General features: G+C 71.4%; 48 protein-coding genes, 5 tRNA genes, 1 other RNA gene and 5 pseudogenes. 28 read left to right on the plus strand and 31 right to left on the minus strand.

All coding sequences use genetic code 11. The features are described 5' to 3' along the window. Positions 1–270: 270 nt before the first annotated feature. Both ACE4Q9_RS17350 and ACE4Q9_RS17355 read right to left on the minus strand, forming a co-directional pair. Positions 271–480, minus strand: a complete 210-nt coding sequence (locus ACE4Q9_RS17350) for a KTSC domain-containing protein (protein ID WP_397987246.1) — start codon at positions 478–480, stop codon at positions 271–273. Beyond that, on the minus strand, positions 480–2,381 hold the full coding sequence (locus tag ACE4Q9_RS17355) for an ATP-dependent nuclease (protein WP_397985142.1): 1,902 nt from the start codon (positions 2,379–2,381) through the stop codon (positions 480–482). Before ACE4Q9_RS17355 ends, ACE4Q9_RS17350 begins: the two co-directional genes overlap by 1 nt. Before the next feature lie 527 nt (positions 2,382–2,908). On the opposite strand from ACE4Q9_RS17355, the pseudogene ACE4Q9_RS17360 reads away from it, so the two are divergent. After that, positions 2,909–3,301, plus strand: a pseudogene (locus tag ACE4Q9_RS17360) (DUF6234 family protein); the annotation flags it as partial. Between the two features lie 425 nt (positions 3,302–3,726). Here ACE4Q9_RS17360 and ACE4Q9_RS17365 read toward each other — a convergent pair. Next, a complete protein-coding gene (locus ACE4Q9_RS17365; protein ID WP_397987247.1) occupies positions 3,727–6,315 on the minus strand; it encodes an ATP-binding protein in 2,589 nt (862 codons plus the stop codon). 464 nt (positions 6,316–6,779) lie between these two features. Here ACE4Q9_RS17365 and ACE4Q9_RS17370 point away from each other — a divergent pair, with 464 nt between their 5' ends. Continuing rightward, entirely contained in the window at positions 6,780–7,202 is a 423-nt protein-coding gene (locus ACE4Q9_RS17370; RefSeq protein WP_397985143.1) for a hypothetical protein, read from the plus strand. Positions 7,203–7,304: 102 nt separating this feature from the next. Here ACE4Q9_RS17370 and ACE4Q9_RS17375 read toward each other — a convergent pair whose 3' ends face one another. Then, positions 7,305–7,736 (minus strand): hypothetical protein, encoded by a 432-nt coding sequence (locus ACE4Q9_RS17375; RefSeq protein ID WP_397985144.1) that lies wholly within the window; start codon positions 7,734–7,736, stop codon positions 7,305–7,307. 153 nt (positions 7,737–7,889) lie between these two features. Between ACE4Q9_RS17375 and ACE4Q9_RS17380 the strand changes: the two genes are divergently transcribed. The 5 genes from ACE4Q9_RS17380 (at position 7,890) to ACE4Q9_RS17400 (ending at position 14,764) form a co-directional block, all read left to right on the plus strand. Continuing rightward, complete coding sequence (locus tag ACE4Q9_RS17380) at positions 7,890–8,762, plus strand: DUF2797 domain-containing protein (protein ID WP_397985145.1); 873 nt, start codon at positions 7,890–7,892, stop codon at positions 8,760–8,762. A 101-nt stretch (positions 8,763–8,863) separates the two neighbouring features. Continuing rightward, on the plus strand, positions 8,864–9,601 hold the full coding sequence (locus tag ACE4Q9_RS17385; protein WP_397985146.1) for a response regulator transcription factor: 738 nt from the start codon (positions 8,864–8,866) through the stop codon (positions 9,599–9,601). 56 nt (positions 9,602–9,657) lie between these two features. Further along, on the plus strand, positions 9,658–11,274 hold the full coding sequence (locus ACE4Q9_RS17390) for an ATP-binding protein (RefSeq protein ID WP_397985147.1): 1,617 nt from the start codon (positions 9,658–9,660) through the stop codon (positions 11,272–11,274). A 14-nt stretch (positions 11,275–11,288) separates the two neighbouring features. Further along, positions 11,289–12,578: a glycosyltransferase gene (locus tag ACE4Q9_RS17395; protein WP_397985148.1), complete on the plus strand. Its 1,290-nt coding sequence runs from the start codon at positions 11,289–11,291 to the stop codon at positions 12,576–12,578. After that, entirely contained in the window at positions 12,575–14,764 is a 2,190-nt protein-coding gene (locus tag ACE4Q9_RS17400) for an ArnT family glycosyltransferase (protein ID WP_397985149.1), read from the plus strand. The genes ACE4Q9_RS17395 and ACE4Q9_RS17400 overlap by 4 nt, the downstream gene beginning before the upstream one ends. A gap of 129 nt (positions 14,765–14,893) precedes the next feature. On the opposite strand, the gene ACE4Q9_RS17405 is transcribed toward ACE4Q9_RS17400, so the two are convergent. Next, on the minus strand, positions 14,894–15,364 hold the full coding sequence (locus ACE4Q9_RS17405; RefSeq protein WP_397985150.1) for a PPOX class F420-dependent oxidoreductase: 471 nt from the start codon (positions 15,362–15,364) through the stop codon (positions 14,894–14,896). A 194-nt stretch (positions 15,365–15,558) separates the two neighbouring features. Here ACE4Q9_RS17405 and ACE4Q9_RS17410 point away from each other — a divergent pair, with 194 nt between their 5' ends. Beyond that, positions 15,559–16,296 carry a GAF and ANTAR domain-containing protein gene (locus ACE4Q9_RS17410; RefSeq protein WP_397985151.1) on the plus strand — a complete coding sequence of 246 codons (738 nt, stop codon included), beginning with the start codon at positions 15,559–15,561 and terminating at the stop codon, positions 16,294–16,296. A gap of 53 nt (positions 16,297–16,349) precedes the next feature. Here ACE4Q9_RS17410 and ACE4Q9_RS17415 read toward each other — a convergent pair whose 3' ends face one another. The 3 genes from ACE4Q9_RS17415 to ACE4Q9_RS17425 all read right to left on the minus strand — a co-directional run bounded on the left by ACE4Q9_RS17415 (position 16,350) and on the right by ACE4Q9_RS17425 (position 20,347). Continuing rightward, on the minus strand, positions 16,350–17,171 hold the full coding sequence (locus tag ACE4Q9_RS17415) for a YceI family protein (protein ID WP_397985152.1): 822 nt from the start codon (positions 17,169–17,171) through the stop codon (positions 16,350–16,352). Between the two features lie 103 nt (positions 17,172–17,274). Beyond that, positions 17,275–19,839 (minus strand): MFS transporter, encoded by a 2,565-nt coding sequence (locus ACE4Q9_RS17420; protein ID WP_397985153.1) that lies wholly within the window; start codon positions 19,837–19,839, stop codon positions 17,275–17,277. Between the two features lie 13 nt (positions 19,840–19,852). Further along, the gene (locus tag ACE4Q9_RS17425; protein WP_397985154.1) at positions 19,853–20,347 is read right to left on the minus strand and encodes a MarR family winged helix-turn-helix transcriptional regulator; all 495 of its coding nucleotides are present in this window, start codon (positions 20,345–20,347) and stop codon (positions 19,853–19,855) included. A gap of 207 nt (positions 20,348–20,554) precedes the next feature. Between ACE4Q9_RS17425 and ACE4Q9_RS17430 the strand changes: the two genes are divergently transcribed. Next, positions 20,555–20,755: a hypothetical protein gene (locus tag ACE4Q9_RS17430; protein WP_397985155.1), complete on the plus strand. Its 201-nt coding sequence runs from the start codon at positions 20,555–20,557 to the stop codon at positions 20,753–20,755. 334 nt (positions 20,756–21,089) lie between these two features. On the opposite strand, the gene ACE4Q9_RS17435 is transcribed toward ACE4Q9_RS17430, so the two are convergent. From ACE4Q9_RS17435 to ACE4Q9_RS17470, 8 genes are all read right to left on the minus strand, one after another. Further along, on the minus strand, positions 21,090–22,004 hold the full coding sequence (locus ACE4Q9_RS17435) for an RNA polymerase sigma factor SigF (protein ID WP_397985156.1): 915 nt from the start codon (positions 22,002–22,004) through the stop codon (positions 21,090–21,092). 385 nt (positions 22,005–22,389) lie between these two features. Further along, complete coding sequence (locus tag ACE4Q9_RS17440; RefSeq protein ID WP_397985157.1) at positions 22,390–23,244, minus strand: RNA polymerase sigma factor SigF; 855 nt, start codon at positions 23,242–23,244, stop codon at positions 22,390–22,392. A gap of 164 nt (positions 23,245–23,408) precedes the next feature. Further along, complete coding sequence (locus tag ACE4Q9_RS17445; protein ID WP_397985158.1) at positions 23,409–23,702, minus strand: Dabb family protein; 294 nt, start codon at positions 23,700–23,702, stop codon at positions 23,409–23,411. 10 nt (positions 23,703–23,712) lie between these two features. Continuing rightward, positions 23,713–23,892: a hypothetical protein gene (locus ACE4Q9_RS17450; RefSeq protein WP_397985159.1), complete on the minus strand. Its 180-nt coding sequence runs from the start codon at positions 23,890–23,892 to the stop codon at positions 23,713–23,715. Positions 23,893–24,047: 155 nt separating this feature from the next. Then, positions 24,048–24,132, minus strand: a tRNA-Ser gene (locus ACE4Q9_RS17455). A gap of 45 nt (positions 24,133–24,177) precedes the next feature. Then, positions 24,178–24,609, minus strand: coding sequence for a tRNA adenosine(34) deaminase TadA (gene tadA, locus ACE4Q9_RS17460; protein WP_397987248.1), 432 nt, complete (start codon positions 24,607–24,609; stop codon positions 24,178–24,180). 68 nt (positions 24,610–24,677) lie between these two features. Continuing rightward, positions 24,678–25,220 (minus strand): hypothetical protein, encoded by a 543-nt coding sequence (locus tag ACE4Q9_RS17465; RefSeq protein WP_397987249.1) that lies wholly within the window; start codon positions 25,218–25,220, stop codon positions 24,678–24,680. A 321-nt stretch (positions 25,221–25,541) separates the two neighbouring features. Then, entirely contained in the window at positions 25,542–25,736 is a 195-nt protein-coding gene (locus ACE4Q9_RS17470; protein ID WP_397987250.1) for a hypothetical protein, read from the minus strand. 104 nt (positions 25,737–25,840) lie between these two features. On the opposite strand from ACE4Q9_RS17470, the gene upp reads away from it, so the two are divergent. Further along, the gene (gene upp / locus ACE4Q9_RS17475; RefSeq protein WP_397985160.1) at positions 25,841–26,476 is read left to right on the plus strand and encodes a uracil phosphoribosyltransferase; all 636 of its coding nucleotides are present in this window, start codon (positions 25,841–25,843) and stop codon (positions 26,474–26,476) included. A gap of 95 nt (positions 26,477–26,571) precedes the next feature. On the opposite strand, the gene ACE4Q9_RS17480 is transcribed toward upp, so the two are convergent. Together ACE4Q9_RS17480 and ACE4Q9_RS17485 are read right to left on the minus strand one after the other, a co-directional pair. Then, entirely contained in the window at positions 26,572–27,219 is a 648-nt protein-coding gene (locus ACE4Q9_RS17480) for a LytR C-terminal domain-containing protein (protein ID WP_397985161.1), read from the minus strand. Between the two features lie 158 nt (positions 27,220–27,377). Next, positions 27,378–27,674 carry a type II toxin-antitoxin system VapB family antitoxin gene (locus ACE4Q9_RS17485; protein ID WP_003986294.1) on the minus strand — a complete coding sequence of 99 codons (297 nt, stop codon included), beginning with the start codon at positions 27,672–27,674 and terminating at the stop codon, positions 27,378–27,380. 133 nt (positions 27,675–27,807) lie between these two features. Here ACE4Q9_RS17485 and ACE4Q9_RS17490 point away from each other — a divergent pair. Together ACE4Q9_RS17490 and ACE4Q9_RS17495 are read left to right on the plus strand one after the other, a co-directional pair. Then, positions 27,808–28,554 (plus strand): annotated as a pseudogene (locus tag ACE4Q9_RS17490) (helicase HerA-like domain-containing protein); the annotation flags it as partial. 24 nt (positions 28,555–28,578) lie between these two features. Then, positions 28,579–28,998 (plus strand): annotated as a pseudogene (locus ACE4Q9_RS17495) (helicase HerA-like domain-containing protein); the annotation flags it as partial. Between the two features lie 110 nt (positions 28,999–29,108). Here the strand turns inward: ACE4Q9_RS17495 and ACE4Q9_RS17500 are convergent. Together ACE4Q9_RS17500 and ACE4Q9_RS17505 are read right to left on the minus strand one after the other, a co-directional pair. Further along, positions 29,109–29,804, minus strand: a complete 696-nt coding sequence (locus tag ACE4Q9_RS17500; protein ID WP_397985162.1) for an HdeD family acid-resistance protein — start codon at positions 29,802–29,804, stop codon at positions 29,109–29,111. A gap of 90 nt (positions 29,805–29,894) precedes the next feature. Beyond that, positions 29,895–30,488, minus strand: coding sequence for an HhH-GPD-type base excision DNA repair protein (locus ACE4Q9_RS17505; RefSeq protein WP_397985163.1), 594 nt, complete (start codon positions 30,486–30,488; stop codon positions 29,895–29,897). Positions 30,489–30,583: 95 nt separating this feature from the next. Between ACE4Q9_RS17505 and ACE4Q9_RS17510 the strand changes: the two genes are divergently transcribed. The 5 genes from ACE4Q9_RS17510 (at position 30,584) to ACE4Q9_RS17530 (ending at position 35,136) form a co-directional block, all read left to right on the plus strand. Further along, positions 30,584–32,746 (plus strand): penicillin acylase family protein, encoded by a 2,163-nt coding sequence (locus ACE4Q9_RS17510; protein ID WP_397985164.1) that lies wholly within the window; start codon positions 30,584–30,586, stop codon positions 32,744–32,746. After that, entirely contained in the window at positions 32,736–33,332 is a 597-nt protein-coding gene (locus ACE4Q9_RS17515) for a GNAT family N-acetyltransferase (RefSeq protein ID WP_397985165.1), read from the plus strand. Before ACE4Q9_RS17510 ends, ACE4Q9_RS17515 begins: the two co-directional genes overlap by 11 nt. 21 nt (positions 33,333–33,353) lie before the next feature. Continuing rightward, positions 33,354–33,830: a cupin domain-containing protein gene (locus ACE4Q9_RS17520; RefSeq protein WP_397985166.1), complete on the plus strand. Its 477-nt coding sequence runs from the start codon at positions 33,354–33,356 to the stop codon at positions 33,828–33,830. After that, entirely contained in the window at positions 33,827–34,588 is a 762-nt protein-coding gene (locus ACE4Q9_RS17525) for an SDR family NAD(P)-dependent oxidoreductase (protein ID WP_397985167.1), read from the plus strand. The genes ACE4Q9_RS17520 and ACE4Q9_RS17525 overlap by 4 nt, the downstream gene beginning before the upstream one ends. Before the next feature lie 86 nt (positions 34,589–34,674). Continuing rightward, positions 34,675–35,136, plus strand: a complete 462-nt coding sequence (locus ACE4Q9_RS17530) for a GNAT family N-acetyltransferase (protein ID WP_397985168.1) — start codon at positions 34,675–34,677, stop codon at positions 35,134–35,136. A 20-nt stretch (positions 35,137–35,156) separates the two neighbouring features. Here the strand turns inward: ACE4Q9_RS17530 and ACE4Q9_RS17535 are convergent, their stop codons facing one another. Beyond that, positions 35,157–36,845: a DUF4041 domain-containing protein gene (locus tag ACE4Q9_RS17535; protein WP_397985169.1), complete on the minus strand. Its 1,689-nt coding sequence runs from the start codon at positions 36,843–36,845 to the stop codon at positions 35,157–35,159. A gap of 172 nt (positions 36,846–37,017) precedes the next feature. After that, positions 37,018–37,105, minus strand: a tRNA-Ser gene (locus ACE4Q9_RS17540). A 72-nt stretch (positions 37,106–37,177) separates the two neighbouring features. Here ACE4Q9_RS17540 and ffs point away from each other — a divergent pair. The 6 genes from ffs to ACE4Q9_RS17570 all read left to right on the plus strand — a co-directional run bounded on the left by ffs (position 37,178) and on the right by ACE4Q9_RS17570 (position 46,273). Continuing rightward, positions 37,178–37,274, plus strand: an RNA gene (gene ffs, locus ACE4Q9_RS17545) — signal recognition particle sRNA small type. Between the two features lie 54 nt (positions 37,275–37,328). Beyond that, a complete protein-coding gene (locus ACE4Q9_RS17550; RefSeq protein ID WP_397985170.1) occupies positions 37,329–39,725 on the plus strand; it encodes a DNA polymerase III subunit gamma and tau in 2,397 nt (798 codons plus the stop codon). Positions 39,726–40,014: 289 nt separating this feature from the next. Beyond that, entirely contained in the window at positions 40,015–41,271 is a 1,257-nt protein-coding gene (gene purD / locus ACE4Q9_RS17555; protein ID WP_397985171.1) for a phosphoribosylamine--glycine ligase, read from the plus strand. Between the two features lie 330 nt (positions 41,272–41,601). Further along, a complete protein-coding gene (locus ACE4Q9_RS17560) occupies positions 41,602–43,569 on the plus strand; it encodes a hypothetical protein (protein WP_397985172.1) in 1,968 nt (655 codons plus the stop codon). Positions 43,570–43,770: 201 nt separating this feature from the next. After that, positions 43,771–45,267, plus strand: a complete 1,497-nt coding sequence (locus ACE4Q9_RS17565; RefSeq protein ID WP_397985173.1) for a N,N-dimethylformamidase beta subunit family domain-containing protein — start codon at positions 43,771–43,773, stop codon at positions 45,265–45,267. A 106-nt stretch (positions 45,268–45,373) separates the two neighbouring features. Next, positions 45,374–46,273, plus strand: coding sequence for a phosphoribosylaminoimidazolesuccinocarboxamide synthase (locus ACE4Q9_RS17570; RefSeq protein ID WP_397985174.1), 900 nt, complete (start codon positions 45,374–45,376; stop codon positions 46,271–46,273). Between the two features lie 47 nt (positions 46,274–46,320). Here the strand turns inward: ACE4Q9_RS17570 and ACE4Q9_RS17575 are convergent. The 8 genes and pseudogenes from ACE4Q9_RS17575 to ACE4Q9_RS17610 all read right to left on the minus strand — a co-directional run bounded on the left by ACE4Q9_RS17575 (position 46,321) and on the right by ACE4Q9_RS17610 (position 50,994). After that, positions 46,321–46,393: transfer RNA gene (locus ACE4Q9_RS17575), tRNA-Gly, on the minus strand. Positions 46,394–46,416: 23 nt separating this feature from the next. Further along, positions 46,417–47,032, minus strand: a pseudogene (locus ACE4Q9_RS17580) (response regulator). Further along, the gene (locus ACE4Q9_RS17585) at positions 47,029–48,360 is read right to left on the minus strand and encodes a sensor histidine kinase (RefSeq protein ID WP_397985175.1); all 1,332 of its coding nucleotides are present in this window, start codon (positions 48,358–48,360) and stop codon (positions 47,029–47,031) included. The pseudogene ACE4Q9_RS17580 and the gene ACE4Q9_RS17585 overlap by 4 nt, the downstream one beginning before the upstream one ends. Beyond that, the gene (locus tag ACE4Q9_RS17590) at positions 48,333–49,133 is read right to left on the minus strand and encodes an ABC transporter permease (RefSeq protein WP_397987251.1); all 801 of its coding nucleotides are present in this window, start codon (positions 49,131–49,133) and stop codon (positions 48,333–48,335) included. The genes ACE4Q9_RS17585 and ACE4Q9_RS17590 overlap by 28 nt, the downstream gene beginning before the upstream one ends. 11 nt (positions 49,134–49,144) lie before the next feature. Continuing rightward, a pseudogene (locus tag ACE4Q9_RS17595) lies at positions 49,145–50,097 on the minus strand (ABC transporter ATP-binding protein). Positions 50,098–50,233: 136 nt separating this feature from the next. Further along, positions 50,234–50,309: transfer RNA gene (locus ACE4Q9_RS17600), tRNA-Gly, on the minus strand. An 82-nt stretch (positions 50,310–50,391) separates the two neighbouring features. Continuing rightward, positions 50,392–50,463: transfer RNA gene (locus ACE4Q9_RS17605), tRNA-Gly, on the minus strand. A 213-nt stretch (positions 50,464–50,676) separates the two neighbouring features. After that, entirely contained in the window at positions 50,677–50,994 is a 318-nt protein-coding gene (locus ACE4Q9_RS17610; protein ID WP_145488531.1) for an Lsr2 family protein, read from the minus strand. Between the two features lie 310 nt (positions 50,995–51,304). Between ACE4Q9_RS17610 and purS the strand changes: the two genes are divergently transcribed. From purS to purL, 3 genes are read left to right on the plus strand one after another with little or no spacing between them, the layout of a single operon-like run. Beyond that, positions 51,305–51,577: a phosphoribosylformylglycinamidine synthase subunit PurS gene (gene purS / locus ACE4Q9_RS17615; protein ID WP_037650676.1), complete on the plus strand. Its 273-nt coding sequence runs from the start codon at positions 51,305–51,307 to the stop codon at positions 51,575–51,577. Beyond that, a complete protein-coding gene (gene purQ / locus ACE4Q9_RS17620; protein ID WP_397985176.1) occupies positions 51,574–52,254 on the plus strand; it encodes a phosphoribosylformylglycinamidine synthase subunit PurQ in 681 nt (226 codons plus the stop codon). Before purS ends, purQ begins: the two co-directional genes overlap by 4 nt. Then, positions 52,251–54,509, plus strand: coding sequence for a phosphoribosylformylglycinamidine synthase subunit PurL (gene purL / locus ACE4Q9_RS17625; RefSeq protein ID WP_397985177.1), 2,259 nt, complete (start codon positions 52,251–52,253; stop codon positions 54,507–54,509). The genes purQ and purL overlap by 4 nt, the downstream gene beginning before the upstream one ends. Positions 54,510–54,560: 51 nt before the next feature. Here the strand turns inward: purL and ACE4Q9_RS17630 are convergent, their stop codons facing one another. Then, the gene (locus ACE4Q9_RS17630; RefSeq protein ID WP_397987252.1) at positions 54,561–55,022 is read right to left on the minus strand and encodes a Uma2 family endonuclease; all 462 of its coding nucleotides are present in this window, start codon (positions 55,020–55,022) and stop codon (positions 54,561–54,563) included. A 77-nt stretch (positions 55,023–55,099) separates the two neighbouring features. Here ACE4Q9_RS17630 and ACE4Q9_RS17635 point away from each other — a divergent pair, with 77 nt between their 5' ends. Both ACE4Q9_RS17635 and ACE4Q9_RS17640 read left to right on the plus strand, forming a co-directional pair. Next, the gene (locus tag ACE4Q9_RS17635) at positions 55,100–55,897 is read left to right on the plus strand and encodes a sterol carrier family protein (RefSeq protein ID WP_397985178.1); all 798 of its coding nucleotides are present in this window, start codon (positions 55,100–55,102) and stop codon (positions 55,895–55,897) included. A 140-nt stretch (positions 55,898–56,037) separates the two neighbouring features. Continuing rightward, positions 56,038–56,397 (plus strand): META domain-containing protein, encoded by a 360-nt coding sequence (locus tag ACE4Q9_RS17640; RefSeq protein ID WP_397985179.1) that lies wholly within the window; start codon positions 56,038–56,040, stop codon positions 56,395–56,397. Positions 56,398–56,455: the final 58 nt, after the last annotated feature.

The following is a 56,455-nucleotide window of genomic DNA, read 5'->3' on the forward strand; positions in this document are numbered from 1 at the left end:
CTGATCTTGGTGCTCGTTTTGGTCGCAGTTGGTCTGAATTACGGAATCCAGTTCCTGAAGAGAAACAAGCCGGAGTCCGATAGTCCATCTTCGAACGAAAGGAGTGCATCATGACACAAATCAGGATGACATTGATCGCGGGCATGCAAGTGGCCGAAGCGATCGCCACGAACGGCGTTGCCGGCGCACTCCTTACCTGAGCTGACGAACAAGAGCCCCGCATGCGCAAGCTGCGGGGCTCTTGCTGTTTTTGTTTCGCTAATCGCCAGATTAGGCAACCTTCGAGAATGAGTACCGGTCCTTGATTGTGTGAGCGAAGTAGCGGCCGTGACTAGAAGCCGACATCAGGCCACTATGGACACTTTCTGGGACGGAAAAATACCTGTAGATCCCAGAGTGAAATTCGATCTCTAGCACCATCTCTGCCGGTTCGTAGCCGACCGATATGATGTTGGAAGAGGTAACTGGAAGTCTCTCCATCACTGCCCCTGTCTCGCCATGGCTTTTGCATTCTGGATGATCTGCTTAATGACGAACGGCGGCTCTCCACCTGCCTCGAATGCTGCTCGTGCGTAGGTGTAGGTGTTCTTCTCGCTGTACCCGATGTCGGACTGAATCAGTTCCTCGACCTTCTCTCCCCACTCGGGCCAATCGGATTTAAGCGTTTCCTCCAGGCAGTCTGCGAATACTGCGTAGCCAATATCTGCGTGAGTGGGGGGCAGATCTGGTATGCTCGATTGTCCGAGATACATGAGAAGGCGGTGATTCTCCGCACGCTCATTCAGTTCTGCGTTGCGGATATCTCGCGGTTTCCTTCCATTCCTTTCCATTCTGACGCCAACCCCGGCATCGGCATCAAATACTGCGAAACATGGAATTCCGAGCAGCGTAAGGATGGCATGGCTTAGGTAGATAGCTGTCTTGTGGCCGGCCTCGGCAACATGAACGCCTTCCACCGCCAACGGGGCTCCATCGCGTGTAGCGGCTCCTTCCAGGACCGCCTTGTCGGTTTCCCCCTCTACTAGTACAACGGCAGAGGCGAAGAGGGCCTCAGGTAGCCTGTTTAGAATTGCCGCCCCAATTTGCTTGCGAACTCGCTCCTCAGGCACGAAACCTGACAACTTCTCGATCACGTCATCAACTCGCACATGGGCAATGGAAATGGCCCTATGGCTGGAACTGTTCCGCACACGGCTGATTCTGCGGATTTCGTGAAAGTGATGTGGGTCAACGAAGATCGGATTATGGGTGGCGTATGCCACTTGGGCCATTTGGTTCGGATCTTCAGCGATCTTACGTAGCACCTGGGAGAAGGCTCGGGCCTGTACGGGATGCTGGTATAGCTCTGGTTCCTCGATGGCCAAGCACACAGCCTTGGATCGCGATCCCTCGCCACCACGATCCGAAAGAAGTTTTAGTGCGGCAATAATCATGGCACGCTGGAATCCGTGCCCTTGACGCTCGACGGTTGTTTCGACAGGACCATCAATAATACTAACCTTGAAGGATGCCCGGACGGGCTTGTAAGGGTTGTCGACTGGCGAGACCGTCACGTTTCTACCTGCCGAGAAAACCTCGACTGCCTTGGTTAGTTCTTTGGAGATTAGATCCAACTGTGGGGCAAAGTTTTTGGTTGAAATGCGCGCCCGTTCCAGATTCAATCGTGCATCGAGATCCGCCAATTCGGCATCAGCGATCTTTCTGTCCACGGCGCGTTCGATGATTCGCCCAAAAATCGCAGATCGGGTGTCAGTCGACTCCTCAAGCGCTCGCAGGTCTGCGCTCACGAGGATGAATTCGAATAGGCTTGCGAGCTTCCCCTTTCCGGCAAAGCCGAAGAAGTTATTTGCCTGGATGTCGGACTCTACGAGCCTATCGGGGTGATTTCTTTCCCAAACGATCATCGCCTCTTCCACCAGTGCTTCACTGCCAGCTGATGGAAGTTCAAGATCGGGCCGTTCCTCGCGTAGCGAATTGTAAGCTTTCCGCTTGGCGGTAGCGTTTGGCTGACTGCGGACCGCTTCGAATGGCGGGAAGGTCATCCCTTTTCCGGTGATCTTGTCTTCGCCGTTATCCCATGTGCGCCAAATTACGAGACTGTCCACCCCGTCGGGGGCGTAGTGGCCTAGCTCTTCCCGATCTTGCGTGGTGAGTGAGTCAAACTCAACTTCTACAAGGATGCGACTGCTACCTGCCTCAACGCACAGATCGTCGAGATCTAGGGACGTTCCCTTTTCTCCGTTGAAGAACCAATCGAGCGCGCGCAAGATAGTTGATTTGCCAACTCCGTTGGGGCCGATGATGGAAGTGACACCATCAAACCGTACTTCGGCCAACTGAAGGCAGCGGAAATTCTCAATCCGCGCTCGGATCATCCTCATGCCAACTAATCATGGAGCCGGTCTCTGGCCACAGACAACCCGTTTCTCTATATCAGTAACTTTGACCGCTTTAGCCTGACTAGTCACAAGAGTCTGTGTTCTAATGTGCTGCCAGCCTGGGGGTGCGGAGGGGGCAGGCGGGTTGGCCCGATGCGGTGGAAGTCCGCATCTGGCTCGTCCTGGTCGCTGCGAGTCCGCCCCTGATGCGCGAGGCCAGGTCGAACCGCCGTTACACCATCGCTCGGAGGTGACGGCAGCATTGACGGCAACGACGGCACACGGGCGCACATGATCGCCAATCTGTGCAAACGGAGCGAGGGGCCGCAGGCAGTCTTCACAGTGCGGTGCCCGATCCTACGGATCAGAAGGTTGCAGGTTCGAATCCTGCCGAGTGCACATCGGACCAGAGGCCCTGTGGAGTGATCCACAGGGCCTCTGGCTTCTGTCTTGACCATGGGAATCGACCGGGCGGAGCTGAGTACTCCTACTCATGCGTCCGCCTCGCCCGCGCGAGCAAGGTGGCGGGTATGGACTTACCCATCGCTCCTCCGGCCTTCGACGCGACCACCGGCCCGCGAGGGCGTGGCCGTGCCGACCGGGGCGCCGACATCGGGGCCGGGTGCGGGCTGGTGTTCCTGGAGCTGATCGCCTTGGCGGTGATCTTCGGTCTCTGGTTCCTGTCCGGGTTCAACCTCGATCCGGGCAAGACCGTCACGACCGACCCGTTGTGGAACTACCTGGCCGCCGCCGGAGGTGTCGGAGTCCTCGCCGTCGTGGCGGCCGCGATCGCCGCGCGGGCCGGAGCCGCCGTGACGGTCGTTACCCAGGCCGTCATGGCCGCTCTGATCTGCGTCATCGTCGTCGGTGGGGCCGCGGCGCAGTCCCACCAGGATCGGTTATGTCATGACACGCCGTCAGTGGCGGGCTGCAAGGGCAACAACCAGACGGCCGCAAGAGCACCGGTCGAGCCCCTGAAGCAGAGGCACCGGAGAGATTCGGCGGGGCGGGACGGCCCGGTGTCAGGGTCCGGAGGGGTGGACGTCGTCCAGGCTGTCGACGAGCGTCACCGGGGGTGGATGCGGGGGCACGGGTACCTGGATGAGGATGGGCACGTAGACCATGTCGCCGTGCCGGTACTCGGCCTTCCACGAACTCCGGTAACAGGTGGTGGCGTTCGGGCTGCGGTGTGTCGCGTAGCACCGAAGGGCCGTCCCGGTGGATTCGGCCTGCGAACCCCGTGCCGGGGAGAACGCCGTACAACAGGAGGCGGCGACCAGGAGACTGATGCCCAGCGAGGTTGCTTTCCGCATCGTCATCAACCCCTTCCGGGTCGCGGAGACACTCGTCAGCGTTTCGGGTCGTGGAGTTTGCGCGCGGCCTCCTGCCGGGAATGGACGCCGAGCTTGGCCAGCACCGCGCCCACGTGGTGCCCGGCGGTCTTGGGCGTGATGTAGAGGCGGGCGGCGATCTCGGCGTCCGTGAGACTCTCGTCCAGCAGCTTGAGCACGTCCATCTCGCGGGTGGTCAGCCCGTACGGATTGGCCAGGGTGGCCCTCCGGGGGCCGCGCCTGACAGGGCGGACACCCCGGTCACGCATCACGGCGCGGGTGCGCGCCACGGCCGGCCGGGCGCCGAGCGCCTCGAAGGCGGCCAGTGCCTGGTGCAGCGCCGGCGCGTCGCCGGACAGACGGACCAGCGCGGCCTCGTACGGGCAGCCGAGGCTGTCCCACTGAGCGGCCGCGCCGTCCCAGTCACCGGCCAGTTCCATTGCGTAGGGCCCTGCCGCGGGCACCCGCGGGGGTGTTCCTCCGGCGCGGCGGATCCAGCAGGCCAGCGGCCCGGACAGCCAGGGATGGCTTCGATCCGCCGAGGCGTCCAGCCCGCGCCGGGCCTCCGCCCGTACCCGTTCGGGATCGCCGCCGAGCCAGGCCGCCTCGACTCGGGCCTCCCACCCGAGGCCCGTGTCCAGCAGGCAGCCCGAGTCGACCAGTCCCGCCGCCTGCTCCAGCAGTGGCCATGCGGGGCCGCTGTCCTGGCGGGCCCGCACCAGGCCCAGCACGGTCAAGGCCATCGCCCGGACGGCGGGTGGTGAACCGGTGTGGGAGAGGACCCCCTGCGCGGCGTCGGCGGCCTGGGCCCACAAGCCCCGGTTCAGCAGCCCCCAGCTGCCCCAGGCCCTCGTGCACAGCAGCTGGGGCAGCAGATCGTGATCGAGGCAGTGGGCCTCCGCCCGGTCCACGGCCGCGGTCGTCCGGCTGGTGTCGCGCCGGAGTGCGGTGAACCAGCACATGACGGACGCCAGGAAGCCGGCGTCCTCCGGAGGAACCTGCGCCATCGCGCTGGACACCGCCTGTTCGCAATCCTCCCAGCCGGACTCTCCGCCCAGCATGTCCGCGGCCGCCGCGTGGAAGCGGGCCTGGACGACGACCCCCGCGTCGCCGAAGCGCTCGCCCAGAGCGATCGCCTTCTCCGCACGGGCGGCGGTCACCCCGGGTCCTTCATGCCTGTGGCAGGACAGCTGACAGAGGTTCAGGTACGCCCAGGCCAGTTCCCGGCTCGGCCCCAGCCCTTCGAGGACCCGTACCGCCTCCAGGCCGGTCCGCCCGGCCTCGACGGTCCGCCCGAACGGCCACAGCCAGTACGACAGCCGGCGCAGGTCGTCGCCCTCGCGCAGCCGGTCGCCCAGAGCGCGGCGCAGCTCCACCGCCGTACGGCGGGAGGCGATCCCTTCGTCCAGCCGACTGGACGCGAGACATGCCAGCGAATGGCCTTCCAGCAGGGCGGCCCTTCGACCGATCGGCAGAAGGCCGGCGTACCGCAGGGCGCGGGCGTACTGAACGGCTGCCTCCCGGTGCGCGCCCGACGCGAGCGCGTGGTCGGCCGCGGCGGGTGCGTACTCCAGTACGGCGGCCGCGTCGCCGGCGCCGTCGGCGTGCTCGGCCAGCAGCGTCAGATCGTCCGCGGTGAGCGGGCGCGACCGCCCCGCCGTCAGCGCTTGCCGGTGTATCCGCAGACGGTGGGCGGCGGGGACGCAATCCAGCACCGCCAGCCGGGTCAACTCATGGCGGAACTCGGCCAGCTGTCCGTCGGTCCGCACGATTCCGCTGGCCACGGCCTCGTCGAGGGCCTCCTCCGAGGCGGGCAGCAGATCGGCCAGGAGGGGCAGCGGGACGCGGCGTCCCAGGACGGCCAGTGTGTCGACGACCCTTCGTGCGGTGGTCGACAGGCCGGCGAGGCGGCCGGCGACCGCCTCGCGCACGGTGGCGGGGACGGACTCCGTGGGGGCGGCCAGGACCTCGGTGACGATGAACGGATTGCCTGCGGAGACCTGGTACAGCTCGTCGGCGTCGACGGTGTGTCCACGGGCCAGCCGGGCCACGGCCCGGCGGCTCAGCGGGGTCAGGTCATGGCGGTACACCCACGGGTAGCCGGCCAGGGTCCCCAGGAGAGAGGTCACCTTGTGGGTGCGGCCGACCTCGTCGTCGCGGTAGGTGGTCACCACCAGCGTCGGAAGGCCCGGCAGCCGCCTGGCCAGGTATCGCAGCAGGTCCATCGTGGCCTCGTCGGCCCAGTGGACGTCCTCCACGACCAGCAGACTGGGGTAGCAGCTCAGTTCGGCGAGCAAGCAGTCGAACAGCTCGTCGGGACGGCAGGTACCGGCCAGCACGCCGGTCAGGGCCGCGCGCACCGCATGTCCCAGCCGCGGGGCGAGATCCAGCAGAGGACCCAGAGATCGGGGCGCGGCCAATGGATCACAGGCTCCGGCCAGTATCCGGATTCCGGGTTCGGCGAGTTGGGCGAGGCGGTTGACGACACTGGTCTTGCCGATTCCCGCCTCGCCGCGCACCAGGGCCAGTCGGCCAGGACCGACCACAGTCTCCCGCAGGTGACCGGTGAGGTCCTGGATCACGGCCTCTCGCTCCAGCAGGTCCATCACCAGCCAGTTTCCCTCTGCCGTCGGAGCCGTGCAAAAGATCCAGACCGATCAAGGCCAGCGCGGAAGGTGGGCAGGCGCGGGGAGTGAGGACTGGGACATGGGGTGCGCCGAGGTGGAACTTGGGGTGCCCACCCGATGTGCGTCCGACCGCGGCGGAGTCATGCTGGCGAGAGCGCTGCGCGCCTGGGTTCCCGGTTTCCCGGTCTGTGCCGCTCACCGGATAGCGGAGCCGGCCCAGGGCGAATCGCCGCGACGCGATCGATTCGCCGAAGTCGAACGGACCGTCCCCTCGGATCGAATCGGGCTTCGACCCGCCTGATCCGTCTCAACGAAAAGGGATCACCATGCTCAAGAAGATCGCAAAGCGTACGGCAGTGCTGACCGCTTCGGCGGCCCTGGCCGCAGGGGGTGCTCTGGTCCCCTCCTCTGCCTTCGCGGCTCCGACGCCGACAGTCGCTCACGTGACGACGCCGAACGACAACGGAGGCGGGAACAACAACAACAATAACAACAACAACGGACGAGGCGGGCGTCACAACAACAACAATAACAACAACAACGGCCGAGGTGGGCGTCACAACAACAACAACAATAACAACAACAACGGCAGGGGCGCGAACAACAACAACAATAACAACAACAACGGCAGGGGCGCGAACAACAACAACAATAACAACAACAACGGCGGGGGCGCGAACAACAACAACAATAACAACAACAACGGCGGGGGTGCGAACAACAACAACAATAACAACAACAACGGCGGGGGTGCGAACAACAACAACAATAACAACAACAACGGCGGGGGTGCGAACAACAACAACAACAATAACAACAACAACGGCGGGGGCGCGAACAACAACAATAACAACAACAACGGCTGAACTTCACAGCCCGGCGACCGGTGAAGTCTCACCCGGTCGCCGGGTTGTTCTGTGCCGCCCTCGACGGCGAGGGCTCTCTCGTTTTCTGCTGGAGGCGCTGCCTCAGTTCTGGTGGCAGTTGATGTTCTGGTTCCCGGTGAACGTGTTGCCCGATCCTTCCTGCCCCTTCGGGTAACACACCTGGAAGTTGATGAGTGACTTGCCCAGCAGTGAGAGGATTCCCGTGTCGCTGGCCTGAGCCTGGCTGTCGCCGTTGTTGTTATTGTTGTTGTTATTCGTGCCGCCTCCGTTGTTATTGTTGTTGTTGTTCGGGCCACCCGTGTTGTTATTGTTGTTGTTATTGGTGGTCTGCGTCCCGGTGGTGCTGCCACCCAGTCCCGCGGTCCCCATAGAGAAGGGCATCCGCAGCAGCGGAATGTCGCCCAGAAGGGACAGCAGGCCCCCGCCGCTCTGAGCCTGGGCGCCACCGGCGCTGAAGATAATTGCCGCCGTGGCGGCGACGCTGACCGCGGCAAATCGCTTGGCGAGCTTCAATCGACCGACCTTCCGTCGTCTCTGGAGCCGAATCCCGTGCTTTGCCGGCAAGGATGGCCAACGGAAGGCGCCGAACGATTACTAGGCGCGCTGCGGGGCCCTTCTTTTCCCCCGTACAGCCCCTGTCACACCCACCCCCTACCCTCACGAGTGATGGCACAGATGTGGAGATGCTCCGGGCTTCGCTGGACCGGCGACGGGCTCGTGCTCGCCTGGGAGGGCGGCCGGGACAGCGCGCTGGGGTGGGGGAAGCGAATCGAGTTCGCCGTGCCGGACGGGAGCGGGCGCGTCTGCGTGGGGGCGCGGGGGCACGCGTGCCCGGTGCGGGCGGCCGTGCCGGGACGCGGCACCGGCGCCCGGTGCGAGCAGTGCGCGCGGCTCGACCGGGCGCACTCCGTGGCCGCCGACGCGATCGCCGACGACCCCCGGCCGTACCGGGTGTATCTCGCCTGGTTCGGCCCCGGCCTGCTCAAGGTCGGTATCACGGCCGTCGAGCGGGGGCCGGCGCGGCTGCTGGAGCAGGGCGCGGTCTGTTTCAGCTGGCTCGGAACCGGGCCCCTGATGGCCGCCCGGCGTACCGAGGAGATGCTGCGCGCCGCGCTGGGCGTGCCGGACCGGATCGCGTACGCCGAGAAGCGGGCGGTGCGGGCGCGGCTGCCGGGGACGGCGCCGGAGCGGGCGGCCGAGGTGCGCGCGCTGCACCGGCGGGCCGTCGCGCTCGCCCAGTGGCCGGAGTCCCTGCGGGCCGAGCCCTGCGAAGTGGTCGACCAGGTGCGGGCCTTCGGGATCGACGGTGTACCCGCCGCCTTCGGCGAGGTCACCGAGCTGGTCCCCGGTGGCGCCATCGGCGGGGAACTGGTCGCCGCCGCCGGGCCCGATCTTCATCTGGCGGTGCACGGCCGGGGGGTCGTCGTGCTCGACACCCGGCTGATGCGGGGCTGGGGGCTCGTGCCCTCACCGCGGGTCGGCGATGAACTCACCCTGCCCGTACGCGAGTTCCCGCGCCCGCAGGACGGGCTGTTCTGAGGGACCACCCAGGCGTTGCCTGAGTGGTGGCTGTGTGTTTCTCAGGAAAAACCAAGACTGGTGCAACACTCCTCTCAGAGGGCCTCGACAGTGTGGCCGCCATGACCACGACCTCGCCCCAGGGGCGCACCGAACTGCTGAGGCCGGACGGGAGCCCCGTCCGCGTGCTGGTGGTCGACGACGAGACGTCGATCACCGAACTGCTGAGCATGGCCCTTCGCTACGAGGGCTGGCAGATCAGAAGCGCGACGGACGGTCAGGGAGCCCTTCAGACGGCCCGCGAGTTCCGGCCCGACGCCGTCGTCCTCGACATGATGCTGCCGGACATGGACGGGCTGGCCGTCCTCGGCCGGCTGCGCCGTGAACTGCCGGACGTGCCCGTGCTGTTCCTGACCGCCAAGGACGCGGTGGAGGACCGGATCGCGGGGCTCACCGCCGGCGGCGACGACTATGTGACCAAGCCGTTCAGCCTGGAGGAGGTCGTCGCCCGGCTGCGCGGGCTGATCCGCAGGTCCGGCGCGGCCGACCGGCGCTCCGAGTCCGTGCTCGTGGTCGGCGACCTCACCCTGGACGAGGACAGCCACGAGGTGACGCGGGGCGGTGACAACATCCACCTCACCGCCACCGAGTTCGAGCTGCTGCGCTTCCTGATGCGCAACCCGCGGCGCGTGCTCAGCAAGGCGCAGATCCTGGACCGCGTCTGGTCGTACGACTTCGGCGGCCAGGCCAATGTGGTCGAGCTGTACATCTCGTACCTGCGCCGGAAGATCGACGCCGGCCGCGAGCCCATGATCCACACCCGGCGTGGCGCCGGTTACCTGATCAAGCCCGCCGTGTGATGAGCGGACCTGGCCGGCCCCGGCCCGCCCCCCGGCCGAGTCCGGTACGACGGTCCATGGGGCGGCCGTCCCGCACCCCCCGCACCCTCTGCTCCCCCCGGTCCCCCCGCACCCTGCGCACCCGCCTCGTCGTCGCCTCCGTCGTCCTGATCGCCGTCGTCTGCGCGGTGATCGGCACCGTGACCACGCTGGCCCTGCGCTCCCATCTGTACACCCAGCTGGACGGCCGGCTGGACGAGGTCGGCAAGCGGGCCTCCGGTGCCTTCGCCCCGCCGGGGCAGGGCAAGGGGCCCGGCGGACCCGGCGGCGGACGGGCGCCCACCGGCATCAAGCTGGACCAGTTCGTCGCCCTGGGCCCGCAGCCGCCGTACACGGTCGTCGCCGTGGCGGCAGGCGGCACCGCTACCGAGGGCAAGGTGGGCCGCAAGTCGACGTCGGCGCCGTACACCAGCGCCCACGATCTCGACGCCGCCCAGCTCGCGACCCTCGGCACCGTGCCCCGGGACCGCCACGCGCACACCCTCGACCTGCCCGGCCTCGGCAGCTACCGCGCCGAGTACGCCACCGGGCCCAACGGCTCCTTCTACGTGGCCATTCCGACCGACGACACCGACGGCATCATCAACACCCTGATCCTGGTGGAGGTCTGTGTCACCGCCGCCGGGCTGCTCGCCGCCTGCCTCGCCGGGACCGTCATCGTGGGTGTGGCCACCCGCCCGCTGCGCAGGGTCGCCGCCACCGCCACCCGCGTCTCCGAACTGCCGCTGCACAGCGGCGAGGTGAACCTCAGCGAGCGCGTCCCGGACGCCGAGTGCGATCCGCACACCGAGGTCGGACAGGTCGGCGCCGCGCTGAACCGGATGCTCGACCATGTGCACGGCGCGCTTCAGGCCCGGCAGCAGAGCGAGACGCGGGTACGGCAGTTCGTCGCCGACGCCAGCCATGAACTGCGCACCCCCCTCTCCTCCATCCGCGGCTACGCCGAACTGACCCGGCGCGGTCACGAGCAGGTCGGCCCCGACACCCGGCACGCCCTCGGCCGGATCGAGTCCGAGGCCGGGCGGATGACCCTGCTGGTGGAGGACCTGCTGCTGCTCGCCCGCCTGGACACGGGCCGACCGCTGGAGTTCGGGCGGACCGATCTGGTCCCGCTCGTCGTGGACACCGTCAGCGACGCCCGGGCGGCCGGCCGGGACCACACCTGGCGGCTCGCGCTGCCCGACGAGCCCGCGCCGGTCCGCGCGGACTCCGCCCGGCTCCAGCAGGTCCTGATCAACCTGCTGGCCAACGCCCAGCGCCACACCCCGCCCGGTACGACCGTCACCGCGCGGGTGCGTCGGCAGGGTCCGTGGGTGTGCGTGGACGTCGAGGACGACGGGCCGGGAATTCCGGCCGCTCTGCTGCCGCACGTCTTCGAGCGGTTCGCCCGCGGGGACTCGGCCCGGTCGCGGGCCACCGGCTCCACCGGGCTCGGGCTGGCCATCGTGCAGGCCGTGGCGGCGGCGCACGACGGCGCGGTGAGCGTGGAGAGCGCGCCCGGCCGGACCGTGTTCACCCTGCGCCTGCCCGCGCTCGGCACCCGGACCGCCGACTCCAACCCCCTTGCACACGAGGAAGGTTCGCACTCACAGCCGTACCACAGCGCCACCACACCGGTGCGACAGGACGTCTGACGAGAGTCGGTTCCATGCGAACCGACTCTTCTCCCGACTCGCCCCCCGGCGCCCTGCCGGCCCGGGAGCACCTGCCGGCCTCGGCCGCCGGTACGGCCGTCCTGGACGTGGTGATCCCCGTCTACAACGAGGAGCAGGACCTCCAGCCCTGCGTCCGCCGGCTGCACGAGCATCTGACGCGCACCTTCCCCTACGCCTTCCGCATCACGATCGCGGACAACGCCTCCACCGACACCACCCCGCTGGTCGCGGCGCGGCTGGCGGCCGAGCTGTCCGGCGTGGGCGTCGTACGCCTGGAGCGGAAGGGCCGGGGGCGCGCGCTGCGCACCGTGTGGTCCGCGTCCCGCGCGCCGGTCCTCGCCTATATGGACGTCGATCTGTCCACCGACCTCAACGCCCTGCTGCCGCTGGTCGCGCCCCTGATCTCCGGCCACTCGGACCTCGCGATCGGCTCCCGGCTCGCCCGCTCCTCCCGCGTGGTGCGCGGGCCCAAGCGCGAGCTGATCAGCCGGGCGTACAACCTGATCCTGCGCGGCTCGCTCAAGGCCCGCTTCTCGGACGCGCAGTGCGGCTTCAAGGCCATCAGGGGCGATGTGGCGCGGGTGCTGCTGCCGCTGGTGGAGGACACCGGATGGTTCTTCGACACCGAGATGCTGGTGCTCGCCGAGCGGGCCGGGCTGCGGATCCACGAGGTGCCGGTCGACTGGGTGGACGACCCTGACTCCACCGTGCACATCGTGCGCACCGCGACCGAGGACCTCAAGGGCGTGTGGCGGATCGGCCGGGCGCTCGCCACCGGTTCGCTGCCGCTGGACCTGCTCGCCCGGCCCTTCGGCGACGACCCGCGCGACCGCGAGCTGACCGGCGTGCCGAAGGGGCTGGTCCGCCAGCTGGCCGGATTCTGCCTGGTCGGCGTCCTGTCGACCCTCTTCTACCTGCTGCTCTACAGCGGCTTCCGGCAGCTGTGCGGGCCGCAGCCCGCCAACGGTCTCGCGCTGCTGGTCTCGGCCGTCGCCAACACGGCCGCCAACCGCAGGCTCACCTTCGGGGTGCGCGGCCGGGGCGGCGCGGTCCGCCATCAGGCGCAGGGCCTGCTGGTCTTCGCCATCGGACTCGCCCTGACCAGCGGTTCCCTGGCCGCCCTCGACGCGGCCGGCGGCCACCCCGCGCACTCCACCGAACTGGCGGTCCTCGTCACCGCCAACCTCGCCGCGACCGTACTGCGGTTCCTGCTGTTCCGCGCCTGGGTCTTCCCGGACCAGCGGCAGCCGCTCGCCACCCACACCCCCGAGGGGTCCCGATGAGCACCTCCTGCGACCGCCCGCTCGACGCGTCCGAGGGGCGGGGCGGCACGGCCGCGGCGGCTCCGCCCCCGGCCGCCGCAGACGGGGACGCGCCCCGGCGCTCCCTCCCGCACCGCCTCTGGCGCGGCCGCCCCGAGGACCCCGGCTGGGCGCGCCCCGCCCTCCTCGGATTGCTCGCCGCCACCCTGCTGCTCTACCTGTACGACCTGAGCGCCTCCGGCTACGCCAACTCCTTCTACGCGGCTGCCGTCCAGGCGGGCAGTACGTCCTGGAAGGCGCTGTTCTTCGGGTCGCTGGACGCGGGCAACGCCATCACCGTCGACAAGCCCCCGGCCTCGCTGTGGCCGATGGAGCTGTCGGTGCGGATCTTCGGCCTGAACTCCTGGGCGATCCTCGTGCCCGAGGTGCTGATGGGCGTGGCGACGGTGGCCGTCGTGTACGCCGCGGTGCGCCGCCGGAGCGGTCCGGCGGCCGGGCTGATCGCGGGCGCGGTGCTCGCGCTCACCCCGGTCGCGGCGCTGATGTTCCGGTTCGACAACCCGGACGCCATGCTGGCCCTGCTGATGTCGGCGGCCTGCTACTTCCTCGTCCGCGCGCTGGAGGACGGCCGGACCAGGTGGCTGGTGTGGGCCGGGGTCGCGATCGGTCTCGCGTTCCTCGCCAAGACCCTCCAGGCGTTCCTGATCCTGCCGCCGCTCGCCGTGGTGTACGCGGTCTGCGCGCCGGTGCCGCTGAGGAAGCGCCTCGGCCAGCTGGCCGCCGCCACCCTCGCGCTGGTGGTGTCCGGGGGCTGGTGGGTCGCGATCGTCGAGCTGTGGCCGGCCTCGTCCCGCCCGTACATCGGCGGCTCGCAGCACAACAGCTTCCTGGAACTGACCTTCGGCTACAACGGGTTCGGGCGGCTGAACGGCGAGGAGACCGGCAGCGTCGGCGGGGGCTCCGGCCCCGGTGGCGGTACCGGCGGCGGGATGTGGGGAGCGACCGGCTGGGACCGGATGTTCGGCTCCGAGGTGGGCGGCCAGATCTCCTGGCTGCTGCCCGCCGCGCTGATCCTGCTGGTCGCGTCCCTGGTGGCGACCCGGCGGTACCGGCGTACATCGGTCACCCGCGGCGCGCTCCTGGTCTGGGGCGGCTCCCTGCTGACCACCACGGCGGTGTTCAGCTACATGGCGGGCATCTTCCACCAGTACTACACCGTGGCCCTCGCCCCCTGTCTGGCCGCCGTCGTCGGCATGGGCGCCGGGCTGCTGTGGGAGCGGCGCCGCGCGGTGTGGGCGGCGCTCGCGCTCGCCGCGTCCGTGGTGGCGGCCGGTGCCTGGGGCTATGTGCTGCTCGACCGCACCCCGGCCTATCTGCCCTGGCTGAAATGGCTGGTTCTGATCGGTGGTCTGGTGGCGGCCCTCGGCCTGATCTTCGCCGGGCGCCTCACCCGGCCCCTCGCCCTGGGCACGGCGGCCCTGGCGCTCATCGCCGCGCTGGCCGGCCCGACCGCCTACACCCTGAGCACGGTGGACTCCGGGCACGAGGGCTCCATCCCGACGGCGGGCCCGGCGGGCGCGAGCATGATGGGGTTCGGCGGCGGGCGGGGTCCCGGCGCCCGGCCCGGCGGCGCTCCGGGCGGCTTCGGCGGCGGACACATGCCGGGACAGCAGGGGCAGCAGGGGATGCCGGGCGGCGGCCAGGGCATGCCGGGCGGCCGGACCGGCAACGGATTCCCCGGCGTCGGCGGCGGTACGCGGGGTGGTGCCCCGAACGGCGAACGCGGTGCCGGCGCCGGCGGCTTCGGCGGTCTGCTGAACGGCGCGGACGTCGGCTCGGCCGCCAAGGCGCTGCTGGAGAAGGACGCCTCCCGGTACACCTGGGTCGCCGCGTCCATCGGCTCGCAGAACGCGGCCAGCTACCAACTCGCCACCGGCGACCCGGTCATGGCGATCGGTGGCTTCAACGGCACCGACCCGTCACCGACACTCGCGCAGTTCGAGAAGTACGTGGCCGAGGGCAAGATCCACTACTTCATCGCCGGCGGCGGCATGGGCGGCGGCACCGGCCCGGGTGGAGAGGACACCGGGCGCGGCGGCACCAGCGGCACCGGCTCGCAGATCAGCTCCTGGGTCCAGAGCACCTACACGAAGGTGACCGTGGGCTCGGCCACCTTCTACGACCTCACCCGGCGCACGGGGAACTGAGCGGGGACGGCGAAGCGGAACGACGTCCCTGTACCGGTACGGCGGCACCAGGGACGACCTGCTCGAACCCGCTCCGGACGGGGCCTGCGGCGAACCGCGCCCGCCCGGAGGGGAGGACGCGGCCGGCGCTCACTCCCCGCCGACCAGCCGTGCCGGGAAGCCTCCCGTCGCCACCGGGCCCCACCGCTCGGGCGTCACCCGGATGATCGATTTGCCCTGCTTGCGCATGGCCGCCCGGTACTCGTCCCAGTCCGGGTGCTCACCGGCGATGTTGCGGTAGTACTCGACCAGCGGCTCCACCGAGTCGGGGCTGTCGACGACCTCGGCGGTGCCGTCGACCTGTACCCAGGGGCCGTTCCAGTCGTCGCTGAGCACGAGCAGGCCCACCCGCGGATCCCGCCTGGCGTTGCGCGTCTTGGCCCGCTCCGGGTACGTCGAGACCACGATGCGGCCCGAGTCGTCCACCCCGCAGGTCAGCGGCGAGGCCTGCGGGGAGCCGTCGGCGCGGCGGGTGATCAGCAGCGCGCGGTGGCGGGGTCGTACGAAGTCCAGCAGCTCGTCCAGGCTGACGCGGGTGTTCGTCGCGATGTTCGGTGCCATACCGGCAGCCTAGGGCGCGGCACCCCGCCCCTGCCTGACCCTGCTGGGGACAGGCACCGCGCGTCGGGGGCCGGGGCTTCGTCCAGACGCCGGTCCAAGGTCACTTCACCGCAATGGAGCAGCTAGAGTTCTTCTGTCCTGTGCTCGCAGTCGGGAATGTGCTGCGGAGCTCTCCTGCGCATGGCCGCACGGTCATGTCATCCGAGAGGTTCGTGGTGGCCGCATCCGACTTTCCTGTGCCCGACTCTTCCGCGTACGACTTCTCCTCGTACGACGTTTTTGGGTCGATCCATGCTCCGGGCGGTCTCGACCTGGCCGAGGCCCTGACCGCGGCGGCCCGTGAGCTGCACGAGAGCGCCTCTCCCGGTGCCACGCTCGAAACCGCGGTCCGGCTCGCAGTGCATCTGCTGCCTGGCGCCGAGCACGCCGGGGTCTGCGAGATCGAGCGCGGGGAGAGCCTGCGCACGGTCGCCTGGAGCGACGACATCGTGCGCGCCGCCGGCACCTCCGACCTGCCGCACTGGGAGCGGCTGTGGGAGGCACCGGTGGTGCGGGCGGACAGCGGCGGCGCGGACGGCGAACCGCAGGAGCTGCGCTCGGTGCTGTCCATGCGGCTGCGCGCCGACCGGCGTCGGCTGACCGTGCTGACGGCCTACTCGCGCGAGCCCGGCGCCTTCGACGAGACGGCGGCCCGGCTCGGCCGGCTGTTCACGGCACACGTGAGCCTCGCCCTGAACTCCGTGACCGTGCGCGAGCAGTTGACCGCGGCCATGCACACCCGCGACCTGATCGGACAGGCCACCGGCATCCTGATGGAACGCCTGGACATCGACGCCCAGGCCGCCTTCGAGAGCCTGGTGCGCGCCTCCCAGCGGGAGAACGTCAAGCTGCGCGACCTGGCCCGCCGCATCGTGGGCGCGACGGACAACTGAACCGCGAAGGGCCCGCCGACCGGATGCCGGTCGGCGGGCCCTTCGCGTGCGGATCAGGCGGACGGCAGGCTCTCGCCCTGCACCGCCTGGATGTCCAGCTGGACCCGCAGCGTGGTGCCGATGGCCGCGATGCCGGCCTGGAGGACCTGGTTGTAGTTCATCGCGAAGTCCTCCCGGTGCAGTTCCGCCGTGGCCCGGAAGGCGGCGCGGGTGCCGCCCCACGGGTCGGCGCCGGTGCCGAGGTAGGCGAGGTCCAGGTCGACCGGGCGGACCACGCCGTGCAGGGCCAGTTCGCCGTGCACGGTCCAGCGGTCGGAGCCCGCCTGGGTCAGCCCGGTGGAGCGGTAGGTGATCTCCGGGTGGTTCTCGATGTCGAGGAAGTCACCCGAGCGCAGGTGCGTGTCGCGCATGCCGTTGCCGGTGTCGATGGACCCGGCCTTGATCACCGCCTCCACCCGCGACTTGGCGACGTCGTCCGGGGCGATCTCGATGGTGCCGCCGAACTCCGTGAACCGGCCGTGCACGCTGGAGATCCCCAGGTGCTGGGCGACCGCGGCGACGGAGGAGTGCGCCGGGTCGATGGTCCAGGGGCCGGGCGGCGGCAGCTCGGTGCCGCCCTGCCGGGCCAGGGTCACCGTGCCGATCTCGGCCCGGCCGCTCGCGGTGACGATCGCGCTGGACGCGGCCGGGGCGTACCCGACGGCGGTCACGATCACCGTGTACGCGCCCGGTGCCAGCTCGGTGGCATCCCGTACGGCCCCCTCGGCGTCCGCCTCGGCCCGCAGCACCTGCGTACCGGTCATGTCGGTCACCGTGACGACCGCGTGCGACACGGCCCACCCGTCCCGCGTACGGATCTTCGCGGTCAGTCCCATCCCGTTTTCTCCCTGCAAGGACTTGCAAATCGGTCGTAAGAGAACCGGCCCGTGGCGCCGGGCACCTCCGCTCGGAGCGTGCCCTGCCACGGGCCGGGCCGAACTACTCGCCGGGGTGGGCGAGTTGGATGTCGTGACCGTCGGCACCGGTGCCGGTGACGGTCAGCGCGGTCGCCACCGGCGGGTAGCCGGTCGCGATGACGGTGTACTCGCCGCTGTCCAGGTCGGTGAAGGCGTACGCGCCGTCCGCACCGGTGGTGGCGCTGCCGACCACGTTGCCGGCCTGGTCGACCAGGGTCACCCGCGCGTCGGCCAGCGGGCCGTGCGGGGCCCTGACGACGCCCTGGAGGCGGGCGCCGGCGTCCAGGTCGACGTCGATCCGGGTGATACCGGTGACGGCCACCTCGACGGGCAGGGCGCGAGGCCGGAAACCGCCCGCGTTGACGGCGACGGTCACCGGCCCGGGCACCAGGTCGGTGAAGGCGAACTCGCCCTGCTCCCCGGTGGTGGCGGTGGCCAGCAGGTCACCGCGCACATCGGTGACGATCACCATGGCGTCCTTGACCGGCAGCGCGCTCCCGCTCGCCCGCACCACACCGGTCAGCCCGCTGGTGCCGCTGAGCAGGATGTCGTACGACAGGGGCTCCTCGCCCACCACGATGGTGGAGGCCTGCGGCTGGTAGCCGTCGGAGGAGGCGATCAGGACGTAGCTGCCGGTGCCGGGGGCGGTCAGCGCGTAGGAGCCGTCGGTCCGGGCGACGGAGCGGCCGAGCTGGCGGCCGGCCAGCGAGATCAGGGTGACCGCGGCCCCCGGCACCGGGGCGCTCTCGGCGCCGCGGACGAAGCCGTGCACCGGGGTGCCGTCGCCGCCCGAGCCGGGCTCGGCGATGGTCGCCACGGCCGTCATCGGCGCGGCGGAGGCGGTCGCGGTGGCCAGCGCCTCGGAGGCGCCCACCACCGGGGCGGGCGCGGTCAGGCTGGGCACCTTCTCCTGGACGGGCTCACCCGGCACGTTCCGCATGGTGTTCTCCACAGTGCTCTCCAGCGTGTTCTCGACGGTCCCCGCCTTCTCCTGCGCGGCCTGGGTCAGCGCGCCGGTCGTCCGCAGCGGGACCTCCTTGATGAACATCACCACGACGAAGGCGACCAGGGCGCAGGGCGCCGCGTAGAGGAAGACGTCGGCGATGCCGTGCCCGTAGGCGCTTTCCAGCCAATGACGGATCGGCAGCGGCAGGCTGTTCATGTCGGGCAGGTCGCCGCCGCCCACGGCCTTGGCCGCGGCCATCCGCTCCTTGAGGCCCAGCTCGCCGATGCTGTTCTTGGCGTAGTGGCTGATCCGGTCCGACATGACCGAGCCGAGCACGCCGACGCCGACCGCACCGCCGAGGGAGCGGAAGAAGCTCACCGTGGAGGAGGCGGCGCCCAGGTCCTTCGGGGCGACCTGGTTCTGCGTGGAGAGCACCAGGTTCTGCATCATCATGCCGACGCCGATACCCAGCAGCGCCATGTAGATGGAGAGCTGCCAGTAGGGGGTGTCGTAGCGCATCAGGCTCAGCAGGGACAGGCCCGCCGTGAGGAACAGACCACCGGCGACCAGCCAGTTCTTCCAGCGTCCGGTGCTGGAGATGATCCGCCCGGAGACCATGGAGGCGACGAACAGACCACCGATCATCGGGATGGTCATCACACCGGACATGGTCGGGGACTTGTCCCGCGCCAGCTGGAAGTACTGCGAGAAGAAGACGGTGCCCGAGTACATGCCGACACCGACGAACAGCGAGGCCACCGAGGCCAGCGAGATCGTGCGGTTGCGGAACAGGCGCAGCGGGATGATCGGCTCGGACGCCTTGGTCTCGGTGAAGACGAAGGCCAGCGCGAGCAGGATCGTGCCGCCCACCATCACGTACGTCTGCCAGGACAACCAGTCGTACTTGTCGTTGGCGAAGGTCACCCAGATCAGCAGCAGCGAGGCGGCCGCGGTGATGAAGAAGGCGCCGAGCCAGTCGACCTTCACCTGGCGCTTGGTGACCGGCAGGTGCAGGGTCTTCTGGAGCACGAACAGCGCGATCACCGCGAAGGGGATGCCGACGAACAGGCAGTAGCGCCAGCCGAGCCAGCTGGTGTCGGTGATGACACCGCCGAGCAGCGGGCCGCCGACGGTGGCCACGGCGAAGGTGGCGCCGGTGTAGCCGGAGTACCGGCCGCGCTCGCGCGGGGCGATCATCGCGGCCAGGATGACCTGCACCAGGGCGGACAGACCGCCGGCGCCGAGGCCCTGGATCGCACGGGCGGTGATCAGCATCGCCGGGTTCGGCGCCAGACCGGCGATGACCGAGCCGGCCACGTAGATGACCAGGGATATCTGGACGAGCGCCTTCTTGCTCATCAGGTCGGACAGCTTGCCCCACAGGGGCACGGAGGCGGTCATCGCCAGCAGGGCCGCGGTGACGACCCAGGTGTACGCGGACTGGCCGCCGCCGAGGTCCTTGATGATCGTCGGCAGTGCGTTGGTGACGATCGTGGACGACAGGATGGCGGCGAACAGGCCGAGCAGCAGACCGGAGAGCGCCTCCATGATCTGCCGGTGGGTCATCGGGGCGTCGCCCGCCGAGGAGCCTCCCCCGTGCTTGGCGTGAGCCCGCACACCGGCTGGTGTGGTCGTTGCCATGGGCTTCCTTTTCTTACGTGCTTGCGGGTGTACGGGTGGTCTCTTCGACTACGGGAGCGGACGGCCGGGCCGAGGGGGGCCGGCAGTCGCCGAACGACGAGCGCAGGCGGGTCATCAGCCGGGTGAGCTGGGCGACCTCGTCGTCGGTCCAGTCACCGAGCCGCTCCGCGAGCAGCCGCGAGGTCCGCCGGGACAGCTCGTCCAGCTGCTCCTGGCCCGCGGCGGTCAGGTGCAGGATGCGCGAGCGCTTGTCCGCCGGGTCCGGGAGCCGCTCGATCCAGCCCCGTGCGGCGACGTGCGCGACATGCCGGCTGGTCACCGACAGATCGACGGCCAGCAGCTCCGCGAGCTTGCTCATGCGCATGCCGCCGTGCCGGCCGAGCAGCGTCAGCACGGCGGCCGAGCCTCCGGGGCACTCGGGGGGCAGTACCCGTACGAGATCCCGTTTAACGGCGCCGACGGCGCTGAGCTGACGCGCAAGCTCGTCAAACTGCGCATGCTCGGCCATCACACCTCCCGTATTCGTTGCTTGGGGCAACCATAAGGTCCATTGGTTGCTACAGGCAAATAAGCGGCCCGGAACCTGTGTAAAACCTTGGCAAAGGCATAGCGTTGCGGATGTGAATATGCAGGTGGGTCCGCGAAGGGTGTCCCCGTCTGTCCCGGTGGCCCCCCACTTGGGCGCCCCGGCCCGTCTTCGCTAAGGTCTCGGGCCATGGCTAACACCCAGGGCCCCCAGGGCAATTACGACCCTGCCGGCAGCACTCAGATGTTCCGCGCGTTCGTCGACGAGGCTCCGCAGGGGCGTCAGCAGCAGGCGGCCGCCGCCTCCTCCGGTCCGCGCGTCGGCGTGATCATCGGCGTCATCGTGGCCCTCGTGGTCGTGGCCGGCGTCGCCTGGCTCGCACTGAAGTAACCCGCGCGCCCGGAGGGGAACCGCCTTCTCCGGGGTGGGACAGGCGGGGCGGGGGTCGTACGACCGTCACCCGCCCCCTTGTGCACACCCGCGCCGCCCGTCCCCGCCGGGGAGGGCGGATGGGGTGTGCTTTGTACGGGGGCTGACCTCGGTGTGCGCGGAAGCGGTGCCCTGGAGCCGGCGTACGCCCCCGTGACCGGGCCAGGACACACGACGGCCGCCGAGGCTCCCGTGCGGGCGCGTCGGCGGCCGGGTGGCCATGGCGTCGTACGAAGCGTCCCGTGACGGTGTTGTCGTCCGGCCGTGTTGGCCGACGCTCCGTCAGCGGGGGCCCTCAGTCCGAGATCAGTCCCTCGCGCAGCTGGGACAGGGTCCGGGTGAGCAGCCGGGAGACGTGCATCTGGGAGATGCCGACCTCCTCGCCGATCTGCGACTGGGTCATGTTGGCGAAGAAGCGCAGCATGATGATCCGCCGCTCCCGCGGCGGGAGTTTGGCCAGCAGCGGCTTGAGGGACTCGCGGTACTCCACGCCCTCCAGGGCCGTGTCCTCGTAGCCCAGCCGGTCGGCCAGGGAGCCCTCGCCGCCGTCGTCCTCCGGTGCCGGGGAGTCCAGCGAGGAGGCGGTGTACGCGTTGCCCACCGCGAGGCCGTCGACCACGTCCTCCTCGGAGACGCCGAGGACGGCGGCCAGTTCGGTGACGGTCGGGGAGCGGTCCAGCTTCTGCGACAGCTCGTCGCTGGCCTTGGTGAGGGCCAGGCGCAGCTCCTGGAGGCGGCGCGGGACGCGCACCGACCAGGAGGTGTCGCGGAAGAAGCGCTTGATCTCGCCGACCACCGTCGGCATCGCGAACGTCGGGAACTCCACGCCCCGTTCGCAGTCGAAGCGGTCGATCGCCTTGATCAGGCCGATGGTGCCGACCTGGACGATGTCCTCCATCGGCTCGTTGCGCGAGCGGAAGCGCGCCGCCGCGTAGCGGACCAGCGGCAGGTTCAGCTCGATCAGGGTGTCCCGGACGTAGGCGCGCTCCGGGCTGTTCTCGTCCAGCGCGGCCAGGCGCAGGAACAGGGAGCGGGACAGGGTGCGGGTGTCGATGGCCTCGCCCATGGCGGGGATGGCCGGGGCAGGCACGGCGTCGAGGGACGTGACGCTCTCGATGCCGTCGATGCCGTCGAGTGCGTCGAGCTCCTTGGGCGCCGCCTCGCTTTTCGCGGGCGTCAGCACTTTCGAGCTGCCCTGTTCTGCGGACATGCCACCCCCTTCGGGTCGCGGGACGGTCGCGGCCGCGCCGTCGGACGAGCAACGCAGCCTTCACCTGAATACCGGTGCCGGAGCCCCGGCAAACGCATCTCCCGCAGAATGTCACATGTCGGCAACGCGCTGTAGTGACATGTCGACACGCGAGATGCGAATCACCGCTGGATAAAGGGGGTCTGACGGTCTTTCCGGTCGTCGTCACCGGCAACAGCCCTGGTGAGCGAATCGCTCGCGGCGGTGAGCGCTCGATCGGGTTTGCGATGCAGAGCTGTTCGGGTGTGTGCTTCGGTGCGCCCACCGTGCGACCACCGACTCGTCCGGTATGCACCTGGCGCCCTGTGATACGGCGGGCCTCTCGTGGGGCGCCCGTGGCCGCCGGTTACGCGTCGATGCGGTTCGCCGAGCGCAGCCGCTGGAAGCTGCGGGCGAGCAGCCGGGAGACGTGCATCTGGGAGACGCCGAGTTCGGCGCTGATCTGCGACTGGGTGAGGTTGCTGTAGTAGCGCAGCAGCAGGATCCGCTGTTCGCGCTCGGGGAGTTGGACCAGGAGGTGGCGGATCAGGTCGCGGTGTTCCACGCCGTCCAGGGCCGGGTCCTCGTAGCCGATGCGGTCCAGCAGTCCGGGCATCCCGTCGCCCTCCTGCGCGGCCTCCAGGGAGGTGGCGTGGTACGAGCGGCCCGCCTCGATGCAGCTGAGCACCTCCTCCTCGCTGATCCGCAGCCGCTCGGCGATCTCGGCGGTGGAGGGGGAGCGGCCGTGCAGCGTGGTCAGGTCCTCGGTGGCGCTGTTGACCTGCACCCACAGCTCGTGCAGCCGGCGCGGCACGTGCACGGTGCGGACGTTGTCCCGGAAGTACCGCTTGATCTCGCCGACGACGGTCGGCATGGCGAAGGTCGGGAACTGCACGCCCCGGTCCGGGTCGAAGCGGTCGATGGCGTTGATCAGGCCGATGGTGCCGACCTGGATCACGTCCTCCATGGGCTCGTTGCGGGAGCGGAAGCGGGCGGCGGCGTAGCGCACGAGCGGGAGGTTCGCCTCGATCAGCGCCCCGCGTACGCGGTTGTGCTCCGGAGTGCCGGGGGCCAGCTCCTTCAGTTCGGCGAAGAGGACCTGGGTCAGGGCCCGGGTGTCCGCGCCGCGGCGTTTCCCTGGGGGCACAGAGGCGGGGACGGGGGCCTCCTCCTGGGGCGGCGCAGTACTGGCCGGCACGGTCAACGCCACCTCTTCGGTCAATCATCCGTCAAAAGCGGTCATAGCATCACAAGACATGTGCACTGTGTGCAAGCACCGGGTAACGCCGTGTTGTGTTCAATCATTGACAAGTTGGGGCGTGAAACGCGCGAAAGCCCCCCGCCTGCGCGGCGGGAGGCTTCGGGGAAGCTCGGGGGGAACCGGTCCTAGAACTCGTAGTCCGCGATCACCCACGTGGCGAACTCGCGCCACAGGGCGACGCCCGCCTGATGGGCCGGATGGTCCAGGTAGCGCTGGAGGGCGGCGGTGTCCTCGACCGAGGAGTTGATCGCGAAGTCGTAGGCGATCGGCCGGTCGGTGATGTTCCAGGCGCACTCCCAGGAGCGCAGCTCCTCGATCTGGCCGGGCAGCGTCCGGAAGGCCGCCACGCCCGCCTCGACCCGCGGATCGTCGCGCTCGACGCCCTCGTTGAGCTTGAACAGGACCAGGTGGCGGATCATGCGGAGTACCTCAGCTCTTTCCTCCGTTGGCGGCCCAGGTCATGAAGTCCCCGATGGCCCTGGCCGCGTCCGATATGCCCTCGAAGCCTATCTGGACATAGCTGGCCGCCTTGGCCGGGTCCGTGATGATCACGTACAGCACGAAGACCACGAGCGCGTACAGAACGATCTTCTTGGCGTTCACCGCCACCGCGGCCCTCCCCTGTGTCCATGACCCGACGGGCCCCTGCTTGTCGGCGGCGAGTGTAACGTTCAGCCCTTTATCGGGGACCAACGGCCCGCCGCGCAAGGCGATTTGGGCGCACGCGGAAAGGGCCCCGCCATAAGACGAGGCCCTTTCGGAAGCGGTAGCGGAGGGATTTGAACCCTCGGTGACTTGCGCCACACTCGCTTTCGAGGCGAGCTCCTTCGGCCGCTCGGACACGCTACCGAGGGAGACCTTACAGCACGGTAGGGCGTGGTTCGAAATCGGTATTCAGCGATCCCGGAAAAACTCCGTGAGGAGCGCGGCGCACTCGTTCGCGAGGACGCCCTCGACGACCTCCGGGCGGTGGTTGAGCCGCCGGTCGCGCAGCACGTCCCACAGCGAGCCGGCGGCACCCGCCTTGTCGTCGCGGGCGCCGTAGACCACCCGGTCCACGCGGGACTGCACCAAGGCGCCCGCGCACATGGTGCAGGGCTCCAGGGTGACCACGAGCGTGCAGCCGGTCAGCCGCCACTCGCCGAGGCGCGCGGCGGCCCGCCGGATCGCGAGGACCTCCGCGTGGGCCGTGGGGTCGCCGGTGGCCTCGCGCTCGTTGTGCCCGGTGGCGAGCACCGTCGTACCGTCCGGGGACAGCACGACGGCGCCGACCGGGACGTCCCCGCCCCGGACGGCGGCCCCGGCCTCGGCCAGGGCGAGCCGCATCGCGTCCCGCCAGGGGTCGCGCACCGGGTCCGGTGCCTCGCGGATGCCGGTCACCGGTCGTCCCGCGGTCAGCGGACGGTCTCCAGCACCTCCGAGGCGCCCAGGGCCTCGGCGATGGAACCGAGCGCGTCGTCGGCGTCCAGGGAGCGCAGTTCCTTCTCGCTGATGCCCAGGTCGTCGAGGATCCCGCTGTCGCCGACCGGGCTGTGCGGCACCGCCTCACCCGTGCCGACCGGCTCGTCCACGTCCTCGTCGGCGGCCTCGGACTCGCCGTCCTCGGTGCCGTCGAGATCGAGTTCGTCCAGGTCGGGCCCGTCGGTCGTACCGGGTTCCCGGCCCAGCAGCTCATCGGTGAGCAGCAGCTCGCCGTAGGCGCTGCGGGCGGCGGCGGCCGCGTCGGAGACGTAGATCCGGGGGTCTTCCTCCCCGTCGACGCGGACGACGCCGAACCAGGCGTCCTCCTGCTCGATCAGGACGAGCACCGTGTCCTCCTCGGGAGAGGATTCACGGGCCAGGTCGGCCAGATCCGACAGGGTCTCCACATCGTCGAGCTCTGTGTCGCTCGCTTCCCACCCGTCTTCGGTGCGCGCGAGCAGTGCGGCGAAGTACACCGTGACTCTCCCACTGGTCATAGGCGTGCCGGTTGGGGGTCCCCCCGGCGGAGGTTCTTGGGCGGAGAGAGCTGGGCTCCGAGCCCCACCCACTCGGAATCGTGGCAGAAACAAGGCGTTCAGGGGACGTCTTCGGCTCCCTGTGTCTGGCGGTTTCGAGCGTGAATCGTCACAGAGTCACCAGCGCTCTCATTGCGGCCACCTGCGGATCGTACGCGGCTTTGCCCAGGGCTCACGCACGCCCACCGCGGAAACGTCGGCGCGGCCGGCGATCTTCCTCACCCGCTTCTTGCCCAGGGGTCCCAGCTCATGGCCCCGGCCTCACCAGCGGAAGGTGCGCATCCGCATCGCGTGGCGCAGCCGGGCCGCCTTGGCGCGTCGCGGCTGGACCCGCGCGCGCAGGGCGCGGGCCTCGGCCAGCTCGCGCAGGAACCTGGCCCTGCGGCGGCGCCGCTCGGCCTCGGCCTCGGGACCCTTCGCCCCGGTCACGTCCGCGTCGTCGGGCTTGTCAGGCAGGTCAGACACGTCACACCACCTCAGTCCGTCCCTGTCACCCTGCCCCGGACGAGCGGTTTGACGCCAGCGCCGACCGGTGCGGGGGCGCAGGTACCGTTATGGGCATGCGTCTCCACGTCGTCGACCACCCCCTGGTCGCTCACAAGCTCACCACGCTGCGCGACCGGCGCACCGACTCCGCGACCTTCCGGCGGCTCGCCGACGAACTGGTCACCCTGCTCGCCTACGAGGCCACGCGGGACGTGCGCACCGAGATCGTCGACATCGACACGCCGGTCGCCCGCACCACCGGCGTCAAGCTCGCCCGCCCCCGCCCGCTGGTCGTGCCGATCCTGCGCGCCGGTCTCGGCATGCTCGACGGCATGGTCCGGCTGCTGCCGACCGCCGAGGTGGGCTTCCTGGGCATGATCCGCAACGAGGAGACCCTGGAGGCCTCCACGTACGCCACCCGGATGCCGGAGGACCTCTCGGGCCGCCAGGTCTACGTCCTGGACCCGATGCTGGCCACGGGCGGCACGCTGGTCGCCGCCATCCGCGAGCTGATCCGGCGCGGCGCGGACGACGTCACGGCCGTGGTCCTGCTGGCCGCGCCCGAGGGCGTCGAGCTGATGGAGCGCGAACTGGCGGGCACGCCGGTGACGGTGGTGACGGCCGCGGTCGACGACCACCTCAACGAGCACGGCTACATCATTCCGGGCCTGGGCGACGCGGGGGACAGGCTGTACGGGGCGGCGGAGTAACAGAGCCAGTCAGTACCGCGGGTTCCCCACGCCCCCGAAGGGGCGTGGGGAACCGCGCGCTCAGCCACAGGGGACCCGCACCCGGCGACGGACCCTCAGCACCCCTTCTTCGCCGGGCCGACGGCGGTCGTCGGCGCGGTCAGGGCGGTCACCGCCTTGTCCGCGTCCGCCGCCTTCACCAGCCCCTTGAACCCGTCCCCGAGGATGAGGTCGAGCGTGGCCCCCTTACGCCCGTCGGGGCGCTGCTGCGCGCCCGCTACCTGCGCGCCGAGCACCGGCAGGGACGTGTCGACCGCGGACGTCGGCCCGAGGACCACACCCGTGCCCTTCACCTTCTTGTCGTACTGCGCGCTGGCATTGCCGACATCGCCGATCTTGAACCCGCGCTTCTTCAGCTGGTCCGCGGTGTCCTTGGCGAGCCCGGTGCGCGCCGTGGCGTTGTAGACGTTCACGGTGATCCGGCCGGGCGGGGGCAGCACCTTCCCGCCGTGCGCGGTCGCGGTCCGCGCCGTGTCGGTCTTGCCCTTGGCCGGGCACCGCTTCGCGGCCTCGGCGGTCGACCCGCCCCCGCTGAAGACGTCGATGAGCTCCAGCGTGCCCCAGCCGATCAGGCCGAGCGTGCACACGGAGGCCAGCACGGCCGCGACCATCCGGCCTCGCCGCCGGGGACGGCGCATCCGGGGGTACTTCCGCCCCGTGATCCGGTATTTGCCGCCCATGCCGGGGGGAGTCAGCATGCTCATGAACGCAGCGTAGTGCGCCGGGGCGGTGATGCCTATCGGATGATCAGTCGAGGGCGCTCAGTGGAACCCGAAAGGGTCAATCGGCGGGTGCCGCGGGGCTGGACCGGCGGGTGCCGTGGGGCTGGCGGGCGCGGCGCGGCCCGGCCGACCGGTGCCGGTCAGCCGAGTTCGAGCACCCGCGCGTGCAGCACCTGGCGCTGCTGGAGCGCCGCGCGCACCGCGCGGTGCAGGCCGTCCTCCAGGTAGAGATCGCCCTGCCACTTCACGACATGTGCGAAGAGGTCGCCGTAGAACGTCGAGTCCTCCGCGAGCAGGGTCTCCAGGTCGAGCTGCTGCTTGGTCGTCACGAGCTGATCGAGGCGGACCGGGCGCGGCGCGACGTCCGCCCACTGCCGGGTGCTTTCCCGGCCGTGATCGGGGTACGGCCGGCCGTTTCCGATGCGCTTGAAGATCACACGGAAAGCCTACCGGCCCAGACGTTCCGGGCGCAGCCATGGCGCCCGAGTACGACCCTTGAAAAGGTTCCGCAAACAGCACAAATACCGCTTTTCGGTGGCAGGGGCCGTGACGAGGGAGCAGGGGGATCAGATGAGCGACCGCGACGCAGGCCCCGACGCGGGCACCGGCACAGACCCCGGCGCGGGCGCCCACGCGGTTCCAGAGGCCGCCCCCGACCCCGCCCGGAAGATCGCCGCCGGGTACGCCTTCTCCGGCCCCGCCCTCGACCTCGGCGCCCTCCTCCTGTCGGCGCGGGGCGTGGCGGTGTTCCTCGCGGACGTCAAGGGCGACCTGTCCGGCATCGCGCGCTCCGGCCGGGAGAGCGACCGGGTACGGCAGCGGTCCGGCGAGGTCGGCCAGAGCTGGACCCCGGCCGGCTTCCCGGCGGAGTTCTACGCGCTCGGCGGCATCGGCCACGGCATCCCGGTGCGCGCCACCGTCACGAGTTTCGGCCCGGTGCTGCTGTCCAAGGTGTTGGGCTCAACCAGACCCAGGAGCAGTCCCTCGGCCTGATCTTCCACTACGCCGACACCAAGGGTTTGGAGCTGATCGACCTCAAAGACCTCAGGGCGGTCGCCGCCTTCCTCACCTCCGACGAGGGCAGACCGGAGCTGAAGGGCATCGGCGGGCTCTCCACGGCCACCGCCGGGGTGATCCTGCGCTCGCTCACCGCCTTCGAGGCGCAGGGTACGGCGGACTTCTTCGGGGAGCCGGAGTTCGACACGGCCGGCTTCCTGCGCACGGCGGACGACGACCGGGGCGTCGTCTCCGTCCTCGAACTGGCCGCCGTACAGGACAGACCCCAGCTGTTATCCACCTTCCTGATGTGGCTGCTGGCCGACCTGTTCCACGACCTGCCCGAGATCGCCGTACGACCTGGAGGAGCTGCTCCCCGGGCTCGGCACCGGCGAGGCGGTGGTGACCGTGCTCGGCGAGAGGGGCGCGCCCACCCCGGTCGCCGCCACCCGGCTGCGCGCCCCCGAGTCCCTGATGGGCCCGCTGGACCCGGCTGCATTGGACGACGCGGTACGGAACTCGCCGCTCCACGGCCGTTATGCACAGGCTGTGGACCGCGAGTCGGCGTACGAGAAGCTGAGCGCCGCTCCGGCGGCGGCACCGGCGCCCGCCGCCCCGCGCGAGCGCCCGGCGAAGGAGGAGCCCTCGCTGGTCGAACAGGTCGTGGGCAGCGGGATGTTCAAGTCCCTGGCCCGCTCGGTCGGCACCCGGCTGGGCCGCGAGATCACCCGCTCCCTGTTCGGGACGGCGCGCCGGAGGCGGTGAGGTCCGGAGGCGCGGGATGCTCCCCGAGGCCCGGGAGGCGGGTCGGAGGTCCGGGAAGCGGGCCGGAGCCGGTGAGCCGGTGCGGGGCGGCCGGAGCCGGCCGGGCCGGGTCAGACGGTCTGCGGGACCTGTTTCGCCCGGTGCCGGATGCGGAAAGCGGTGACGATCTCGGCGATGCCCACCACGACCAGCCAGATGCCGCCGACGAGGGTCAGCACGGCCACCGACCGGAAGGGCGAGTCGATCAGCACGATCCCGGCGACGAAGGTCAGGACGCCGAGCACGATCTGCCAGCCGCGCGCGGGCATCCGGGGGTCGGAGATCGCGGCCATGGTGTGGGTGATCCCGCGGATCAGCCAGCCGATGCCGATCCACAGGGCGAGCAGCAGGATCGACTGCATGGGCCCGCGGAAGCAGAGCAGGCCGAGCAGGATCGACAGCGCGCCGCTGATGAACGCCAGCACCCGCAGCGAGGTCGCCTGGTGGGTGCCGAAGGCGGCGGTCAGCTGGAAGACACCGCTGACCAGCAGGTAGAGCCCGAAGAGGACCCCGGCCACGGCCAGCGAGTGGCGCGGCCACACCAGGACCAGGACGCCCAGGATCAGCGAGGCAATCCCGGTGACCAGGACCACCTGCCAGGCGGCCTTGGCCAGGGCGTGCAGCGGGCCCTCGACCGGCGGTTCGGCCTCATGGCGCCCGCGGCGCGCCTGCGGATCGTGCGGGGCGCCCGGCGGGTGGCCGCCGTGGACGCGCTGGTCGTCGTACTCACGGCCCCATTCCGGGCCGTGCTGCGATGCCTCGGTCATGTTCCATGCTCGGAACGGTTCCGCGCGTTCCGCCACCCGAGTGGGCCACCAGGCGTACCTCCGGGGCCCCTCTCCCGCCCCTCTCCGGGTCTACTTCCGGGCCGCCTTCGTCGCCTTGGCCGCGGCCTTCATCTCCTGCTTGTGGGCGCGCACCCTGGTGAGCGAGTCCGGTCCGGTGATGTCGGCGACGGACCGGTAGGAGTCCGGCTCGCCGTAGGCGCCGGCGGCCTCGCGCCAGCCCGCCGGTGCCACGTGGAGCTGCTTGCCCAGCAGCGCGAGGAAGATCTGCGCCTTCTGCCGCCCGAATCCCGGCAGGCCCTCCAGGCGTTGCAGCAACTCAGCACCGCTGTCCACACCGCGCCAGACGGCCTCGGCGTCCCCGTCGTAGTGCTCGACCAGGTACTGGCACAACTGCTGGATGCGCTTGGCCATGGAGCCGGGGTAGCGGTGCACGGCCGGTTTCCCGGAGAGCAGCGCGGCGAACGCCTCCGGGTCCCGCGCGGCGATCTCGTGTGCGTCCAGGTCCTCGGTGCCGAGCCGGTCGGCGATGGTCCGGGGCCCCTTGAACGCCCACTCCATCGGCACCTGCTGGTCCAGCAGCATCCCGATGAGCGCGGCGAGGGGCGAGCGGCCGAGCAGCGCGTCGGCCGCCGGGTCCTGGGCGAGGTGCAGGGTGACGTCCATGGGTCGATGATCCCGCGCCGCGGGTGATCGCGCGTCGCGTACGATGCCCCCGTCGAAAATTAGGCAAGGCTTACCTAAGGATTGGAAGGTTCGGGGTGACCAGCGAGACCTACCGCGACGCCTTCGGCATCCCCCACCTGCGCGCGGCGGACGTCCACGCACTGGCCCGTGCCCAGGGCCGGGTCACCGCGCTCGACCGGGCCTGGCAGCTGGAGGTCGAACGGCACCGCGCCCAGGGCACGTCGGCGTCCTTCCTCGGTCCCGGCGAGGTCCCCTGGGACGTCCTCGCCCGCCGGGCGCGCCTGGCCGACACCGCCCGCCGCTGCTTCGCCGCGCTGGAACGCCGGGACCCGGAGACGGCGCGCTGGGTACGGTCGTACACGGACGGCGTCAACGAGGGACTGCCGGCCGGTGCCCGCCGCGCCCCGGAGTTCGCCCGCACCGCGCTCACCCCCGGCCGCTGGGAGCCCTGGACCCCGCTCGCCGTCTGGCTCTCCACCCACCTGCTGTTCGCGGGCTTCCCGGCCAAGCTCTGGCGCGAGCAGGCGATCCGGCACCTCGGCCCGGACGCGGTGGGCCTGTTCGCCGCGGACGGCCCCGGCACGGCGGGCAGCAACGGCTGGCTGCTCTCCGGCGCCCGCACCGCCACCGGTCACCCGCTGCTGGCCGGCGACCCCCACCGCGTCATCGAGGACCCCGGCGTCTACCAGCAGATCCGCCTGGCCTGCCCCGAGTTCGACGTCCTCGGCCTCGCCGTCCCCGGCATCCCCGGCCTGCCCCACTTCGGCCACGCGGGCGCGGTCGCCTGGGGCATCACCAACGCCATGGCCGACTACCAGGACCTCTACCGCGAACGTCTGCGCCGCGCGGGTCCCTCGGTCGAGGCGCTGGGCCCGGACGGGCTCTGGCACCCTGCGCACGCGCACACCGAGACGCTGGAGGTCGCGGGTCAGGCACCGATCGGGCTCGAGGTGATCGAGACGGAGCGCGGGCCGGTGATCGCGGGAGGGCCGGAGGCGTCGTACGACCCGCGGGCCGCGGACGGCGCAGCCGGGGCTGGCGCGGGGGGACCGGAGGTGTCGTACGGCCCGTGGGCCGCCGAGGGCGCAGCCGGGGCGCTCGCTCTGCGGTACCCGCCGCGCGTCACGGCGGACCTCGGCTTCAGCGCCCTTCTCCCGCTGCTGCGCGCGCGGAACGTCGTGGACGTCGACCGGGCCCTGGACGCCTGGTGCGAGCCGGTGAACGTGGTCCAGGCGGCCGACACCGCCGGGGGCACGCTGCACCGCGTCGCCGGGCGCGTCCCGCTGCGCGCCCGCGCCAACCGCCTCCACCCCGTGCCCGCCTGGCGCCCCGGCCACGACTGGCAGGGCTGGCACGAGATGCCGTACGCCCCCGTCCCCGACGGCATCGCCGTGATGGCCAACCAGCGCGGCCCGGCCGCCCCGCTCGGCGTGGAGTTCGCCCCACCGCACCGCGCCGACCGCATCCGCGCCCTCCTCGGCGCCGGCCGCCGCTGGAGCGCCGGGGACATGGCCGCGATCCACACCGACACCCACCTCGCCTCCGCCGCCCCCCTCCTCGACCGCCTCGCCGCGCTCGACGGCCTCACCCCGGCCGCGACCGGCCTGCGCGACCGCCTGCTCGCGTGGAACCGCCGCATGGACGCCGACAGCACCGACGCGGCGGCCTACGCGGCGCTGCGCACAGCCGTCGTACGACTCCTCGCCGCGCAGCCGGCGTTCGCGCCGCTCACCCGGCCCCCGGCGTACCCGGAGGCGCTGCGCCCGTGGCTGGCGCTCGTCCCGCGCATCGGGTACGCCCTCGAACACCTGCTGCGCGCCGAAAAGTTGTACGGCATCGACCGAACGGCCTTGATCCGCATGGCCCTTGAGGCCGTGGCGGCCGAAACTCCAACCGGTGCCTGGTCCGACGCCCACCGACTCTCCCCCTGGCAGGCCCTGCCGGACGGCCCGGCCACCCCCGGCCTGGCCGGAGACCACGACTGCGTGCTGTGCACCTCCGCCGTGCCCGGCCTCACCGACCGCGCCGCCCGCGGTCCCGCCGCCCGCTGGGTCTGGGACCTCGCCGACCGGGACGCCAGCCGCTGGGTGGTCCCCTTCGGCGCCGACGGCGTCCCCGGCAGCCCGCACCACCACGACCAACTCCCCCTGTGGCTGCGGGGAGAACTCACCCCCGTCGTCACCGGCTGGAACCGGCTCACCCCCGACCGCACCCTGGAGCACCCGCATGACCACTGACACGCACGAGACGTCGTACGAGCCGTACGAACAGCACGTCGACGGCTTCGGCGCCGTCCGTATCCGCCCCCTGGACCCCGCCGCCGACGCGGACGTGATCCACGCCTGGGTGAGCGAGGAACGCGCCGCCTTCTGGGGCATGACCGGCCTCACCCGCGACCAAGTGGCCGGGATATACGTCCACATGGCCACCCTGGACACCCACCACGCCCACCTGGTCACCAAGGACGGCGCCCCGGCCGCCCTGTTCCAGACGTACCAGCCCACCGCCGACCGTGTCGGCGAGTGCTACGACGTCCGCCCCGGCGACCTCGGCGTACACGTCCTGCTCGCCCCCGCCGGCGCCGCCGGAGCCCGCCCCGGCTGGTCGTCCGCGCTGCTCACGGTCCTGACGACGTACGCGCTGACCGCGCTCGGCGGGCGCCGGCTCGTGGTCGACCCGGACGTCCGCAACAGCAAGGCGATCGCCCGCTTCGTCCGCCAGGGCTTCGTGCCCGGACCCGCAGTCGTCCTGCCCGAGGTGGACCTCCCGGACGTGTACCTGCCCGAGAAGCACGCCCAACTCGCCTTCCTGGAAGCCCGGTAGCGCGGCGGTAGCCTTCCGGGGGTGACGACTGAGCAGGAGCTGATCGCGCACTACGGACTCGAACCGATCCCCCGGGAGGGCGGCCTGTTCCGGCGTACCTGGGCGGGGCCCGAGCGGGCGGACGGCCGTCCCGAGGGCGCCGCCATCGTGGCCCTGCTCACGGCCGGTGACTACTCCGCCCTGCACCGCCTGCCCTACGCCGAAACCTGGCACTTCTACCTCGGCGACCCGCTGGACCTGCTGCTCCTCGCCCCCGACGGCACCACCCGCACCGCCGTCCTCGGCCCAGCCCTGAGCGCCGGCCAGCAACTCCAGCTGACCGTCCCGGCCCGCACCTGGATGGGGGCGCGGGTGGCCGCGGGCGGCGCCTGGACGTTCTTCGGCTGCACGACCGCCCCCGGCTTCACCTACCCGGACTACGAACACGGGGACGCGGCCGACCTCACGGCGCGTTACCCCGCCGAGGCCGCCCGGATCAGGGAACTGTGCCGCCCATGAGCCTCCTCGACGGACAGACCGCCCTGGTGACCGGCGCGGGCGGCGGCATCGGCCGCGCCATCGCGCTGCGCTTCGCCGAGCACGGCGCGGCGGTCGCCCTGCACTGCCGTACGGCGCTCACGGCGGCCGGGGAGACGGCCGACCAGATCCGGGCGCAGGGCGGCGCGGCGGTCGTCCTGCGCGCCGACCTCACCGACGAGGACGCCTGCCACCGCCTGGTCCACGACACCCTTGAGTGGTCCGGCGGCCGGCTCACCGCGCTGGTCAACAACGCGGCCGTACAGCCGGTGCGGCCGCTGCCCGGCATGACCGCCGCCGAGTGGCGCGCGGTGCTCGACACCGACCTCACCGGCGTCTTCGCGTGCACCCAGGCCGCCGCGGCCCACTTGCGGGGCCACGGAGGCGGCACCATCACCCACATCGCCTCCATCGAGGCGGGCCGCCCCGCCCCCGGCCACGCCCACTACGGCGCGGCCAAGGCGGCGGTCGTGGCGCACGCCCGCGCGGCCGCCCAGGAGTACGGCCCCGACGGCATCCGGGTCAACACCGTCTCTCCGGGCCTGATCGACCGCCCCGGCCTGTCCGATGCCTGGCCGGACGGCGTCCGCCGCTGGCTCGCCGCCGCGCCCGCCGGCCGGCTGGGCCGCCCCGAGGACGTGGCCGACGCCTGCGTCTTCCTCGCCTCCCCCCTCGCCTCCTGGATCACCGGGCACGACCTGGTGGTGGACGGGGGCGTGTCGGCGCGGCCCAGCTGGTGATCGGTGCGGGAAGCATCACCACGACGGTGCCGCCACCCCCTCCGGGCCCACGGCAATGTCAGTGGCCGGTGACAGACTCCGGTGCCATGAGCGATCAGGTGCTTTTGAGAGACGTCGAAGAAGCCGATCTGGAGGAGTTCCTCGCACAGGAACACGACCCCGAGGCCGCCCGGCGGTCGAAGTTCGTGCCACGGGAGCGGGAAGCCTTCATGACCCACTGGAGGACGAAGGTCCTCGGCGACCCCACCGTCTTCGTACAGGCCGTCACCGTCGACGGCCGGCTCGCGGGCAACGTGGTGGCCTGGTGGCACGGGGACCGGCGCTTCATCGGGTACTGGCTCGGCAGCCAGTACTGGGGGCGGGGCGTCGGCACGCGGGCACTGACGCTGTTCCTGGAGCGCGAGAACACCCGCCCCCTGTACGCCGATCCGTTCGGCGGGAACACCGGTTCCGTACGGCTGCTGGAGAAGCACGGCTTCCGGCGCACCGGTACGGTCCGGCACGGCACGGACGAGCACATCATGCTGGTGCTCGACGAGATGAGGTGACGGAGGTCAGGTGACGGAGGTCAGGTGACGGGGGCGGCGGCCTCGACGCTCCTGCTCGCCCGCCATTCCAGGGCCTGGGGCTCCTCGGTGAACTCGATCAGATGCTGTCCGGCGAACCGGTGCAACGCGTCGCGCACCTCCACCGGGGTCGCGTAGAAGAACTCCTTGCGGCTGTTGACCTGGTTGACCCGCCGGGACGCGAAGTGCCGGTGCAGTTCCGCCTCCAGGCCGACTGCATCCTTGCTGAAGATCAGCGCGTGCACGTCGAAGCGGAAGGGAACGGCCGCTCCACTCAACTCGTAGACCCGCTCAAGGGGTTCGAGCCGGCGTGTCATGCCGATCTTCACGATGCGGTCGCCGAAGGCGCCGATGTTCGAGATGACGTACACATAGCCCGTGCGGACGTTGGCCGCACGGGACTCGACGTCCTGGAGCGAGCTCTCGATCTCGGCCAGCTTCGCTTCCAGCTCCGCGGCGCCCCCCGCGTCCCCGCGCTCGCGCAGGCGCTCCAGCGCAGCCTGGTAGTGGCCGAGTTCCTTGTTCAGCTTCTCGCGCTGCCGGTCGAGCTCCCGCTGGACGGCCACCTCCTCGCGCTCACGGGCGCGCGCCTCGCGCTGGGCCTCCTTCTCCTCGTCCTTCTTCTGGAGGTAGTCGGCGGTGAGTTCCAGCTCCCGCACCCGTGCGTCGTGGTACTCGTCGGTGATCCGGATGTGCATGGTGGCGCCCAGCCTGGCGATCGTCTCGCGGCTCTTGTAGAGCCGGTCGACCAGGGAACCGAGCCGGTACGGCCGCATGGACCGCACCGCGTAGTCGGCCTCGGCGTTGTAGGCGCGCAGCATGAGCTTGGAGAAGTCGCGGACCATCTTCTGGCCCTGGCGCTTGGAGCCGTTGACCGTCCAGTCCGTGGCGGAGTGCACGGCACCGCCGGCGCGGGCGAGCGACTTGATCTGGTTGCGCAGTGTGTCGAGGCGGCTGCGGTAGGCGATCGCGTCCTGGAGGACATGCCGATAGGCGTAGATCCCGGCCTCCTGCAACAGGGCGGTCTCGTCGGCGTTGACGATCAGTGCCCGCAGTTCGGCGAGCCGGCGTTCGGCGCCGGACACGTCCGCGCGGTGCCGGTCGGCCTCCTCGCGCAGCCGGTCGGTCGCCCTGGCCGCCTCGCGGGCGTCGGCGAGGATCTCCCTCGCCGACGCCCGCGCGTCCGCGACGATCCCCCGCGCCTCCTCGGCGGCTTCGGCCACCGTCCTCTCCCGCAGCGCGGCGGCCTCCGCCTCGACCTGCCGCACGAGCTCGGCGACGCGCGCGGCATCCAGCCCCTGCGTCCGCGCGATCCAGTCCCGCAGCTCCTCCACCTCGGCTAGGGACTCCGACCGCCGCCGCCTGAACAACCGGCTTTTGCGTGGGGAGGGGATGGCGGGGGCGATGGGGGCGGCGGGGGGTGGGAGAGCGCCGGGGGCGGCGAGGGTCGGGGCGGTGCCGGGCGCGGCGCTGGCTGTGGGGATGCCGGGTGTGGCGCTGGCTATGGCGGCGCCGGCTGGGAGAGTGCCGGGCGTGGCGGTGGCTGCGAGGGTGCCGGTCTCTGGGACCCACAGCTGCCAGCCGTCCGGAGCGGCCGGCCACGATGGATCGGGCCGCCAGTCCGGCGGCGGCGTCCATCCCGCGGGCGGCACGGGCCAGCCCGGCGGCGGATTGAAGCGGTACACGCTCATTCCCACCCCCCAGTGACATGCGCAGAGCGCGATTCTCCGGGCGATCGGCGACGGGAGTGCCCGCCTGTCCCGCCTTGTGACCTTCTTGTGATCGCACGGCACCGACGACCGCACAATGTCGAAGGGCCCCCTGTTTCCAGGGGGCCCTTCGACATCGTGCCCGGTGAGGCACTGGCGGAGGATACGAGATTCGAACTCGTGAGGGGTTGCCCCCAACACGCTTTCCAAGCGTGCGCCCTAGGCCTCTAGGCGAATCCTCCGGTCGGAACATTACATGACCGAGGAGGGTGCTCGCGAACTCGTTCCCGCAGGCCCGGATCGGGTACTCTCTGCGTAGCCCCTCACGCGGCGCTATCTGACTGAACTCCCCCAGGGCCGGAAGGCAGCAAGGGTAGGTCGGCTCTGGCGGGTGCGTGGGGGGCGTCTGCGTTGCCGGGGCTTCGGCGGGACCGGTTGTCAGTGGGCGCCTATAACCTCGTAAGCGTGTCGTCTCTCGCGCTGTACCGCCGCTACCGTCCCGAGACCTTCGCCGAGGTCATCGGGCAGGAGCATGTCACCGACCCATTGCAGCAGGCGCTGCGCAACAACCGGGTCAATCACGCGTACCTGTTCAGCGGACCGCGTGGCTGCGGGAAGACCACGAGCGCGCGCATCCTCGCCCGCTGCCTCAACTGTGAGCAGGGTCCCACCCCCACCCCGTGCGGCGAGTGCCAGTCCTGCGGCGACCTCGCGCGCAACGGACCGGGTTCGATCGACGTGATCGAGATCGACGCCGCCTCCCACGGCGGCGTGGACGACGCCCGTGAGCTGCGCGAGAAGGCCTTCTTCGGCCCCGCGGGCAGCCGGTACAAGATCTACATCATCGACGAGGCCCACATGGTCACGTCGGCCGGCTTCAACGCCCTGCTGAAGGTCGTCGAGGAGCCGCCCGAGCACCTCAAGTTCATCTTCGCCACGACCGAGCCCGAGAAGGTCATCGGCACCATCCGCTCGCGGACCCACCACTACCCGTTCCGGCTCGTGCCGCCCGGCACCCTGCGGGACTACCTCGGCGAGGTGTGCCAGCGGGAGGACATCCCCGTCGAGGACGGCGTGCTGCCGCTCGTCGTGCGCGCCGGCGCCGGCTCCGTCCGTGACTCCATGTCCGTCATGGACCAGCTCCTCGCCGGCGCGGGCGCGGACGGTGTGACGTACGCCATGGCCACCGCCCTCCTCGGCTACACCGACGGCTCCCTCCTCGACTCCGTCGTCGAGGCCTTCGCCACCGGTGACGGCGCGGCCGCCTTCGAGGTCGTCGACCGCGTCATCGAGGGCGGCAACGACCCGCGCCGCTTCGTCGCCGACCTGCTCGAACGCCTCCGGGACCTGGTGATCCTCGCGGCCGTGCCGGACGCCGCCGACAAGGGGCTCATCGACGCCCCGGCCGACGTCCTGGAGCGTATGCAGGCCCAGGCCTCGACCTTCGGCGCCGCCGAGCTGAGCCGCGCCGCCGACCTCGTCAACGAGGGCCTGACCGAGATGCGCGGCGCCACCTCGCCCCGCCTCCAGCTCGAACTCATCTGCGCGCGCGTCCTGCTCCCCGCCGCCTACGGCGACGAGCGTTCCCTCATGGCCCGCCTCGACCGCATCGAGCGCGGCGTCCACTTCAGCGCGGGCACCGGCGCGCCCGCCATGGGCTACGTCCCCGGCCCGGAGGCCCACGGCGGCGCCCCGGCTCCGATGGTCCCGCCCGGCGGCGGCCCCGCGGCGGCACGGGCGGCGGTGCGGGGAGCCGGGGGGCCGGGTGGAGCGGGTTCCGGACCCGGTCCCGATTCCGGTCCGGGGGCTGGCGGCACGACTCCGCCTGCGCCCGCGCCCACGCCCGCCCCCGCGCCTCCCGTTCCGGTGGCGCCCGCTCCTGCTCCCGCCCCCGCGCCTTCCGTTCCGGTGGCGCCCGCTCCTGCTCCCGCCCCCGCGCCTTCCGTTCCGGTGGCGCCCGCTCCTGCTCCCGCCCCCGCCGAGCAGCCGGCCCCGGCCGCGCCGGCTCCCACTCCCGCCGCTGCCCCGGCCGCCGCCCCCGGCGCCTGGCCCACCGCCGCGCCCGCGGGAGGCGGACGGCGCCCCGGTGGCTGGCCCACGGCCGCCGCGCCCGGCGCTCCGCAGCAGCAGGCCCCCTCGGCCGGCCCCCAGCCGCCGGCCCAGCCCGCGCCCGCCGCCTCCGCGCCCCCGTCCCCTCAGCCCCCCGCGGCCGCCCCCGCCGGGGGCCTCGACCCCCGCATGCTCTGGCCGAACATCCTGGAGGCCGTGAAGAACCGCCGACGCTTCACCTGGATCCTGCTCAGCCAGAACGCGCAGGTCACCGGCTTCGACGGCACCACCCTCCAGCTCGGCTTCGTGAACGCCGGGGCGCGTGACAACTTCGCGAGCAGCGGCAGCGAGGACGTGCTGCGGGCCGCGCTCGCCGAGCAGTTCAACGTGCAGTGGAAGATCGAGTCGCTGGTCGACCCGTCCGGCGGTGGCTCCGCATCCCCGGCTCCGGGCGGCTCCCCAGGCGGCTCCCCGGGCTTCGCCGGTGGCGGCGGCTCGGGTACTCCCGGTGGCGGTTACGGCGGTGGCGGCGCGTCCGGCGGCGGTGGATACGGCTCCTCGCCCGCGCCCCGCCCCAGCGCGCCCTCCCAGCCCGCCCCGCAGCCCTCCGCCCCCCCGTCCGGCGGTCCCGCTGCCCCGGCATCCGGCCCGACCACCCCCCGACCCTCCGCCCCCGAGCCACCTCCCGTCTCCATCGAGGACGACATCCCCGAGGACGACGACCCCGACCTGGACGAATCCGCCCTCTCCGGCCACGAACTGATCGTCCGCGAACTGGGCGCGACGGTGGTGGAGGAATTCACCAACGAGTGAGTGGTCGAAGGGGGACCGAAGGAGCGAGGGAGCCGAGGCTGTGGCGCGCTGAGGGGCGGGGGATCTCTGGGGTAAGGAACCGAGGACCCTTCGAAGCCGACGGTCCCGGCAACCCCCTAGGGGAGCGGGGAACTGCGCGATCAACCACCACGGCCCCGCACCCGACGACCGGCCGCACCTGCGAGCCGCACCCGACGAACAAACGGAGCCGACCTCACCCACCCCCCTGTATGAACATACGACTTCCCCGCCCCCCGGTCTTCGGCAACCTTGCCATTAGGCTGACCCCGTGAACGTCCTCGTCATCGGCAGCGGCGCCCGCGAACACGCCCTGTGCCGCTCCCTGTCCCTCGATCCCGACGTCACCGCGCTGCACTGCGCCCCCGGCAACGCCGGCATCGCCGAGGTCGCCGAGCTGCACGAGGTCGACGCCCTCGACGGCGCCGCGGTGACCGCCCTGGCGCAGCGCCTCGGTGCCGAGCTGGTCGTCGTCGGCCCGGAGGCCCCCCTGGTCGCCGGCGTCGCCGACACCGTGCGCGCCGCCGGCATCCCGGTGTTCGGCCCGTCCGGCGAGGCCGCCCTGCTGGAGGGGTCCAAGGCGTTCGCCAAGGACGTCATGGCCTCGGCCGGGGTACCGACCGCCCGGTCGTACGTCTGCACCACCGCCGAGGAGGTCGCCCACGCCCTCGACGCCTTCGGTGCCCCCTACGTCGTCAAGGACGACGGACTCGCCGCCGGCAAGGGCGTCGTCGTCACCTCCGACCTGGCCGCCGCCACGGCGCACGCGGCCGCCTGCGAGCGCGTGGTGATCGAGGAGTTCCTCGACGGCCCCGAGGTGTCCCTGTTCGCGGTCACCGACGGCGAGACCGTCGTACCGCTCCAGCCCGCACAGGACTTCAAGCGCGCCCTGGACGGCGACGAGGGTCCCAACACCGGCGGCATGGGCGCCTATTCGCCGCTGCCGTGGGCCGACCCGAAGCTGGTCGAGGAGGTGCTGCACACCGTGCTCCAGCCGACGGTGGACGAACTGCGGCGCCGCGGTACGCCGTTCTCCGGACTGCTCTACGCCGGTCTCGCGATCACCAGCCGGGGCGTGCGGGTCATCGAGTTCAACGCCCGCTTCGGCGACCCCGAGACCCAGGTCGTGCTGGCCCGGCTGAAGACCCCGCTGGCCGGGCTGCTGATGGCCGCTGCCACCGGCAACCTCGCCGACCTGCCACCGCTGCGCTGGAGCGAGGACGCGGCCGTCACCGTCGTCGTCGCCTCCCACAACTACCCCGGCACCCCGCGCACCGGCGACCCGATCACCGGTCTGGCCGAGGTCGCCGCCGAGGACGCCCCGCACGCCTACGTGCTGCACGCCGGCACCCGGCAGGACGGCGACGCGGTCGTCAGCGCGGGCGGCCGCGTGCTGTCCGTCACCGCCACCGGCAAGGACCTGACCGAGGCGCGCGAGCGGGCGTACCGGGCGGTGGGCCGGATCCGGCTCGACGGCGCGCAGCACCGCACGGACATCGCGGCGAAGGCGGCCGCCGGGGCGCTCTGAGCGCCGCTCCGACGCCTCCCATCTCCTGTTTCACCCCCGCAGGCCCCGGATCGGCGATCCGGGGCCTGATCTTTACTGTCTGTCACCCGGCTCTGACCAAAGCCATTCCATCGAGTGAGCAATCGTCCATCCTGCTGACGTGGGCCGGGGCCGCAACTAGGGTGCCGCGCAAGCGTTCCGGCGCTTGGCGGACCGGCCGTACGCGCTTGGCGCACCGGCATTGCGCACTTGGCCCACCGGCATTGCGTTGTCAGTGGCGGATGCCACAGTGGGGGAGTGAGCAGCACCAGCACAGCACGGCATCGGCAGGGGAGGGGGTGAGGTCGGCACGTGAGCGGAATCGGTGTGGAAGCGGGCGCGCAGGCCGCGCGCTCTCGGGCCCTCGCGGTGTTGCGGGTCCGGGGCCGGGCCCTGGGCGTGGCCGTGCTGCCCGCGGCCGCGGAGGTGATCCTGCTGGCCGGCGCGGCCACGGGACATCTGGTCGGTCCCGGCTGGGACGCCGCCCGCTGGGCCGTGGGCGTCCTCGCGGTCCTCGTCCTGCTGGCCACCGCCGGCATCGCCCTGGTCCTCACCCGCGCCCGCCCCGCCATGACCCCCACGGTGCCGGTCGCCGAGGAGTCCGCCCCGGACCTGTACCGGATGGTCCGCGACCTCGCCGAGCGGCTGGACGTCCCGGCGCCCTCCGCCATAGCCCTCACCCCCGACTGCGACAGCTGGCTGGAGGACCGGACGCACGCGGCGCACGGCCCGCCCGCCCGGCCGGCCCCCGGTGAGACGGACATACCGGGTGAGGGGCGCCGCCCCCGCCGGGCCCCCGTCGCCCCGGTCCTCGTCATCGGCTCCCCGTTCCTGTGGTGGATGCGGGTCGGCGAGCTGCGCGCGGTCATCGCCCCGGTCGTGGCCGGTACGGGCCCCTCGGCACACCCCGACATAGCCGCCGCCCGGCGCTTCGTGCGCGGGCTCGACGCCACCCTGGCCATCGCCGCCACGCCGGGCCGGGGGCCGCTGGCCCGCGGGGCGCGCGCGGTCCTCGGCCGGGTGGCCCGGCTGCTGCTGGGCGCCTGCCGTGAGCACGCCGCGCAGATGGAGCGCGGGGTCGCCGCGGCGGCCGCCGAGCGGGCGCAGTCGGTGGACTACGGACTGCGGATCGTCGCCCAGGAACAGGTCGGCCTCGCGTACGCGGGCTGGGACCGGCTGCTGACCCGAGTCGCCCTGCCCGCCTGGCGGATGGGCCGCTGGCCCTCCCGGCTGGACGCGGGCGTGGTGGCCGCGCTCACCGAGCTGTCCCGGCGCGACCGGCTGGCCGAGGGCTTCACCTCCCGCCTCGGCGAGCGGCCCGCCTGCGATCTGCTGGAGGAGCCCGGCAGCGTGGACGAAGCCACCTCGCTGCTCGCCGCGCGCCTCTTCCACGGCGGCCCGGCCGGACCCCGCGCCGACTGGGCGCCGGTGGACTGGCAGTCGTACCCGGAGGAGGTCGTGGACCGCACCTGGCGCGCCGACGCGGCCCGGCTGCACCGCGTCCTGGACTCCCTCGCCGCCCGCCCCGCGCGGCACACCGCCGCCCCCACCCTGGCCCGGATCCTGGACCACCTCACCGAGCCCACGGCCCCCGCCGACGCCCCCGGCGAGACCGACACCCCCGGCACCACCGACTCCCCCCGCGAGCCCGGCGGCCCGGCGACGACCGCCCCCGGAACCACCCTCGTCCCCGCGCACCCCGACCCGGACGACCGCCCCGCCCCGGACCCCCGCCCGGCCCTCCCGGCGGCCGACGACCTGCTCGACGCTCCCGAGCCCGCCCCCACTCCGGACGCCACCCCCGACGCCACCCCCACCCCCACCCTCGGCGCCGAACCCGTGACCGATCCCGACGCCGATCCCGACGAGGACGACCCGGGCACCGGACGCAGCGCCGCCCTCGCCGCCGGTCTCAGCGCCGAGGTGGCACGTGAGGAGAGCGCCGTACCGCGGGGCGCCACCGCCGCGGGCCAGAGCCCGCCCAGCACCCTGTGGGACGGTGGCGCGCTGCCCCTCGTCCCCCTCCAGCCGCCGCGCACCGCCCGCGAACTCCTGACCGACCACGTCACGGCGATGGTGTGCTGCGTCGCCGTCGACACCGCGGGCGCGGTTCCGTCGCTGGACTGGCTGGACGGCCCGTCCCTGCTGCTGCACGGCGAGCGGGTGGCGGACCTGACCCCCCGCGTGCTGAGCCTGATCGAGGAGGGCGATCCGGGCCCGCTGCGTGACTGGCTGGCCGCCGCGGGGATACGCCCCGAGAAGCCGATACGCCTCGTCTGACAGCCGAGCCGCCTCGCTCAACGGGAGCCCCAGCTTCCACTTCAGGTCAATTCGCAACGAATAGTGACCGAGCCCGTGCGTTATGTGATCTGCTGGTACCCATCACGCACCTGGCAAAGGCATGCGACATACGACAGCACGGCCGAGCACCGCGAGCACCACCCACCACAGGAATCGGGGGGCTCGGGGAGGGGAGCGACCATGGCCTCGGACCACATCCGCCGCTGGGAGTCCGGAGCGATCGCGCACGCCGTCACGGATCCCTTCGGCCTGGGCCCCGTGCCCTGGCTGCGCGGCAGCGAGACGTACTTCGACGACACCGGCCACGTCGTGCCCTGGTACGTGGACGCCGTGCCCCAGCAGCACACCCGCGGTGATGTGCGCATCCCCGTGCCGCGCACCTCACCGGGCGGCCCCCGCTCGGCCGACGACGTGCACCGCCAGATCAAGGGCTTCACCGCCACCGGCGCGGTCGCGCCCGGCGAGGCGATCGACTTCCACATCACGGTCGACCCGCCGCAGGAGTTCTCCGTCGACATCTACCGGATCGGCCACTACGCGGGCGACGGCGCTGCCAAGATCACCACCAGCCCCCGGCTGTCCGGCATCGTGCAGCCCCCACCGCTGGCCGCCGACCGCACGGTCTCCTGCCACCACTGGTGGCTGTCCTGGCGCCTCCAGGTGCCCGCTCACTGGAGCATCGGCGCCTATGTGGCCGTGCTGACCACCGCCGACGGCTACCGCTCCCACGTGCCGTTCACGGTCCGCGACGACCGCCCGGCCGATCTGCTCCTGCTGCTGCCCGACGTGACGTGGCAGGCGTACAACCTGTACCCGGAGGACGGGCACACCGGCGCCAGCCTCTACCACGCCTGGGACGAACAGGGCGCGCTGCTCGGCGAGGCCGATGCGGCGACCACGGTCACCTTCGACCGGCCGTACGCGGGCGCGGGCCTGCCGCTGCACGTCGGGCACGCCTACGACGTCATCCGCTGGGCCGAGCGCTACGGCTACGACCTCGCCTACGCCGACGCCCGAGATCTGCACGCCGGCCGGGTGGACCCCACCCGCTACCGGGGCCTGATCTTCCCCGGCCACGACGAGTACTGGACGGGGCCCATGCGCCGCGCCGCCGAGCGGGCCCGCGACCACGGCACCTCGCTGGTCTTTCTCTCCGCCAACACCATGTACTGGCAGGTCGAGTTGGGGCCCTCGCCGTCCGGGACGCCGGACCGGCTGCTGACCTGCCGCAAGCGCAAGGGCCCCGGCAAGCCGGTGCTGTGGCGGGAGATCGACCGGCCCGAACAGGAACTGATCGGCATCCAGTACGCGGGCCGGGTGCCCGAACCGTGCCCGCTGATCGTGCGCAACGCGGGCCACTGGCTGTGGGAGGCCACCGGGGCGTACGAGGGCGATGAGATCCCCGGCCTGGTCGCGGGCGAGGCCGACCGGTACTTCCCGCGCACCGCGCTGCCCGCCCACGACGAGCGCATCCTGCTCGCCCACTCCCCCTACACCGACGCCGGCGGCACCCCGCGCCACCAGGAGACCTCCCTTTACCGGGCCCCGTCCGGCGCCTGGGTGTTCGCCTCCGGCACCTTCGCCTGGTCCCCGGCCCTGGACCGCCCCGGCCATGTGGACCCCCGTATCCAGCGGGCCACGGCCAACCTCCTGGACCGCATCTGCAAACGCGACTGAGGAGCCGGCGACCGGTCCCGGCCGGTCCCCGACCGACCCCTGGCCGGAACCGGACACCCCCGTAAGGGAGAATCGAGGCAGTTGGACAGAACCACGGGGAGGAACCGTGTCCGGATTCGTAGAAAAGCCCGAGCCGATCCAGGTTCCGGGCCTGGTGCACCTGCACACCGGAAAGGTGCGGGACCTGTACCGGAACGAGGCGGGCGACCTCGTGATGGTCGCCAGCGACCGCATGTCCGCCTACGACTGGGTGCTGCCCACGGAAATCCCGGACAAGGGCCGTGTCCTCACCCGGCTCTCCCTGTGGTGGTTCGACCAGCTGCGCGACCTGGCCCCGAACCATGTGATCTCCGAGGAACTGCCCGCGGGCGCCCCCGCCGACTGGGCGGGCCGGACCCTGATCTGCACGTCGCTGAAGATGGTCCCGGTCGAGTGCGTGGCCCGCGGCTACCTCACCGGCTCGGGCCTGGCGGAGTACGGTGAGTCCCGGACCGTGTGCGGCCTCGCCCTCCCCGAGGGCCTCGTCGAAGGCTCCGAGCTGCCCGCCCCGATCTTCACCCCGGCCACCAAGGCCGAGGTCGGCGAGCACGACGAGAACGTGTCCTACGAGGAGGTCGCCCGCCAGGTCGGCGCGGACACCGCCGCCCAGCTGCGCCAGGCCACCCTCGCGGTCTACTCGCGGGCCCGCGACATCGCCCGCGAGCGGGGCATCATCCTCGCGGACACCAAGTTCGAGTTCGGCTACGACGGGGACACCCTCGTCCTCGCCGACGAGGTGCTCACCCCGGACTCCTCCCGCTTCTGGCCGGCCGACCAGTGGCAGCCGGGGCGCGCGCAGCCGTCGTACGACAAGCAGTTCGTGCGCGACTGGCTGACCTCCCCGGAGTCCGGCTGGGACCGGAGGAGCGAGCAGCCCCCGCCGCCGCTGCCGCAGCAGGTGGTGGAGCGCACCCGCGCCAAGTACCTGGAGGCGTACGAGCGTCTGACCGGCACCAGCTGGTCCTAGAGACACGAAGAAGGCCCCGATCCAGTGGACCGGGGCCTTCTTTGCGGAGCGGACGACGAGGCTCGAACTCGCGACCTCAACCTTGGCAAGGTTGCGCTCTACCAACTGAGCTACGTCCGCAGTGCGCCGTGGCGCGACAGCTACTATACCCAACCCCGCTCGCGCGCGAGACGCACCGCCGTATGCCGGTTCTCGGCGCCGAGCTTGGTGACGGCCGAGGAGAGGTAGTTGCGCACGGTGCCGGGGGACAGCGCGGCCCGCTCGGCGATCTCCGCGACCGGCGCCCCGTCGGCGGCCAGCTCCAGCACCTCCGCCTCCCGCGCGGTCAGCGGGGAGTCCCCGGCGGAGATCGCGTCGGCGGCCAATTCCGGGTCCACATATCGGTTTCCGGCGTGCACGGTCCGGATGATCTCGGCCAGCCGCCGCGCGCTGACCGTCTTCGGCACGAACCCGCGCACCCCCGCCGCGAGCGCCCGCTTCAGATGCCCCCGGCCGCCCGTGCCCGGTGACGATCAGCACCTGGCAGCCGGGCAGTTCGGCCCGCAGGGATGTGGCCACCCTCACACCGTCCGCGCCCGGCATCTGGAGATCCAGCACCGCCACATCGGGGGCGTGCGCCCGCGCCATCGCCAGCGCCTCGGGGCCGGTGGCGGCCTCCGCGACCACCAGCAGATCGTCCTCCAGCGAGAGCAGGGCGGCCAGCGCGCCCCGGATCAGATGCTCGTCGTCGGCGAGCAGCAGCCGTACCGGATCACTCATGACGTGATGTCACTCACTTCCCGCGCCTCGCGTGGCGCCCCTGTCGGCAGCGGCACCTCGGCCACCAGCCGGAACCGGTTCCCGCCCGCGATCCCGGCCGTCAGCGTCCCGGCCACCACCGCGAGCCGTTCCCGCAGCCCGGCGAGCCCCGACCCGCCGCCGGAGTCCGCTCCGCCGCCGGTGTCCGCTCCGCCGGCCGACGCCCCGTCGTTCTCCACCGTCAGCACCGCCCGCCCCTCGCGCACCGACAGCCCCACCGCACACCGCCGCGCGTCCCCGTGCCGCAGCACATTGGTGGTCGCCTCCCGCACCACCCAGCCCAGCGCCGACTGCACCCCGGCGGGCAGCCCGGCCGGCTCCGCGCGCACCTCGCACTCGATCCCGGCGGCCTCCAACACACCCCGCGCCCCCGCGAGTTCGGCGCCCAGGTCGGCCTCGCGGTAACCGCGTACGACGGCCCGTACCTCCCGCTGGGACTCCTGCGCGATCCGCTGCACCTCGATCATCTGCTCCACCGCCTCCGGCTGCCCCCGCCGGGCCAGTTGGACCGCCAGTTCACTCTTGAGGGAGATCACCGAGAGGTTCCGGCCGAGGACGTCGTGCAGATCGCGCCCGAACCGCAGCCGCTCCTCGGCGACCGCCAGCCGGGCCTGGATCTCCCGTCCGCGCTCCGCCTCCCAGAGCACCGCGAGGGTCCAGGCGCCGCAGCGGGCGGCCAGCAGCGTGAAGGCGGTGGCGAACGCGACGGCCATCGCGGTCGCCACCACGCCGAGACCGCTGGGGTGGGCCAGCAGCAGAACACCCGCGAGCACCGCCGACAGGGCGGCGGACCGGCGCAGGAAGACCCCCACGGGGACGGTGAACGCGTAGGTCATGCCGAAGGGCACCAGCACCGCGCCGAGCACCATCCGGCTGGTGGGCCCGTCGAGCCTGCCGAGCGCGACCAGCGCCACGAGCAGGGCGAGGGCCAGGGCGAGCAGCAGGGCCGCGCCGCGGTGGGCCCGCGCGGGCAGTTCGGACCGGCCCAGGTAGTGGTCGAGCGCGGGCCGCGTGAGCCGGCAGGCGACCAGGCACTGGAGCAGGCCGACGGCGATCAGCAGGACGCCGAGCGCGAGCGACGCCGGGTGCCGGACGAGGCCGGATGTGATCGGGGGCAGCAGCCAGCTCAGCGGGAACAGCCAGATGGTGCCGTTCCAGGTGACCACGCTCTGCAGCTCGACCCGCTCCGCCTTGCTCCGCTCGCCCCAGTGCCGCCGCTGCCAGCCCCGCAACCGCTCCAGCACGCGCCGTACCCCCGTCCTCAGCGCCGTGGTTCCCAGCGGAACCACCGTCGTACAGCAAACACCGCCAGCCCGGTCCAGGCCAGCGCGGTCGCCATGGCGTCCAGTGTGGCCTGGGTGCTCGACTGCCCGGTCCAGCCGGCCCCGACGAGCCGGATCGCAGGGGACAGCGGGAGCAGCGCGCAGACGGACGCGAGCCGGTCCGGCATGGCCGCGGCGGGGACCGCGATCCCGGAGCCGAGCATGGACACGAGGAGCAGGGGCACCGCGGTCACCTGGGCGCTCTCGGTGGTCCGGGTGAAGGACGCGGTGACGGCGGCGAGCGCGGCGCTCACCACCAGGCCGGACAGCAGTCCCGGCAGGAGCAGCCAGGGCGCCCTCGGCGGACCGGTGTGCAGCAGCAGGGCGCAGCCGGCGGTCGACACCAGGGCCTGTGCGAGGCCGAGTCCGACGGCGGGCAGGGCGGTGCCGGTGAGGATCTCGGTGTCGGAGAGTTCACCGGTGCGCAGCCGCTTGAGGACGAGTTCCTCGCGGCGGGCGACATACGCGCCGACCAGGGCGGTGTAGACGGCGAAGAGGAAGGAGAAGCCGATGGCGGCCGTCAGCATCGCCGTGCCGGTGTTCACGCCGTGCGCCTTCAGATCGAGCCGCGCGTACGCCCCCCGCACGGTGAACGGCAGCGCGAGCGGCACCAGCAGCGCGGTGAGCACGGCCCCCCGGTTCCGTCCCAGCAGCGTGAGTTCGGCCCGCGCGAGCGCCGCCAGCCGCCGTCCGGCCGATGTCGTGCCGCCCTCGGCCACCCGGCCGCTGCCCGAAAACATCGTTCCCCCGCTCATGCCGCCGCCTCCTGCTGCCGGGTGTCGTCTTCGCGTTCCTCCGCGATCCGCAGGAACGCCTCCTCCAGGGAGGCCGAGCGCACGTCGAGGGCGTGCAGCCGGACACCGCTGCGTTGGCGAGGACGCCGGTCGCGGTCCGCTGGGGGTCGGTGGTGCTCAGGCGCACGGTCCGGCCCTCGTGCTCGTGGCCGCAGACGCCGAGCGCGGCCAGCGGGGGCAGATCGCCGGGCAGGTAGCCCTCCGGGAGTCGGAACGACATCCGGGAGGGGCGCCCCGCGGTGACCTCGGCCGGGGTGCCGGCGGCCGCGATACGGCCGGCGTGCAGGATGGCGAGCCGGTCGGCCAGGTTCTCGGCCTCCTCCAGGTAGTGCGTGGTGAGCAGCACGGTCGTACCGGCGTCGCGCAGCGCGCGCACCAACTCCCAGGTGTCGCGGCGGCCTTCGGTGTCCAGGCCGGTCGTCGGCTCGTCCAGAAAGAGCACCTCGGGGTCGCCGAGCAGGGCGAGCGCGAGGTCGAGGCGGCGCCGTTCGCCACCGGACAGCTGCTTGACCCGCACCCCGCGCCGGTCGTCGAGTCCCACCCGCGCCAGCACCCGGTCGCCGGGCCGTGCCCCGCTGGTGCAGCCCGCCCACATCCGAACCGTCTCGGCGACGGTCAGCTCGGTGGGGAAGCCGCCCTCCTGGAGCAGTACGCCGGTCCGGGGGCGTACGGCGGCCCGTTCGCGGTAGGGATCACGGCCGAGGACCCTGATCTCGCCGCGGGTCGGCGCGGCGAGCCCTTCGAGGAGTTCCATGGTGGAGGTCTTGCCCGCACCATTGGTGCCGAGCAGCGCGAAGATCTCCCCGCGCGCCACGGAGAAGCCGACTCCGCGCACGGCCTCGAATCCGCCGCGGTAGACACGTGTGAGGCCGCTGACCTCGATCACGCGATCGTGCCCTGGGATGTCCATGCCTTCAGCGTCCCGGCGGGCGGGGGCGGCCGGCAGTGCGGGATGTCATCGGCCGGCATGACAAATGTCAGCGGGCTTCGGACGGCACTTCCCGGCGCACGAAAAAACCCCGGTCGCGAAGACCGGGGTTTTCCCTTGGAGCGGACGACGAGGCTCGAACTCGCGACCTCAACCTTGGCAAGGTTGCGCTCTACCAACTGAGCTACGTCCGCACTGCTGCCGATCGGCTCCCACCGATCGGTGCGAGCACCAGCCTACCTGATCCACAAGAGTGGTCCGGACGGCCGGTGCCAGAGCGGGTGACAGGAATCGCACACTGCGCCTTCCCCCTGGAAGGGGGATGTTCTACTACTGAACTACACCCGCACGATCCTCGGGGTTTCGGCCTACCGGCCTCGCCCCTCGGCGTGTCTCAGACATTAGCTGATCAACAGGGGGGTAGCGCAAGTCGGCTCCCCCACCAGCCGTCCGCGCGCCGACCGCACGTCGTCCGGGCATCCCCGTACGGCCCCAAGTGCACGGTCTCCAGGGCCCGCTGACGGACCCTGGAGACCGCCCCTTCGCGGGCCCTGTCACGCCTCACTGCGCGCTGCTGAACGCCTCGTAGACCTTCTTGGGGATGCGCCCGCGCGCGGGCACGTCCATCTTGTTGGCCTGGGCCCAGGCGCGGACGGCCGCCGGGTCGGGAGCCACCTCGGTCTGCTTGTACGCCTTACCTGAGCGCGACCGCTTGCGGCCGGCCTCGACGTACGGCGCGAGCGCCTTGCGCAGTTTCTTGGCGTTGGTTTCGTTCAGGTCGATCTCGTACGACTTGCCGTCGAGTCCGAAGGCGATCGTTTCCGCCGCTTCCGAGCCGTCGATGTCGTCGAAGAGAGTGACCACGACCTTTTGCGCCACGAATATCGGTCCCTTCGTGCGGCACGTCGATACAGCTCACCGGCGTTGACGTGCCGAGTATCGGCTATTGCCAATTCATTTGTACAGTGCCCGGCAATGCAAAGTGAAGCCCGACTAAATCCGTCCGCGTGTCCGAAGGCAATAGCGGTTGCGGACGGCCCGTCGAACTTTCCCAGAACTTTTCACGGCTGCCGGTCTCCGACACCCGATCGTGATGCGCCTCACGTAGTTTCCTCCAACTCTACCCGCGTAGAAATTTTGTGCGGGTAGTCTGAAGGAACCTGCTCAGCACCACACATCGGGAGTGCCAGTGGCACGCGTCGTAGTCGACGTCATGCTCAAGCCGGAGATCCTCGACCCCCAGGGCCAGGCGGTCCAGCGTGCGCTGCCGCGCCTGGGATTCGAAGGGATCTCGGACGTCCGTCAGGGAAAGCGTTTCGAACTGGAAGTTGACGGCCCGGTCGACGAGGCCGCGCTCGCCCGCATCCGCGATCTCGCGGAATCCTTCCTCGCCAACACCGTGATCGAGGACTTCACCGTCAAGGTGGAAGAGGGCGCGGAAGTCGCGGAGGCGGCGAAGTGACCGCTCGTATTGGCGTCGTCACTTTCCCGGGGAGCCTGGACGACCGGGACACCCAGCGCGCGATCCGTCTCGCGGGCGCCGAACCGGTCGCCCTGTGGCACAAGGACAAGGACCTCAAGCAGGTCGACGCCGTGGTCCTGCCCGGCGGTTTCTCCTACGGCGACTATCTGCGCGCCGGTGCCATCTCCCGTTTCTCGCCGGTCATGGACACGGTCATCGAGCAGGCGAAGGCCGGCCTCCCGGTCCTCGGCATCTGCAACGGCTTCCAGGTCCTCACCGAGGCCCACCTGCTGCCGGGCGCGATGCTGGGCAACGACCACCTCCACTTCATCTGCCGCGACCAGAAGCTGCGGGTGGAGAACGCGGAGACCGCTTGGACCGGCGACTACCGCCGGGGCCAGGAGATCCACATCCCGCTGAAGAACATGGACGGCCGGTACGTCGCCGACCCGTACACGCTCGACAAGCTGGAGGCGGAGGGCCGCGTCGTCTTCCGCTACCTGGACGTCAACCCGAACGGCTCGCTCAACGACATCGCCGGCGTCACCAACGAGGCGGGCAATGTCGTCGGCCTGATGCCGCACCCCGAGCACGCCGTCGAGCCGCTGATCGGTTCGGGCCGTACCGACGGCCTCCCCTTCTTCACCTCGATCCTCAAGAAGCTGGTCAACGCATGAGCCGGACTCCTCTGGACACGGTCGAGCACGCGGCCGCGACCCCCGACGTCGAGCTGCCCTGGGCCGAACTCGGCCTGAAGAAGGACGAGTACGAGCGGGTGGTGGAGATCCTCGGCCGCCGCCCGACCGGCGCGGAACTCGCCATGTACTCGGTCATGTGGTCCGAGCACTGCTCGTACAAGTCCTCCAAGGTCCATCTGCGCCAGTTCGGCGAGAAGGCGCCCGAGTCGGACGCGCTGCTCGTGGGCATCGGCGAGAACGCCGGCGTGGTGGACGTCGGCCAGGGCTACGCGGTCACCTTCAAGGTCGAGTCGCACAACCACCCCTCGTACGTGGAGCCCTACCAGGGCGCGGCCACCGGCGTCGGCGGCATCGTCCGCGACATCATCGCGATGGGCGCCCGCCCGGTCGCGGTGGTCGACCCGCTGCGCTTCGGCGCGGCCGACCACCCCGACACCAAGCGCGTCCTGCCGGGCGTGGTCGCGGGCATCGGCGGCTACGGCAACTGCCTGGGCCTGCCCAACATCGGCGGCGAGGTCGTCTTCGACGCCTGCTACCAAGGCAACCCGCTGGTCAACGCCGGTGCCATCGGTGTGATGCGGCACGAGGACATCCACCTCGCCAAGGCCTCCGGCGCGGGCAACCAGGTCATCCTGTACGGCGCCCGGACCGGCGGCGACGGCATCGGCGGCGCCTCGATCCTCGCGTCCGAGACCTTCGACGACGCCAAGCCCTCCAAGCGCCCCGCGGTGCAGGTCGGCGACCCCTTCCAGGAGAAGCTCCTCATCGAGTGCACCCTGGAGGCGTTCCGGGAGAGGCTGGTCGTCGGCATCCAGGACCTGGGCGCGGCCGGACTCTCCTGCGCCACCAGCGAGCTGGCGTCCAACGGCTCCGGCGGCATGCGGGTGACCCTGGACGACGTCCCGCTGCGCGACTCGACTCTCTCGCCCGAGGAAATCCTCATGAGCGAGTCGCAGGAACGCATGTGCGCGGTCGTGGAGCCGGCGAAGGTCGGGCGCTTCCTGGAGATCTGCGAGAAGTGGGACGTCATCGCCACGGTCATCGGCGAGGTGACCGACGGCGACCGGCTGGAGATCTTCTGGCACGGCGAGAAGATCGTGGACGTCGACCCGCGCACGGTCGCGCACGACGGCCCGGTCTACGAGCGCCCGTACGCGCGCCCCTCCTGGCAGGACGAGCTCCAGGCGGACGACGCGGGCAAGCTGCCCCGCCCGGCGACTCCGGAGGAGCTGCGCGAGCAGGTCCTGAAGCTGGTGGCGTCCCCGAACCAGGCGTCCAAGAAGTGGATCACGCAGCAGTACGACCACTTCGTGCAGGGCAACACGGTGCTGGCGCAGCCCGAGGACTCGGGCATGATCCGCATCGACGAGTCGACCGGCCTCGGTGTCGCCATCGCGACGGACGGCAACGGCCGTTACGCCAAGCTGGACCCGTACACCGGCGCCCAGCTGGCCCTGGCCGAGGCGTACCGGAACGTGGCCACGACGGGCGCCAAGCCCCTCGCCGTCTCCGACTGCCTGAACTTCGGCTCGCCCGAGGACCCGGCGGTGATGTGGCAGTTCGCGGAGGCGGTACGCGGCCTCGCGGACGGTTGCCGGCAGCTCGGCACCCCGGTGACCGGCGGCAATGTCTCGCTCTACAACCAGACGGGCGAGGCGGCGATCCACCCGACGCCGGTCGTCGCGGTGCTCGGCGTGATCGACGACGTCGCCCGCCGCACCCCGGTCGCCTTCCAGGAGGAGGGCCAGCTGCTCTACCTCCTCGGCGACACCCGCGAGGAGTTCGGCGGCTCGGCCTGGTCCCAGGTGATCCACGACCACCTGGGCGGCATGCCCCCGGTGGTCGACCTGGAGCGGGAGCGGCTGCTGGGCGAGATCCTGATCTCCGCCTCCCGCGACGGCATGATCGACTCCGCGCACGACCTGTCGGACGGCGGTCTGATCCAGGCCGTGGTCGAGTCGGCGCTGCTGGGCCGGAAGGGCGCGCGCCTCATCGTCCCCGACGGCCTCGACGCGTTCACCTTCCTCTTCTCCGAGTCGGCCGGCCGCGCGCTGGTGGCCGTGCCCCGCTCGGAGGAGCTGCGCTTCACCGACATGTGCGGCGCGCGCGGCCTGCCGGCCACCCGCATCGGCGTCGTGGACGGCGACGCGGTGGACGTCCAGGGCGAGTTCACCCTCCCCCTGGCCGACCTGCGCGAGGCCCACGAGGGCACGATCCCCTCGCTGCTGGCGTAACCACGAAGGCCCCGCCCGGAACCTGCTTCCGGGCGGGGCCTTCGTGACGGTTCAGCGGACGTAGTTCCTGAGGATCTCCGTGTCCAGCTCGATGTCCATCGGGCCGGGGACGAGCACCTTCTCCCCGAACTTCGCGGTGTGGACGTCGCGGTAGCCACCGATCTGCCGGTCAGGGTTGCTGTGCACGGTCACGGTGCGGGCATCCCGGCCGATCAAGAGATACAGCGGGATTCCTGACTGCCCGTACGCAGTCGGCTTCTCGTGCCGGCCCCGCCGGTCGGTGTCGGAGTCGTACGAGGTGACCTCGACGACCATGAGCACGCCCTCAGGTCCGGCCCACTCACCGTGCCCCGCGAAGTGGCCTTCCGGTACGAGCAGCGCATCGGGCCTCGCCTGCATACAGCGCCGTGCAAGCCAGGTCACGATGGTGTCGTCTCGAACTCCTTCACCGACATCTGAGCCGTGCCCTCGCCCCTGCTCGTCATGCCGCGCCCCCTTCCAGGCGGAAGCCAGTGTTGCCCGTCCCCGGCCGCGCGGCGTGGATTCCGCCGGTGCTCACCCACACGGGTGAGTGCGCATAAGCTCCCGCCATGCCCCAGGCCAAGAAGCGCGCCCGTACCTACGATCCCGTCCGGACCCGTGCCGCGGTCCTCGGTCAGTTCGGTGCGGTGCGGGACGCCGTACACAAGCTCACCGGCGAGCAGTTGGCGGCGGCCACCCGGCTCGACGGGTGGCGCGTGCGGGAGTTGGTCGTGCACATCGGGATGGCGCTGACGGCCGTGCACCGGGCGCTCGCGCTGCCCGAGCCGGCCAGGGCGGACGCCGTGCTGCTGGACTGGCCGTTCGCCACCGCCGCCAACTCCGCCGCCATCGACGCGTTCACCCGGAACCTCGCCGCCGAACATCCCGACCTCGACGCCTATCTCGCGGACGTCGACGCGTCCCTGCGCGGTCTGCTCGCCGAGCACCCCGGCAGCCGGCTGCTGACGACCAACGCCGGCGTCCTGTCCCTGGACGACTACCTGGTCACCCGAGCCGTCGAACTCGTCGTGCACACCGACGACCTGAACGCGGCCGTACCGGGGCTCGACGTGCCGTACGACCGGCAGGCGCTGGCCGCCACCACCCGGCTGCTCGCCGACGCGCTCGCGGCGAAGGCGCCCGGCGGGTCCACGGAGGTGCGCGTGCCGCCGTTCGCCGTGGTGCAGTGCGTGGCGGGGCCCCGTCACACCCGCGGTACCCCGCCCAACGTGGTGGAGACCGACCCGCTGACATGGGTACGGCTCGCCACCGGGCGGCTGGACTGGCGGACGGCGGTGGACGACGCCAAGGTCAGCGCGAGCGGGGAGCGGGCCGACATCGGGGGGCTGCTGCCGGTCATGTCCTGAGGGAGCGAGGAGAGCCGGGGGAACCGGTGGGGGCCACCGGCCGTCGTATCCGTATGAAACGGACGAAAAAGACTGCCGTCCTCGCCCTTCTCCTGCCCCTGGCGGTGGCCTGTGGCGCCGCGCCCGCGCACAGTGGAGCGGTGACCGCGGACGAACCCCTGACCGGCGTCGAATGGCGCGTCGTGAGCGTCACCGCCGGGGGCGCGACGCACCCCGCGCCCGCCGCCGCCCGGCTGCTCCTGCGCGACGACGGAACCGCCGCCGGCAACCTCGGGTGCAACAGCTTCAGCGCCCCGGCCACCGTGCACGGCGACCGCGTCACCTTCGGGCGGCTGCGCACCACCAAGATGGCCTGCGACACCGCCCGGATGGCGTTCGAGCGGCTGCTCGGCGGGCTGCTCGGGGACCGGACGCTCACCGGCGTGCCCGGCCACGGCACACTCACGCTCACCACCAGTCACGGCGACCACGTCAACCTCACCCGCAGCACGCCACAATGATGTGCGACACCTCACTCACGCATCCGGCCAAACCGCCCCGCAGGGCGTCGCGGGCGCC

Origin of the sequence: Streptomyces sp. AM6-12 (genome assembly GCF_044327085.1) — a bacterium.
Taxonomy (GTDB): domain Bacteria; phylum Actinomycetota; class Actinomycetes; order Streptomycetales; family Streptomycetaceae; genus Streptomyces.

Coding starts and splice junctions, on each gene's coding strand:
- ACE4Q9_RS17350 (WP_397987246.1), bottom strand. CDS start 480: ATGGAGAGACTTCCAGTTACCTCTTCCAACATCATATCGGTCGGCTAC.
- ACE4Q9_RS17355 (WP_397985142.1), bottom strand. CDS start 2,381: ATGAGGATGATCCGAGCGCGGATTGAGAATTTCCGCTGCCTTCAGTTG.
- ACE4Q9_RS17365 (WP_397987247.1), bottom strand. CDS start 6,315: ATGGACCTGCTGGAGCGAGAGGCCGTGATCCAGGACCTCACCGGTCAC.
- ACE4Q9_RS17380 (WP_397985145.1), top strand. CDS start 7,890: ATGGCACAGATGTGGAGATGCTCCGGGCTTCGCTGGACCGGCGACGGG.
- ACE4Q9_RS17385 (WP_397985146.1), top strand. CDS start 8,864: ATGACCACGACCTCGCCCCAGGGGCGCACCGAACTGCTGAGGCCGGAC.
- ACE4Q9_RS17390 (WP_397985147.1), top strand. CDS start 9,658: ATGGGGCGGCCGTCCCGCACCCCCCGCACCCTCTGCTCCCCCCGGTCC.
- ACE4Q9_RS17395 (WP_397985148.1), top strand. CDS start 11,289: ATGCGAACCGACTCTTCTCCCGACTCGCCCCCCGGCGCCCTGCCGGCC.
- ACE4Q9_RS17400 (WP_397985149.1), top strand. CDS start 12,575: ATGAGCACCTCCTGCGACCGCCCGCTCGACGCGTCCGAGGGGCGGGGC.
- ACE4Q9_RS17405 (WP_397985150.1), bottom strand. CDS start 15,364: ATGGCACCGAACATCGCGACGAACACCCGCGTCAGCCTGGACGAGCTG.
- ACE4Q9_RS17410 (WP_397985151.1), top strand. CDS start 15,559: ATGTCATCCGAGAGGTTCGTGGTGGCCGCATCCGACTTTCCTGTGCCC.
- ACE4Q9_RS17415 (WP_397985152.1), bottom strand. CDS start 17,171: ATGGGACTGACCGCGAAGATCCGTACGCGGGACGGGTGGGCCGTGTCG.
- ACE4Q9_RS17420 (WP_397985153.1), bottom strand. CDS start 19,839: ATGGCAACGACCACACCAGCCGGTGTGCGGGCTCACGCCAAGCACGGG.
- ACE4Q9_RS17425 (WP_397985154.1), bottom strand. CDS start 20,347: ATGGCCGAGCATGCGCAGTTTGACGAGCTTGCGCGTCAGCTCAGCGCC.
- ACE4Q9_RS17430 (WP_397985155.1), top strand. CDS start 20,555: ATGGCTAACACCCAGGGCCCCCAGGGCAATTACGACCCTGCCGGCAGC.
- ACE4Q9_RS17435 (WP_397985156.1), bottom strand. CDS start 22,004: ATGTCCGCAGAACAGGGCAGCTCGAAAGTGCTGACGCCCGCGAAAAGC.
- ACE4Q9_RS17445 (WP_397985158.1), bottom strand. CDS start 23,702: ATGATCCGCCACCTGGTCCTGTTCAAGCTCAACGAGGGCGTCGAGCGC.
- tadA (WP_397987248.1), bottom strand. CDS start 24,609: ATGCGGCTCGCCCTGGCCGAGGCCGGGGCCGCCGTCCGGGGCGGGGAC.
- upp (WP_397985160.1), top strand. CDS start 25,841: ATGCGTCTCCACGTCGTCGACCACCCCCTGGTCGCTCACAAGCTCACC.
- ACE4Q9_RS17480 (WP_397985161.1), bottom strand. CDS start 27,219: ATGAGCATGCTGACTCCCCCCGGCATGGGCGGCAAATACCGGATCACG.
- ACE4Q9_RS17500 (WP_397985162.1), bottom strand. CDS start 29,804: ATGACCGAGGCATCGCAGCACGGCCCGGAATGGGGCCGTGAGTACGAC.
- ACE4Q9_RS17505 (WP_397985163.1), bottom strand. CDS start 30,488: ATGGACGTCACCCTGCACCTCGCCCAGGACCCGGCGGCCGACGCGCTG.
- ACE4Q9_RS17515 (WP_397985165.1), top strand. CDS start 32,736: ATGACCACTGACACGCACGAGACGTCGTACGAGCCGTACGAACAGCAC.
- ACE4Q9_RS17525 (WP_397985167.1), top strand. CDS start 33,827: ATGAGCCTCCTCGACGGACAGACCGCCCTGGTGACCGGCGCGGGCGGC.
- ACE4Q9_RS17530 (WP_397985168.1), top strand. CDS start 34,675: ATGAGCGATCAGGTGCTTTTGAGAGACGTCGAAGAAGCCGATCTGGAG.
- ACE4Q9_RS17535 (WP_397985169.1), bottom strand. CDS start 36,845: ATGAGCGTGTACCGCTTCAATCCGCCGCCGGGCTGGCCCGTGCCGCCC.
- ACE4Q9_RS17565 (WP_397985173.1), top strand. CDS start 43,771: ATGGCCTCGGACCACATCCGCCGCTGGGAGTCCGGAGCGATCGCGCAC.
- ACE4Q9_RS17590 (WP_397987251.1), bottom strand. CDS start 49,133: ATGTTTTCGGGCAGCGGCCGGGTGGCCGAGGGCGGCACGACATCGGCC.
- purL (WP_397985177.1), top strand. CDS start 52,251: ATGAGCCGGACTCCTCTGGACACGGTCGAGCACGCGGCCGCGACCCCC.
- ACE4Q9_RS17635 (WP_397985178.1), top strand. CDS start 55,100: ATGCCCCAGGCCAAGAAGCGCGCCCGTACCTACGATCCCGTCCGGACC.